Below are 57,671 nucleotides of genomic sequence, written 5' to 3'. Positions count from 1 at the left end.
TTGCGATTTCTTTTGTAGCAAGTTGAATCGCATTCGAGACTTCTGGTAAGTCTACTTTTGAAACAATATCAAATGAACTTTCTTTTGACATAGATAGAATCCCTCCAATTCGTTAATACTTGTATTATAGTGTATGATAGACGAAGTAACAAACTTTCATTATGCATGATATAATAATTTTTAGTTTGAAAGTTTAGAGAGGATGTAACAAAAAATGAGTTTACAAGCAGGAGAGATTGTAACTTTAGTTTGCAGTCGAGAAACGGATATTGGGTATATGCTTGTCCAAGATCAGGAAGAAGTATTTTTACATAAAAATGAGGCATCTGGTGAAGTTGAAATAGATCAAGAAGTAACTGTATTTTTATATCATGATTCTAAAGGTAGACTTTCTGCAACGATGGAAATGCCATTCATTACAACAGAAGGTTATGGATTTGCAAAAGTAGTCGATAAACTTGATGGAGTAGGTGTTTTTGTAAACATCGGCATTTCAAAAGATATTCTTTTAGAAAAAGGTGACCTTCCACCTCTTCAAGAAGTTTGGCCTGAAGAAGGCGATGAAATTTTTTGTACGTTAAAGCAAACAAACAAAGGTAGACTATTAATTAAAATTGCTACTGAACCAGTCATGAGAGAGTTCTCTGTTCCGGCTGAACCTAGTATGCTTAATAAAAATGTTACAGGAATCATTTATCGTACTTTAAGAGTGGGTTCTTATATTTTAACTGATGAACGATTCATAGGTTTTATCCATGAATCACAGAGAAAAACTGAACCTCGCATTGGTGAAAGAGTAAGCGGACGCATTATTGATGTTAAAGATGATGGAAGTATTAACGTATCACTTTTACCAAGGGTGCATGAAGGATTAGATCAAGAAGCAAATGACATTTATGAATATATGATGAGTCGTGGTGGGGCAATGCCTTACTGGGATAAGAGTGACGCAGAGGATATTAAAGTAAGATTTAAAATTAGTAAGGCTTCATTTAAACGAGCGATGGGTAGATTATTAAAGGAAAATAAAATCTATCAAGAAGACGGTTGGACATACGCAAAAGAACTGTTTGAGAAGAAAGAGCAATAATTAGAATGTGAAACCACTTCATTGAATGAAGTGGTTTTTTATAAGGGGCGAACAGTTTATTTACATCAAATCAAAAGACAGTAAAAGTTGTTCAGAAAAAAGGTAAGTTAGAGATAAATTCGGATTAAGCATTAAAAATCTAACAAACATATTTGGATATTGATTGATAATTAGCCTTAAAATTTCACCTCAAGCTTTTAATTGGTATTTTCGAAAACTAGTAAAACCACTTTATATTTGAGCGTTTTTCATATTTTGAACAATAGGGAAAACAGATATTAAGTGAACAATTTGAAATGAAATGCATTTTTGATCAACTATTAATTCAATTAATAATAACAAATTCTAGTATTTTTTCAGAAGTTTAAAGACTATAAACAGAATAGACTGCTTATTTACTCAAAGTAAAGGATACTAATTTAGCTTTTTAATGTTAGACTTTTTTGATGAGTAAGTTGATTGGAACGAAAGGGTGCTCGACTCCTATGGGATTAGCGGGAAGGCTGAGACCCCGCAGGCTTGCCGAGGAGGCTCAGGTCTCGCCCCGTGGAAAGCGAGCATCCTGTAATGGAAATCAACATCATTCTACTCCTTTTACGAAAATTTGGTAATTAATTGACAATAGAGTTTTTCAACAGCAAGAAACCACTTCTATTGGTTTTTTGCTATTTTTTTACAATTTACAGGCATACTAAACATATGAATATTTAGGAGGCTTGTAGGTGAATGACAAAAAAGAATTGTTAATAAAAGTTCTTGTAGTAATATTTGGTGCATTTATGAATGCTTTTGCGATGAATTGTTTTTTAATTCCTGTCAGTGTTTATTCAAGTGGTTTTTCTGGTTTAGCTCAGTTACTTACTAATTTATTAAATGATTTTACACCTTTTTCGGCTTCTACTGGTATTTTACTTGCAATATTAAATATACCCGTCATCATTTTAGCATGGAAAAAAATTGGTCGATCTTTTACGTATTTTACGATTTTAAGCGTTGGAATCACGACGTTATTTTTAGAAGTAATCCCAGTAACGCCTCTTTTCTCAAAAGATATTTTACTAAACGCTGTATTTGGTGGATTAATTGTTGCAGTGGGGATTGGATATACATTAAAGTTTGGTGCTTCAACAGGTGGATTAGATATTGTTGCACTAGTATTATCACGTTCGAAAGGAAAACCAGTTGGTACATACTTCTTCCTGTTTAATGCGTTAATTATTTTAACAGCGGGCTATATTTATGGAATGGAGAAAGCACTTTATACACTAATTAACCTATACGTAACGTCTAGATTTATTGATGCAATTCATACTAGTCATATTAAAGTAACTGCCTTTATTGTTACAACAAAAGGTGACGAGCTGCGTAAAGAAATTCATTCGAAGTTAGTGCGAGGAATTACTGCGATTAATGCAAAAGGTGCCTTTACAAATCAAGATAAACAAATTTTAATGATGGTACTATCACGGTATGAACTATATCATCTATCGAAAGTCATTAAATCCGTTGATGAAAAGGCGTTTACAAATATCGTTCAAACAATTGATGTATTTGGTGAATTTAGGAAGTTTTAAGAGTGGAATTTTATTAAAAAAATCATAAAAAACTGTTCGACTTATACCGAAATTATTGGAAAAGTTGAACAGTTTTATTTTTTGAATCTTATTAATAATAAGGCTTTTTCAAGTTTAGAAAGTTCTTATTGTCTTTCAGAAAGATTTAAATATACTTAAACTATTGGATGAAATTCTACATGTTTTTTGAATCGTTTAAAACGTTTTTTAAATATTAAAGATGATCGACACTTTTAGAAAAAGATTTCTTACCAGCTTGTGCATTTTTTCTTTCTTGTGCATTTTTCTTTTCTCTTATAGCGTTATTATCTTTTGCTTTTTTGTCATTATCACTAGTAGGCATATTTAAGCTCCTTTATAAGAAATGATAATGTTAGGTTTGCCTTTATCACCTTAATTATGTATGTGTGTTCGTTTTTCCATTTTGGCTTTTGTTAAACAACTCTGATGTTTTTACAGAGGCAAATTTTTTATTATAGAGAGAAGTTTTATTTTTTTGAGGAGGAAGCAGAGTTGGTGGAAAGAAATAAAGAGCTATTATTTAAGCTGATTGTCGTAATGATAGGTGGTTTCTTAAATGCGTTTGCAATGAATTGTTTTTTAATTCCTGCTAATGTTTATTCAAGTGGTTTTGCAGGTTTAGCGCAGTTACTTTCAAATATTATTACTGACTACACTCCGTTTACTGCAACGACGGGGATTCTTTTAGCGTTATTAAATATTCCTGTTATCGTCTTAGCATGGAAAAAAGTTGGACGTTCCTTTACGTTTTTTAGTTTCTTCAGTGTAGGGATTATGACATTATTTTTGGAAATCTTACCTATTAAACCGATTTTTTCTAATGATATTCTGCTTAATGCAGTTTTTGGTGGTTTAATTGCTGCGATCGGAATTGGTATGACATTAAAATTTGGTGGATCTACAGGTGGGTTGGATATTATCGCCTTAGTTCTTTCAAAATCAAAAGGGAAACCGGTTGGAACCTATTTCTTTTTATTTAATGCAATTATTATCATTACAGCTGGTCAGCTATATGGAATGGAAAAAGCTCTTTATACTTTAATCAATTTATATGTTACTACTCGTGTAATCGATAGTGTTCATACAAGTCATGTTAAGCTAACGGCAATGATTGTCACTACAAAAGGTGAAGAGCTTAGAAAAGAAATTCATGCGAAGCTTGTCCGTGGAATTACACAAATGAATGCTACTGGAGCATTTACTAAACAAGATAAAGATATTTTAATGATTGTTTTATCTCGTTATGAATTATATGATTTGGAAAGAATTATAAAAAGGGTAGATCCTAAAGCTTTTACGAATGTGGTACAAACTGTTGATGTCTTAGGTGAATTTAGAAAGATTTAAATAGAAAAAGACTAGCAAAAAGGTTTAATTTTGCTAGTCTTTTTTTGATTTATTTCAATTTAGTATTTTCGGGTTTTTCTTTTCCTTTTAATTCATTAAAAATTGAAGCAGAACTTTGAGTATTCTTGCTTAAATTATTATTGTTAAGTTGAAATCCGTACGACTCCATTAGTGTTTTAAACTCTTTAATTGTTAATGGTTTCGCATCCTCAGCTAATTCAAATCCTAATAAGCCATTTGGCTCAATTGTAGCAAATTTAATATCCTCAAATTTATTAATTCCTTCATTTCGAATACGCATTTCTAATTGATCAACCGTTAAACGTAATTTTTTTAAATTTTTAACATTCAACTTCCCGTTTTCTACTACAATTTTTGATTTTCCTGTAAAAAATTTTTCAAGAGTATTAGATTTCATCTGTAAATATTCTAATGCAAGTAAAGTTAATACAAAAACTGTAGCAGCAACAATTGTTTTTGTTAAGCCTTTTTCAATAATTGGAGTAACGATAATTGTACCAATCGAAATCATAACAATCGTTTGGGGCAACGTCATTTGTGAAATTGATTTTCTTCCAGCTATTCTTAATAGTAAAATGCCAGCTAAAATTAGAATAAATGAATGAAAAATAGTATGCATCATGTGAATTCCCCTTTCAATTATAGGTAAGGAGTACATATGTCATTGATCAAGCTTTATTATTATTAATAGACAATTTTAATGATTAGATAAATACTTAATTAATTTTTCTTTTAATTTTAAGATTTATGCATTCGTATTTAAATCATCTCAAACTGTAAGTAGAAATGACACGAAAGTTAAGTCTAAAGTTAAAAATTCCTAGTGTGTTTCAATTTACTAAGTATCAATAAAAAAGAGAACAGCAGAAGCGGTCTGTTGTTCTCAAATTCAATGATCATTTTTAATCTTTATTTATATACCTTCATTGGAAGATAAGTTAATGACTGCCCAGTTGCCGAAGCAGTTAAATTATTTTCTAATTCAAACTCTTTAACCGGTTCGATATCTAGTCAAAATATTTTTTATAGAGTACAAGGTAGTAGGATATGGAATATGATTGGAAATATATTTGATGGCTAGTAGTGGTAATTTTTTTGCGAGAAGGTGTTTTAATCTCGAATATTTTGTTAAAGTAATTTCTCAGCTTTTTGGTATAATTTAGGGTAAGGATATTAAAAAGGTGGAGATTATTTTGAAAAAGGGATCGATTCTCTTACTAGCTTGTTCGCTACTTCTTTCTGGTTGTGGTGCTAAGAGTGACAAGGAAATAAAACCAACACCAAGTACAAAACAAACTGTAGGTCAAATTAATGAGATAGACGTTGAAAAGCTTTTATCAACACTTGAAGTTACAGAAGCTAACGGGCTTGTAAAGATGAAATATTCATTACGTAATGATAATAAAATCCCTGCAAATTTTACATTCCCTTCATCACAAACAGTTGATTTTACAATTAAAGATGAGAGTGGACAAGTAGTTTATCAATCATCTCGAGAAATGGTTTATGCACAAGTCATTACAAATGTTGCAGTTCCTAGCGGAAAAACACAAGTTTGGGAAGAACAAGTTAATTTTGTAAATAAAAACCTTCCATATGGTAATTATGTAATAACTGCAAATTTCGTTGCATCAAAGGTTAATGAGAAGAATCTTAATGGGGAAATTAAACCAGTTACACAAACAGTTACCTACCAGAAACTTCTTCAGTAAATAAAGAACAAAGAAACCGAGAACTAGTATAAATAAAAAAACAACCAAAGGAGTATTCCAATGGTTGTTTTTTGTTTTTAATGCTTTAAATTAAGCATTAAAGCTTTGGCTATTACTAGCTTTTCGCTCTTCTGCTTCAGCTAGTGTAAAGTGGTAAGGGAATTTTTCAGAGTACTTTGTAACAGAATCAGAACTTTGTTGAATAAAGCGCTTAGACTTATTACTTTTGCCCATTATGATTCCCTCCTAAATAGGAAAGCTTTTTGTTTTTGACTTCTCAAGAATTTCCAATAGTAATTGATCAATATCAAAAAGTGGATAATCCCTTTGGTGAAGTCCTTTATAGAATGCTCATTTAGCAAATTGTTATAAGTGGTTATTATTAGTTATCTTTGAAATTAATGACAAAGAAAAATTATATTTTTAAGTTGAAAAAATCTTCGAGGAAAATCGCGATTCCATCATCTTGATTCGATAATGTTGTGTGATTTGCAATATTCTTTAATTGATGAATTGCGTTATCCATAGCAACACCATGACCAGCATATTCAATCATTTCCAAATCATTGTCCTCATCCCCAAAAGCTATAATGTTTTTTCGAGGAATATTATAAAAAGATGCTACTTTTTGTAGACCTATTGCTTTATTCATACCTGCTTTAACAATTTCGATTATATGATGAGGTGCTGCCCAGCGACGGTGATCAATTACTTCAGCGTGGACATTGGATAAGTGCTCACGAATACTTGCAACATGAGACTCTTCACTATCGATTAGAAGACATGTTGGCGCTTGAGTAAGATTTATCACTAAATCTCCGTGGATTATATCTTCTTTTAAGTAGTGGAAAAGTGGGAGGATCTCCTCTTCGTGTTTATCCGCGTATACATCATCCATTACTTCAGCATACATATTTTTTAATTCATACTCTCTACAAGAACTAATTACCTCTTTTGCCACTTCTAAAGGTAATGATTCGTGATATACTCCCCATGAATCATCTAGAGGGTGATGAACATAAGCACCATTAAAGTTTACAATTGGAGTTGTAAGTTTTAATTGGTCATAATACATTTTACTAGCTCTAAAAGGTCTACCAGTTGAAATACATACTTCGTGACCCTGATTCATTAACTGTTGGATCACTTTTAAAGTACGTTCGGATATTATTTTTTCATCCGTTAATAAGGTGCCGTCTAAATCTAGTGCAATTAAGTGTTTTGTTTTCATATTCATCACCTTTTATTTTTTAATGTTAATCTCTTTAAGAAAAAATATTATTGGATAAAAAGCCAATAATTACTAATGATACCATCTTTTTAAAAGAAAAAACTTTCTTTTTAGAGGAACAATAAGAACCTAAAAAGAAGGAGGAATGGATTATGGGACAAGCACATCAATTTCGACCAGGCGACAAAGCACCAAATAATGGGGTATACGTGGAAATCGGTGAAACAGGAAGTAACGTAACTCGCCCAAAACAAATTAAACTTCAGGCAGGAGAAGTTTTTCCAGATACACAAAACCATAACAGAAAATGGACATATAAATCTAAATTTAAATAATTGTGGATCATAGAAGAGTAAAAAAATAAAACACTAAATATGTATAAAAAAAGCGCTTTCGATTAATTGATCGAGGGCGCTCTTTTATGCGTTTACAATATACAAAATATTGAATGTATTTATCAAAATTTTAGTATTTTATAAATTATCTAAATCTATAATTGATGACATATGTATATACCAAGTTGAACGTTTTTGGGTGCTACAACATATGTTATATATAGATTTTAGTGGTGTTTTGCAACAGGTTCGTTAGGGATTATCGCTTCGCTAAGAACTGAAATAGCTAAAGATAATACTACAGCCATAACTGAAGCAGTTGTGAAATTATACTCTCCGCCAGTCATTGAACTTAAAACGTAAGCTCCCATTTGGCATAAAACAAAGCTCCAGAACAATGTCATAATAAAACGCACTCTAATCACTCCTATCTAGTTAGTTCTTATCATATTATATACCTAGAAATTTGATAATTGAAGTTATAATTAAAAAGTTTTAATTAAAAAAAGTAACTTAAGAATTTTTTCATACCTATTTTATAATTCCCCAAAAATACTACATTAATAATAAGGTGATAGGAATGCCTGTAACTGAGAGATTTTTTAAACAAGAGGATCAATATGCAGTTATTCATCTACCTATTAGACCGAATGGTTTCGGAGTACTCTATGTCGGTGGGAATACTCATTACGTAGATAATGCACATAGTTGCTTATTGCAGCATTTTGATAAAAGAAAGTTATTATCAACTTTAACAGATGAAGGGTACACAGTGTTCACTTCAAATTTGTATGGAAAAAATTGGGGTTCTGATGACGCTGTCGATTTAGCAGAAAGCTTATATCATTCAGTTATGAGAAAAGAAATTTTGAATCCATCAATTCATATAATTGGAGAAGGTACTGGTGCATTAGTCGTTTGTAAATTACTCGGCCACTTAAAGGGAAAAGTCAGAAGTATTTCATTGTTAAATCCATCGTTAAATTTAAAAAATGAATTAGATTTAGAAAGAGAAAATAAATTGTTCTATAAAAGAACAGTTCATGAAATTTTAAAAGCATATAAAGCGCCGGATATATATATGGTTATAGATAGAGAATGTTTTTTTTATGAAACAATCTCACCGATTAAAATTTATACCACAACAAGAAATCATTATAAATGGAAAAGCGATATTAGACTTTTAGAGGAAGAGCGACATAAAAATAATTTACCGATTTCGATTTTGATTTCATTAGAAGAGAAAAAATTTGATTGTGGCAGAAACTTAATAAGGTTTTTAAAAAAATATCAGGATGTTTTATAGTCTCTATATTTTTTTTGAATAAATTTCCTAAAAGAAGGAGGTTAATAATGAAAAAGTGTGCTGTTATTGGATCCAGTGGATTTATAGGATATGAGTTGGTTTGCCAACTAATGGAATATAACGATGTTTCAGCCGTTGTGATGGAAAAAGGAAATGAAAGTGATTTAATAAGTGAAGAAAAAATCTTTTCAATCGGAAGAAATGCAAGGGTCATCTTTTTAGATGAAGAGCAATTTTTATCAGAGAATGAGCAATATGATACTATTTTTATTTGTCATTTTTATGACGAACTAAAGTTAAAAGGCTCAATTAATAGTATAGAGTTTACAGAAAAACTATTTAACAAGATCATTGGCAAAAGTAAGGATATTATCTTTTTATTGTCTACAAAAAAAGAATTAGCAGATTTAGAAAGAACTGTAAATGAATTGAGTAAAAATATCGATTGCAATATTACTTATATTGAAATTCCATCTTTATATGGACCTTGGGAGCCATCCGCAGGCTTAGTTCATGAATTGATTGTTCAAGACTTAGGAAAGAGAAATGTATCCATAAAAAATGTATACGGTTCGAATGAAATCCTATTTGTAGAAGATGTAGGGAAAGCAATTCGGATAATTTCTGAGAAGGAATTAAAAGAACATAAATATATCATTACAGCTAAACAAAGTATGTTCTTACCAGAGGACGGGAATTTCACCGGATTACAAAATATGATCGACGGAATAAAGTTCACTCAAATGAGAAATTATATTGATGCAACTCCTTTTGTTATTATTAATACAACTTCATTTGAGGATGGTATACAAAAGCAAAAACAGCAAATTCAACAGCATTTTCATCTTTATTAAAACTTTTTTGATGAATAAATTGATTGAAGCTAAAGGGGTGCCCGACTCTTATGGGGTGTAGGGAAGGCTTAAGACCCCACAAGAACGTACGTGCCGATGAGGCTAAAGTTTCGCTCCATTGAAAGGTGGCAAGCGAGCATTCTGTGCGGAAATCAATCTTACTTGGGCTACTTTACGAAAGCATGGATAATAATGGAAAGATTGTTTTTCAACAGCGTGAAGGAAATGGTTCATTTTGAACTATTTCCTTTTTTGTAGTAGAATACAATTCGTTTAAAAATTCGCTTTGGCTTTGAGGTCCGTCCAATTGAGTGGTATTCTTTTTAAGAAATGATTCATCTTTTTTACATAGCCTAGATTTAAAAAGATAAAAATGTAGACAAAGTACATATTATTTCATAAAATTAGTACCAGGTAATAATAAGAAGACATAAAAATAATAAAGTAAGGCGGGGATATTAATGAATGCTGGAATTTTAGGTATTGGCTCATACGTACCCGAAAAAAAGTTAACGAATTATGATTTAGAACAAATGATGGATACTTCAGATGAGTGGATTGTTAGTCGTACTGGTATTAAAGAAAGAAGAATTGCTAGTGACGAACAAGACACATCTGATTTAGCATATGAAGCTGCGGTAGAAGCTTTAAAAGATGCAGATGTAAAAGCAGAAGAACTTGACTTAATTCTTGTTGGAACTGTTACTCCAGATAAGTCGTTTCCATCAGTTGCATGTGTAATTCAAGAAAGACTTGGAGCTAAAAATGCAGCTGCAATGGATATTAGTGCTGCTTGTGCTGGATTTATTTACGGAGTTGTTACTGCAGCTCAGTTCGTAAAAACTGGTACATACAGTAGAATTCTAGTAATCGGAGCTGAAAAGTTAACTAAAATTGTTAACTGGGAAGATCGAAATACGGCAGTTTTATTTGGTGACGGTGCAGGTGCTGCGGTTATCGGTCCGGTAAGTGAAGGTAGAGGAATTCTTTCTTATGAATTAGGAGCAGACGGTACAGGTGGTAAACATCTTTATAAAGGTGGAGATCACTTAGTAATGAATGGTCGAGAAGTGTTTAAATTTGCAGTTCGTCAAATGGGAGATTCATGTGAAACTGTATTAAAATTAGCAGGATTAACAAAAGAAGAAGTGGATTTCTTAATTCCACACCAAGCGAATACTCGTATTATGGACGCTGCAAGAGAAAGATTACAGCTACCTAAAGAAAAAATGAGTGTAATTATTGATCGTCATGGTAATACATCTTCATCTTCAATTCCAATTGCACTAGTTGAAGAATATAAAAAAGGAAATGTTAAAGAAGACGATGTATTAGTATTAGTTGGATTTGGCGGCGGATTAACTTGGGGTGCAATTGCACTTCGATTCGGAAGATAATCTAATTGAAGGAGGATTTTTAGATATGAAAAAACGAGTTGTTATTACAGGTTTAGGTGCAGTATCACCTATTGGTAATGATATAAATACAGTATGGGAAAGTTTAATGAATGGAAAGAGTGGAATTGGTGTTCTGACTCGAAAAAATCCTGAAAATTTCCCGGTTAAAGTTGCAGGAGAAGTAAAAGACTTTGATCCTGAAAAATATATTGATAAAAAAGAAGTTAAACGAATGGACCGTTTTACTCACTATGCAATTGCAGCTTCAAAAATGGCATTAGAAGATGCAAACTTTACGATTGATGAAGAAATTGCTCCAAAAGTTGGTGTTTGGATTGGTTCTGGTATCGGTGGTATGGAAACATATGAAGAACAGTTTAATACATTCCTAACAAAAGGTGCACGTCGAGTAAGCCCATTCTTTATTCCAATGCTAATCCCTGATATGGCATCTGGACAAGTATCGATCTTAACAGGTGCTAAAGGTCCAAATGGTTGTACAGTTACAGCTTGTGCTTCTGGTGCAAGTTCGATTGGTGATGCTTTCAAAATTATTCAACGTGGCGATGCAGTTGCAATGATTACTGGTGGTGCAGAAGCACCAATTACAGATATGGGTCTTGCTGGATTCTGTGCTGCTAGAGCTTTATCATTAAATCCAGATCCAGAAAAAGCTTGTCGTCCTTTTGATAATGCTCGTGATGGCTTTATCATTGGTGAAGGTGCTGGTATCGTATTCCTTGAGGAATTAGAACACGCATTAGCTCGTGGAGCAAAGATTTATGCTGAAATCGTTGGATACGGAACAACTGGTGATGCACACCATATTACAGCACCAGCTCCAGGCGGAGAAGGTGGCGCTCGTGCAATGAGAATGGCACTTGATGATGCTGGTTTATCAGTTGAAGACATTCATTATATTAATGCACATGGAACAAGTACTGAATTAAACGATAAATTTGAAACGATGGCAATTAAAGAAGTATTTGGTGAACATGCATACAATGTACCAATTAGTTCAACAAAATCTATGACTGGTCATATGCTAGGAGCTGCTGGTGGAATTGAAGCAATTATTACAGCACTTACAATCCATAATAAAGTAATTGCTCCAACGATTAATCACCAAGAAACTGATAGCGAATGTGATTTAGATTATGTACCAAATGTTGCTAGACCATTTAATGTAAAAGCAGCAATTTCTAATTCATTAGGATTTGGTGGACATAATGTAACTTTAGCATTTAAAGAATACACTAAATAAGTTTAAAATTTATTTATATTTTGGACACACTAGCTTAGGTCTTTACCTAAGCTTTTTTTTTATTAGAAATCACAGTGTAAAAAAAAGTAACTTTCACTAGTTAATTATCATACTTTAATAGTAAATTGAGGTGATTAACTTGGGATAATGCCAACTTATAAATGGGTTGATTTTATTGAAGATAAACAATTGGTAATGAAAAAACTTTTACCATATTTTCCGAAATATAATGAGGAAAGTTTATATAAATATCTTCTTTCCCACGGTTTATCGAGGCTGTCAACCTTGAGTAAAGATGATCTGAAACAACTAGATGAAGAAAGTATATGGAAAAGCCTTTCAGAAGAGTTTGAGAAGTTAAAAAGAGAATTTAATGGACCAGACATACCTATATTTATTTTACCTTGTCATAGAAGTGCAAGTATGTTTAAAAACACGACTTATCAAAGGGGCGGAATCGCACATAAAAATTGTATTTGTTTATTTTTGTCCCCATTAGAAGGAATTTTACAACATAAAGCAGTATTATTACATGAGTATCATCATATTGTAAGATTGACAAAGTTATATAAAAACAAAAAGGTCACATTACTTGATGCAATGATTTTAGAAGGGTTAGCCGAAACTGCAGTTTTAGAAAAATATGGAGAAGCAGTTCAGGCACCATGGACAAATCAATATTCTTCCAAGCAATGTGAATTATATTATAAAAAATATTTAATAGATAAACTTGAGATAACAAGTAATGATGATAATTTTTCAAAGTACTTGTATGGTGGGAACGGAATTCCAAAATTATTGGGTTACAGTGTTGGATATGACATTGTTAAAAGTTGTACAGAGCAGACTGAATGGTCAACTGATATCCTTTTACGAACGCCAAGTAAAAAGATTAAGGAAAACGCAATACATTATATTTCAATTTGAATGCAAACGATTCCAGGGCATATCAGAGCTTATATAATGTATTGCAGTATTAATGTATCAGAGATGCTTTAATCTATGATATTTTAATAATTTATTGACGATTTTTCATTCAGTTTGTAAAACACTTTTTGTAATTCAGTGGAAAATGGAATAAATTAGTGAATCACTGACCATACTGAAAGTTACATACAGTTGTGAAGTGAGGGGTAGTAAATGTTGTATTTACATGATGTATGGGTCAATTGGTTTGAAGGTGAAGAAAATGGTTACAATGTCTGTCATTTTTTTGAATGGAGAAAAGATGATAGTGTTGAATTATTAGACCAAGTTCCAGTCATTAAAGTTACTCCAGAGTTATATCAGTATATTGAAAATGAACTATTAGAGCTTCCTTCCGGTCTATTAACTGAAGTGTTTCAAAAGTCTTATGTAAGAAAGAATCATGAGCGTATTCAGCTAGATTATTGCTTTGTAGTAACTGACGGTAATGGTATTATTGCGATTGACACAATTGGGTATAATATTCCGATTCGAAAAAGTCGTTTAATACCAAGGCAAGAACAAATGGTGTATGATATGACAGCCGAGATTGAAGAGAGCCATTATAATCTTCAAAATTTAGTAAATGATGAAACAAAAGAACATCATATACTGTCACCGTCGCCAATTATTATGAGCGGACTAACAAGAAAAGAAAGACAACTAAAGCAGTTATTATTTATGGCGTTAGATCAACTTCATTCATCAAAAAATCCTTCGGAGATCAGGTATTGGTACACTGAGTGGAATCCAAGATCGTATCAACATATTCAGGATTTGTCATTTGAGGACATTTGGTCTCAATTATATGACGAAATAAAGAGTGGTTGGTCAGAGCGACATGAGCAATTATGTGGAAGAATCGTTAAAGGTCAACCTTTCTTTGAAAAACTATGGGAAATGGAACACGAACAAAAAGTAAACTAAAAGAGGTTATTTAAAATGACCTCAAAACGAAAAAGACCCTCAAGGTGATATAAGGTGCCTTGTGGGTTTTTTAGTGATTTCTTTATACTTCGACCTTTTCCTCAAAGTAAAGAAAAAGGTGTCTCTAAAGTCCTTTGACTTATAAGACACCCATTACTATTTTAATTTTTACGTAAAACAGAATTATTTTTTTCTTTTGCGACCTAATCCAATAGCATTTTCCATTTTTTTAATCATTTTACTCGCAACGGCATTTGCTTTTGCAGCTCCTGCATCTAAAATATCATCTAATTCAGTTGAAGAAATAATTTCTTTATAGCGTTCTTGTAAAGGACGTAATCCATTTACTACTACATCTGCAACATCTTGTTTGAATTCTCCATAATTTTTACCAACGTATTTATTTTCCAATTCCTGAATTGTTTCACCAGTAAATGCTGAGTAAATGCTTAATAAATTTGAAATACCAGGCTTATTTTCTTTATCATACTTAACAATGCCTTCAGAGTCAGTTACAGCACTTTTAATTTTCTTTTCAATTACTTTCGGATCGTCTAAAACAAAGATCGTAGCTTTTTGATTTTCATCGGATTTACTCATTTTTTTAGTTGGATCAGCTAAACTCATAATTCTAGCAGCGTCTTTACTAATTCTAACTTCAGGGATTGTAAAGATATCGTTATATTTCTTATTAAAACGCTCTGCTAAGTCACGAGTAAGCTCTAAATGTTGCTTTTGGTCATCTCCAACTGGAACTAAGTGGGTACCGTATAAAAGTATATCTGCGGCCATTAAAGGTGGGTAAGTTAATAAAGCAGCAGATACACCATCTTTACCAGTTGATTTATCTTTAAACTGTGTCATACGCTCTAATTCACCGATATATGATATACATTGCATCATCCATCCTGCTTGAGCGTGTGCAGGTACTTCAGATTGAATGAAAATAGTTGATTTTTCTGGGTCTAATCCAGCAGCAACATAGATTGCAGAGAGACTTTGAATGTTTTTACGTAAAGCAAGTCTGTCTTGAGGAACTGTTATTGCATGTTGATCAACAATACAGAAATAACAGTTATAATCATTTTGTAATTCAATGAATTGTTTAACCGCACCTAAATAGTTACCTAAAGTAATACCTCCAGATGATGTTGGTTGAATTCCACTAAAAATAGTTTGCATCTTAAAATCCTCCTAAATTAAGCTAATTAAAATAAAAAAAGCGGCATAATCTCTCTATTACATAGAGACGATTAAACCGCGGTACCACTCTAGTTATTCCAAATAAGGAATCACTTATGCATGAAATCATGCTCTCATCTATCGTTTGAGTTACGTCGAAGCCTACTTATACTATATGTTCGGTTCGAAGCTCAGAAGTCCATTCGACAGGGAGCATGACTTGTTTTCACCATCCACAAGCTCTCTTAACATGCTAAATCTGTGTACTACTCTTCTTCATAGCTTATATATACTTTCTATAGATAATATCTTAATTATATTCAACTTTCAAGATGTTGATACATCATTTAGTAAATAATGATAAAACTGAATAAAAAAGAAAGGATAACTAAAGTAATTGAAGCCATAAGTAATGGTTTTGTAATTGAAAATCTATATCTTCTATAGATCATATCCTTTTTAACAGTAAGTGATTCATCACCAGTCATCTCTGCCATCTGTTGGTCTCTCGTTCCGAAAACTTTACGCATTCCAAAGCGAGTGATATTAAAAAATCCACTTTGTACGATTAGTAAAAAACCACCTATAACAAATAATGTTAGTCCGATATAGAATATCGTGTTCGTGAAATGAAGGAAAAAGTTTAATGTTCCTTGGGTAAGAGAAAAGATTGCTGCTAGTACTATCGTAGATAATACGACAATAATATAGTGTTTCGACATTTAATTTGTGATCCTCCTGTTGGAAAGAATTATATCTTGTAGACTTAATAATGCTATACTATAATAACATTGTAAACAGTTTCAACTAATCGTTACAAAATATTTTTAAATTTTTAGCATTTTTAAGACAATTCTCTTTATTTTAACAAATTATTTAATTTTATTTGTCAAAATTGTTGTAAAACTCTAATAAAAATGTATAATAAAATTTGTAGAAAAAAATCGATACTTATCGAAAATTCTACTATAAAAATTCAGAATTGTATATTAACTTTCTGCATTTTAACCTACATTGCATTAGCATCTTAGGGGGTATACATCATGGATTGTGAGATATGTTACGATAAATAAATTTGCTATACAGGAATTGTAAATTTAATTTTTGGATTAGCATTCATTTTTTTACCAAATTTATGAATAAATATCTAAATTAGCTGTTTTTTATAAGGATCCCAGTTCAACTAATTAGGGAGAAATTGCAAGAAATAATCTGTTTAGAATAATAATTTAGAATTTTCCAGTAAAAAAATATTGACCAAAAGCGTCATTACGAATACGCTTACATTGTTGGAAAAAAAAGCTTAAGCAAAAATTTACACCATTTTACATCAAATGAAAAAAAAGGATTAAATGATTAATCCCATGTTTGAGAATAATATGGACAAGAAGTTAAATCGATCGAAAAAATTAAAGAATTATAATTGGTACTAAAGAGTATGTGGTATAGATCCAATAGGGGAAAGGTCCAAATGCTCTCATTTTTACAAAAGAATTATCAAAAAATAAAAAAAATAAAATATTTTTTAAATTAATAGGGGGGTGCAGTTGTGGGACGTTACGTGCTACAGAGATTTATTTACATGTTTGTCACACTATTTTTGATTTGTACTGTTACATTTTTCTTAATGAAGTTGTTACCAGGTTCTCCATTAAAAAACCCAGAGAAATTAACACCTGACCAAAAGCAAATTATTTTTGCTAAATATGGGTTAGATAAGCCAGTTCCTGTACAATATGCAAATTACATGAAAAATCTTGCTAAAGGTGATTTAGGAGATTCATATAAATACGATAATCGTAAAGTAACTGATATGATCTCGACTCGTATTGGTCCATCAGCTCAATTAGGTGCTCAAGCACTATTATTAGGAACATTTATCGGATTAATCTTCGGTATCGTAGCAGCATTAAAAAATAATACTATATGGGACTACGGTTCTACTGTTCTAGCAGTTTTAGGTATCTCGATTCCCTCATTCGTATTCGGGGCAATCTTACAGTATTATTTGGCAGTAAAATTACATTGGTTCCCGGTAGCATATTGGGAAAGCTTTAAATACACGATTCTACCAACAATTGCATTATCAGTATTCGTTACAGCAACAGTAGCTCGATTCTCAAGAACTGAGTTAATCGAAGTTATGAACTCAGAGTATATCGTAACAGCAAAAGCAAAAGGTATCTCGCAAGTAGGCGTAATCATTAAGCATGCACTACGAAATGCATTAATTCCAGTAGTTACAATTTTAGGTCCAATGGCTGTAAACTTAATGACTGGTACATTAGTTATTGAAAATATGTTTGCTGTACCTGGACTAGGTTCTCAATTCGTTAACTCAATTGTAACAAATGACTACTCAGTAATTATGGGTACAACGATTTTCTATAGTGCATTATTATTAATAGTAATCTTCGTTGTAGATATTTTATACGGTGTAATTGATCCACGTATCCGTTTAGCAGGAGGTAAATAAATAATGAACAACAACACAGCTCAAAAAATTTCATCTGATTTATTCCAACCTGCAAACGTAGATTTGAATAATGCAGACAAAATTACAAGACCTTCGGATTCTTTTTGGAAAGATGCAAGAAGACGTTTTAGAAAAAATAAAGGTGCAATGTTAGGGTTTATTATCCTAGGTATCTTATTATTCTTTACATTATTTGGTCCAATGATGAGTGGACACTCATATAAAGACCAAGACTTAAAAAGATCAAAATTACCACCAAAAATTGGTGTATTAGAAAATGTAAAATTCTTACCATTTGACGGATATGATCAATATGGAAACGATGTATATAAAAACAAAAATATAAAAGAAAACTATTGGTTTGGTACAGATGATTTAGGTCGTGACCTTTTCACAAGAACTTGGGCTGGTGCTCGAGTATCAATCTTAATCGGTTTATTAGCAGCAGTAATTGATATGGTAATTGGTGTTACTTTTGGAGGTATTTCAGGATTCTTTGGCGGTCGAACAGATACAATCATGCAGCGTATTGCCGAAGTCTTAATGGGTGTTCCTTATCTAATCGTAGTAATCCTATTCATATTAGTATTTAAAAATCCAGGTATTCTCTCAATTGCTTTAGCGATGGTAATCACAGGTTGGGTAGGTATGTCCCGTATCGTACGTGGTCAAATGCTAAAATTAAAAAATCAAGAATTCGTATTAGCATCAAGAACTTTAGGTGCAACAAATACTCAATTAATTGGAAAACACTTAATACCAAATATTATGGGTCCGATCATCGTAATGATGATGTTCACGATTCCAAGTGCAATCTTCGCTGAAGCGTTCTTAAGCTTCATCGGATTAGGTATTGCACCACCAAAAGCATCATTAGGTTCGTTAGTAAGTGATGGCTTCAAATCATTACAAACTTTCCCTCATATGATGATTATTCCAGCGGTTGTAATCAGCTTATTAATTTTAAGTTTCAACTTAATTGCTGACGGATTACGCGACGCTTTAGATCCAAAAATGAGTAAGTAATTTTGAAGGGAGAATGAACTATGAGTAAATTATTAGAAGTAAAAGATCTGTGTGTCTCCTTTTATACTCATGCTGGTGAAGTTCAAGCAGTACGCGGAGTTTCATTTGATCTTAAAAAAGGTGAGACATTAGCAATTGTAGGTGAATCTGGTTCAGGTAAATCAGTTACATCTAAAGCATTAATGGGGTTAATACCAAACCCTCCAGGTAAAATTAAGAGCGGTGAAATCTTATTCGATGGAAAAGATTTAGCTAAATTAAGCGATAAAGAAATGCAAAATATTCGTGGAAAAGAAATCTCAATGATTTTCCAAGATCCTATGACTTCTTTAAATCCAGTATTAACAATTGGATATCAAATAACAGAAGGTCTAATAAAGCATCAAAAAATGAGTAAAACTGAGGCAAAGAAAATTGCTTTAGAATTAATCAATCTTGTAGGAATTCCAAATGCTGAAGATCGTTTTAAACAATATCCACACCAATTCTCTGGCGGTATGAGACAACGTGTTGTTATTGCAATGGCGTTAGCATGTAATCCAAAATTATTAATCGCCGATGAGCCAACAACAGCTCTTGACGTTACAATTCAAGCTCAGATTCTTGAGTTAATGAAAGAAATTCAAAGAAAAACTGATTCAGCAATTATCTTTATTACACATGATTTAGGTGTAGTTGCGAATGTTGCGGATAAAGTTGCAGTTATGTATGCAGGTAGAGTAGTTGAAATGGGAACTGTAGACGATATTTTCTACAATCCAAAACATCCTTACACTTGGGGACTTTTAGCTTCAATGCCAGACTTAGATAATGAACAAGGAGCAGAATTAGTAGCAATTCCTGGTACACCACCAGATCTATTAAATCCTCCAAAAGGTGATGCGTTTGCACCACGTAATCCAAATGCTTTAAAAATTGACTATGAAATGGAACCTCCTATGTTTAAAGTGTCTGATACACACTACGCTGCAACATGGCTATTACATGAGGATGCTCCAAAAGTTGAACCACCTGAAGCCGTTAAGAAGCGTATTCAACGAATGAAGGAAGGTGAAGTAAATGTCAAATAATGCAGAAAAATTAGTTGAAGTTAAAAATCTAAAACAATACTTTAATACAGGTAAAACAACAGTTAAAGCAATCGATGATGTTACATTTGACATTTTCCGTGGAGAAACTTTCGGTTTAGTAGGTGAATCAGGTTCTGGTAAATCTACAACTGGACGTTCAATCATTCGATTATATGATGCGACTGATGGACAAGTAATTTTTGATGGTGAAGATGTACATGGTAAGAAAAGTCGTAAAGAGCTAAAGCAGTTTAACCGTCGTATGCAAATGATTTTCCAAGATCCATACGCTTCATTAAACCCGCGTATGAAAGTTGCAGACATCATTGCAGAAGGTATTGATATTCATGGATTAGCTCGTAACAAAGAAGAGCGCATGAAAATGGTTTATGACTTACTTGAAACAGTAGGTTTAAATAAAGAACACGCTAACCGTTTCCCACATGAATTCTCAGGTGGACAACGTCAACGTATCGGTATTGCAAGAGCACTTGCTGTACAACCAGAATTTATTATCGCCGATGAGCCAATCTCTGCTCTAGACGTGTCAATTCAAGCTCAGGTTGTAAACTTAATGAGAAAGCTTCAAAAGGAAAAAGGTTTAACATATCTATTTATCGCCCATGATTTATCAATGGTTAAGTACATTAGTGACCGTATCGGTGTAATGTACCATGGTAAAATTGTTGAACTTGCAGATAGTAATGAATTATATGATTACCCGATGCATCCTTACACAAAATCATTATTATCAGCAATTCCGCTTCCAGATCCTGTTTATGAGCGCAATCGTAAACGTATCGTTTATGATCCAAAACAACACGATTATTCAAACGAGGAACCAAAATTACGTGAAGTTCGTCCTGGACATTTCGTACTTTGCTCTGAAGCAGAATTTAAAAATTATCAACAAATGTATAAATAATAAATCAATCCTAGTGAGTTTATCGCTAGGATTTTTTTATTGGATTAGGTAGAAAAACAAAAGATGATGGGTTCCTGGGTAATTAGAAAATCAAAAAGATGGAAATAGGTTTTTCATAAGAAGTCCATGAGTAAGTAAAAGAGCAAAAAGAAGTAAATTGGTTCCTCTTGAGAAGTTCATGAGTAAGTAAAACAGGAAAAATAAGCAAATGGTTACTCATGAGGGGTTCATGAGTAAGTAAAACAGGAAAAAAAAGCAAAATGGTCCTTCATGAGAGGTTCATGAGGAAGTAAAACAAGAAAAAAAGCAAAATGGTTACTCATGAGACGTTCATGAGGAAGTAAAACAGAAAAAAAAGCAAAATGGTTACTCATGAGGGGTTCATGAGTAAGTAAAACAGGAAAAAAAGCAAAATGGTTACTTAAGAGGGGTTCATGAGGAAGTAAAAGAGGAAAAAAAAGCAAAATGGTTACTCATAAGAGGTTCATGAGGAAGTAAAACAGCGAAAAAAAGCAAAATGATTCCTCATGAGGGATCCATGAGGAAGTAAAACAGCGAAAAAAAGCAAAATGGTTACTCATGAGAGGTTCATGAGGAAGTAGAAATACAAAAATAAGAAAAAACGTTTCTCAAAAAAGTTCAAGGGGATGTGAAAAAACAGAAGCCGAAAATATCTTACCCATTAAACATTCATACAAGTTAAGGGAAAATTAAGGTGGAGGTTTTATAATGAAAAGTGTAGATAAGGCTAGGTATAATAATGGTAGGACAAGCTTAGAAGAAAATTAATCTAGAGTGACAATGATAACCAAATTTTGAATTCAAAGCCCCTGAATTTAATATTTCAAAGTACTGTACCAAAGGCGAACTAGGGACCTTAATCAATTCTACATTAGTTATACACTAAACCTTATCAAGGCAAAAAAAAGAAAGGGCCTTTGCCCTTTTTTTAATCGAAATTTCTGACTGTTTTTAATAAGTTTTTTTACGGAACTTACCTTGGCCACCAACTTGTTTGAAGTTTGCAGACATTCTGTCAGACATATCAACAAATTGACTTTTTTTACTTCTACCAAATATTTTTTCGCCAATCGCGTTTGTAAACACACCATTAAGTGCAGTAATTCCAATTACTAATACTGCAACAATCAATAGATCAGTTATGTAAGCTGCCATAAGATTAGCCTCCTAGGAATGTAAGCGTTACTATTATTGTATTAAAAATTTGGTGAAATAGAAAGAATAAATAAGCTTTTTCCGAATAATTATTTTTGGGTCTTTTATAGAGCAATCTGGCTTTTAGTATTGTAATTTATAAGACTAAAGTTGTGTGAAACGAAAGGGGTACTTGACTACTTTGGGAAATGCTGTTCGTTGGTAAGTGACTGCAAAATCGGTTGAAACTTGGAAGCAGGTTTTATTTACGGATAGTGAGGTTTAAGGCGTGAAAAGCAGCATTCACATACGAAAAATGTATAAAAAAATTAGCCAATATTTTACTTGTAAATTTACTGAAAATTGTACACCTTTTGTATAGGTTTTTTTAAATTTTATTACAAATTTGTATATATTTATTTTGCGCAATACTGTATAATGTGAACATATGGTGGTAGATTAAACTAATTATAATTAACCAATTCTTATAAATTAATACACATAACTATATTACTTTTATTTAAAAGAGTAGTTAGGGGGAGAGCAAAATGGTAATTTTGTATAATTCACCAAGTTGTACGTCTTGTCGAAAAGCAAAAATGTGGCTAGAAGATAATAATATTCCTTATAAAGAAAGAAATATTTTTTCAGAACCATTATCAATTAATGAGATTAAACAAATTTTACGTATGACTGAAAGTGGTACTGATGAAATTATATCAACAAGATCAAAAATTTTCCAAGAATTAAATGTAGACTTAGAAAGTCTTCCTTTACAAGACTTATATGAAATCATTCAGAAATATCCTGGTTTACTTAGAAGACCGATTATTATTGATGAGAAACGTTTACAAGTTGGTTATAATGAAGATGAAATTAGAAGATTTTTACCACGTTCTGTTCGCACATATCAATTACGTGAAGCGCAACGTTTAGTAAATGAGTAAATCTACGTTTTGAATTGTGAAAAAAATTACAATTCTTGATTAAGATTCTCAATCATATTGAACAAATACTTATTCATATTATATAAAAAGCTGTAAAAAGTTAAATGCATACTTTTTACAGCTTTTTTTTAACAATTAGGATGTTCGCTTACGGTATCGAATATTATTAAAATAGTAACCTATAACAATGGTGAAAATTATACAAGATGAACCGACAATTAATTCCATATCGTTCCGCCCGTTTATATATTGACTGATAAATGGCTCGTCTATTAACATTTTACTAGCTGTTATTGAAAGTACAGAAGCCCCTACAAAACTCAATATTGGATATCTTTCTAAAAACCATAAAACGATTTTACTTCCCCAAATAATAATTGGAATTGAGATGGAAAGGCCTAAAATGACTAATGATGGCTTTCCGTTTGATGCCCCAGCTATTGCTAATACGTTATCAATCCCCATAACTAAATCAGCAAACACAATTGTACGAATTGCATGGAAAACTGTGTAGTTCTCCTTTATAGAAGGGTTGTCATCCTCCTGAATAATTAATTTGCAAGCTATGTACAAAAGTAATATTCCGCCAATTAAATGCAAGAATGGGACTTTAAGGACGAAAATTGCACCTATTGTTAGGATAATCCGTAAAACAATTGCGGTAATACTACCGAAAATGATCGCTATGTTACGTTGCTTATATGGTAATTTTCTACATGCTAATGCAATGACAATAGCATTATCTCCACCTAAAACAATGTCTATAATTACAATCATTAAAAAGGACCATATATAATGAAGATCTATCATGAATTCACCTCTCTTATTAAAAGCTTTAAATGATTGTCCTAATATTAATAGGTATATGATGATTTTTAAAAAATAGGTGAATTTTATTTCCAAAATTTTAAATTGTATCATAAAATATAATTGTAGTTACTATTCGCATTTAATAAATTTTCATGGTAAGATAGATAAAAATTTACTTATTATAGCTAAATTTTTAAGAGTATTTTTCTAATTTACTATTTCAGAATTTTATATTTAACATAAATTTCTTTTACTTTATTTATTCTATTTCGTCTAACGCAATTACTTGTTGTTCATTAAAGGAGGGGGAAAACAAATGGAAATAGAAAGAATTAATGAAAATACGTTTAAGTTCTCCATATCCTACTTAGACATCGAGGAGAGAGGTTTCTCTAAAGATGAAGTATGGTTAGATCGAGAAAGAAGTGAAGAGCTTTTCTGGGAATTAATTGATGAAGCGCATTTGACTGAGGAATTCATTGCTGGTGGCCCCCTATGGATTCAGGTACAGGCACTAGACAAGGGTTTAGAAGTTGTTGTAACAAAGGCTGTGATTTCTAAAGACGGCAAAAAAGTAGAAGTGAATTTAGGTGAAGGAGAAAAGAATTTAGAAATTCCATTTATCTCTGTAGATGATGAAGATGATGCAGTTGAAGATGATGATGACGATATTTTTGAATCGATGGATGAAGAAGAAACTGAGCTTATTCTATCCTTTAAAAATTTTGAAGACATTATTTCATTATCACATGCTGTGAATCAAGAATCATTTGAAACTACACTTTATTCATTCCAAGATTATTACTATCTTTATGTTAAATTTGAAGAAGAATTGCTTGATGAAGTTCAAGTTGATTACTTATCATCTATGTTACTTGAATATGGTCATCGTTCAAAAGTAACTATACATGTTTTAGAGGAATACGGAAAATTGATTTATGAAAAAACAGCTTTACCTCATTTTAAATCAATTTTTCCATTATTGTAATAGCCGATGCCTTAGGGATCGGTTTCTTTTCTTTATAAAGGAGAATATTGATGCAATTTCGATTAAAGATTTTAATATTTCTATCAATTGTTGTATGCATTTTATATTTTGCTTCTCCAACTATTAAATTCATTTGGTTAATGAATTTTGCATTTTTTGAAAAATCTACTATTTTTAGATTAATAAGTGTAATGTTCTCGATAACGGCTATAGGTGTTTCGATTATTATTTTCCTAGAAAATAGAAATCCTGCTAGAACTTTAACATGGATCATTCTTTTGGCCATTTTCCCGTTATTCGGTTTTGTTTTTTATTTAATTTTTGGACAAAATTACAAAAAGAAAATGGTCTATCGAAAAAAAGCAATTAATGATCAAAATGCAAATGGTTTAATTAGTGGATCAGAAGATGTAGAAGTGAAAGATTTTATAGCGCAAAATCAAAGATTAGAGTATCTAATAAATATCGCAGCTAAACAGAGTAATACACCAGTCACAATGAATACCTTTACAAAAGTTCTTACAAACGGAAGTGAAACATTTCCAAAAATAATTGAGGAACTAAAAAAAGCGAAGCACCATATTCATATCGAATTCTATATCGTAAGAAATGATGAGATTGGTAATCAGCTAAAAGATATTCTAATTGAAAAGGCACAAAATGGAGTAAAGGTTCGATTTCTCTATGACGCTGTAGGTAGTTGGAAATTATCAAGAAATTTTGTAAAAGACTTACGAAAAGCTGGTGTAGAAATACTACCATTTTCTCCAGTTAAAATTCCAGTTTTAAACGATACGATAAATTACCGAAACCATCGGAAAATTATTGTCATAGATTCGAATGTAGGATTTGTTGGCGGCTTAAATATTGGAGATGAGTATTTAGGGAAAGACCATTATTTCGGAAAGTGGCGTGATACCCATCTATATCTTAATGGAGAAGGTGTACGAACACTACAATTCATATTCTTGCAAGATTGGTATTATATGACGAATGAGTTAATTGATGACAAAGAATATTTTGACATTAATGCTAGTAGTTATTCTTCCAAAGGAGCAATACAACTTGTATCTGGTGGACCAGACCGAAAGCATGAAGTGATAAAAGAGTTGTTTTTTGCAATGATTACAAGTGCAAGGAAAAGTATATACATTGCTTCACCATATTTTGTTCCTGATGAAGATATATTAACTGCTCTTAAAGTTGCAGCAAATGGTGGGGTCAAAGTAAAAATTCTAATGCCTGATCGTCCCGATAAGAAAATCGTATTTTATGCTTCGCGTTCATACTTTCCAGAGTTATTAGAAGCAGGGGTCGAAATCTATGAATATAGACAAGGATTCTTACACAGTAAAATATTGATTGTAGATGATGAAATCGCATCTGTTGGAACGGCAAATATGGATATGAGAAGCTTCCGTTTAAACTTCGAGGTCACTGCATTTTTATATTTAGAGGAAAGTATTAATCACTTAGTTAATGATTTTAATAATGATATCCGTGATTCTGAAGCAATTATTTTTAATGATTTTAAAAAGAGACCTATATACAAAAGGATATTTGAATCATTATCAAGATTAATGGCACCACTTTTGTAACGAGCTATCTTATTGATAGAACATTGATAGAACATTTTTATAATATTTCATATAGTCACCTACCAAATAGAAAATTTAATTTGGTAGGTTTTTTAATTGAAAAATCGTTTTTTATTTTTTTGAAGGATAATGCGATATGAATAGTGAAGTAATTTGGAAAGGAGGTAGTGGTATATGATCGTCGCATTAAATACAAAACGGCATACTATTAATTTATTTGAAGTCAAAACAACAGAGGATTTATTAAGATTAAAGCAAAACGGACCATACTTTTGCCCCATTTGTAAAAAGCAAGTGAGGCTCAAAATTGGAGTAAAGAGGGTAACTCATTTTGCGCATATAGATTTGACCGAATGTGAAAATGAGAAAAAAGAGAGTATTGACCATTATAAAGGGAAGTTTGCTCTGTACCAATTTTTTAAAAAGTTTAATGTAAAAGTTGAGGTTGAAAAATTTATACCTGAATTAAATCAAAGACCTGATTTAATTATTAAACTTAAGACTCTTCAAATGTGTGTTGAATATCAATGTTCGGTTATTCCTTTAGAAACAATGATAAAGAGGACAAACTCTTTTAAAGATAGTGGAATGAAAGTTTTGTGGATCCTAAATGACAAACTTATAAATCAAAAGAGATGGTCATCTTTCTACATTAATTCAATTTCTATTTATTCACTTGTTAGAATAAACGTTTTTTCACTTCTCTTCTATAATCCTACATTACAATCATTTACAGTACTTTCCTCGTTAATAGCATTTTCTCCAGTCCAATATATTGGTCAAAAGGAAGTATTTCCAATAAATAATTTCAGTTTTAAGGAATTTTTATCTCCAAATAGAATAGATAAAAAGATATTTGTATCTAAATGGAATCGTTTGAAAAAGGATTTTAGACTATATCAACATTTGCAAACTAAAGGTAATTTAAAGGTTTTTAAACAGTATTTATACAATGCAAATATTAATTATTTTCCAGCGGTAATTGGAGTTCCTTTAGAAAGTAACTGCATAATTAAAGAACATTGTATCGCTTGGCAAGGGCAAATATATTTTAAATTTTTTCATGAAGTAGAAATTGGACAAATGATTTTTATAGATAATATAAATCAGTCTGTAAAAATGGAAGTACAGAATGGTAATTGGAGAGTTAATCAATTCCAAGAGAATGAAATTGTTAATTTGGAGAAATGTGTAGAAAAGTATATTGACTTTTTAGTAAAAATTAGAATCGTAAAACGTATTAATAATGGTAAAATAATGAAGATAGCTAATGCTATTATTCCATCATCATTCCAACAAGCATTGGATGAAGACTGTCTGAGCACTAATACAGCATTTGATTTGTTGTTTAATGCAAGAACTGATTCAAATGATCATTAATATCAGACACTGGAATGTTATTAATACTAATAATAATTTTAGGGGGATCAGACATGCTAGAACAAAAAGCTGTTAAAAAATTACCAACTAGAAGTGAAGTTCAAGAAGAATTAACTTGGAAGTTGGAAGATATTTATGAAACAGATGCAAAATGGGAAGCAGAGTATAAAAAAGTACTTGAATTAATCCCATCGTTTTCAGAGTTTAAAGGTAAATTAGGTGAGTCATCTCAAACACTTTTAAATGCATTGAAAAAACAGGATGAAATTTCATTTTTATTAGGGAAATTGTATACATACTCTCATATGCGTTACGATCAAGATACAACAAATTCTACATATCAAGCATTAGATGATCGTGCGAAAAATCTATACACTAAGGCTGGAAGTGCAATGTCATACTTCGTGCCTGAATTATTAACAATTTCAGAAGATACATTGAAAAAATTTATTGAAGAAAATAATGAACTGAAATTGTACGAGCACTCTTTAGAAGAAATTTTAAAACAAAAACCACATGTTCTTTCAGCAGCTGAAGAGGAAATTATGGCACAAGCTTCTGAAGTGTTATCTTCTTCTAGTAATACGTTTGGAATGTTAAATAATGCGGATTTAAAATTTCCGACCATTGAAGACGAGAATGGTGAAGAAGTAGAAATCACACATGGTCGTTATATTCACTATTTAGAAAGTGCGGATCGTCGCGTTCGAAAAGATGCTTTTGAAGCAGTTTATCATACGTATGATGCGTATAAAAACACTTTTGCAAGTACTTTAAGTGGTGCTGTAAAGAAAGATAATTTCAAGGCAAAAGTTAGAAAATATGATAATGCGCGTCATGCAGCATTAAGTAATAACGAAATTCCTGAAATTGTTTATGATCAATTAGTTTCTACTGTAAATGATAATTTAAATTTATTGCATCGTTATATTGCGATTCGTAAAAAAGCGTTAAAGCTTGATGAAATTCATATGTATGACTTATTTACTCCATTAGTAGAGGAAGTAAAAATGGAAGTTAAATATGAAGAAGCAAAAGAAATATTATTAAAAGCATTAAAACCATTAGGTGATGAATATGTTGAAATTCTAAAAGAGGCATATGAAAGCCGTTGGGTAGATGTTGTAGAAAACAAAGGAAAACGTAGCGGAGCATACTCTTCTGGTGCGTATGGTACTAATCCATATATCCTAATGAACTGGCAGGACAATGTAAATAATTTATTTACATTAGCACATGAATTTGGTCATTCAGTGCATAGTTATCATACTCGTAAAAATCAACCTTATGTTTATGGAGATTACTCAATCTTCGTAGCTGAAGTTGCTTCTACTTGTAATGAAGCAATTTTAAATGATTATTTACTAAAAAATACTGAAGATCCTAAGCAAAGACTTTATTTATTAAATCACTATTTAGAGACCTTTAGAGGAACTGTATTCCGTCAAACGATGTTTGCGGAGTTTGAACATCAGATTCACGTATTAGCTCAAAATGGTGAAGCATTAACGCCAGATTTATTAACGAAAACATATTACGAGCTTAACAAAAAATATTTTGGTGACGAGATCGTAATCGACGAGTTAATTGGTTTAGAATGGAGTAGAATTCCTCATTTCTATTACAATTACTATGTTTACCAATATGCAACAGGTTTCAGTGCAGCAACAGCACTTTCAAAACAAATTCTAGAAGAAGGCGAACCAGCAGTTGAAAGATACTTAGGCTTCTTAAAAGCAGGAAGCTCTGATTATCCAATTGAAGTATTGAAAAAAGCTGGCGTTGATATGACCTCTTCACAACCAATCGTAGAAGCATTGAAAGTATTTGAAGAAATGTTAAACGAAATGGAAGAACTTTTATTTAACGAATAACTTATTCAAACAAACACATGTAGCATCATAGCTATATGTGTTTGTTTTTTATCCTAACTTTTTCTATATCTTTATACCTACTATTTTGTGTCTAAAATGTGAAATATTTCTCAAATGGTTGCCAAACTCTAAAATAAATTGTATTATAAGGGTGTGAATTACTTCACAAACACAAATACCCCTTTGTTGAACGTGAAAATTTCTCCCATCCCCTTGATGTAAAATATTACATCAAAAAAGAGACCTAGCGAAAGCTAGGTCTTTTTTTGTTCTTAAACAACATACTGATAATAAATTTGATCTTTTTGAACAATTTTCTTAACTTTTCTACGTAGGATTAATTTTTTTAATTCTAACTCCATACATTGAGTAGATTGTTCGTAAATCATACATAATTCTTTAATCGTAACAAACGGTTGGAATTTAATGAATTCAGCTAAATCAGGCAGTTCTCGTTTTTCTAATTTTGTATTAGTCATTAGTTCTAAAATTTTTACATAAGTCTGATAGCTTTCAAAACCAGAAACTTTCAAACCTTCTTCTTCAATATTTTCATTAAAAAATACAACGCTTGGAATTTCAGTTACATGCATTTCTTTCGTAACTTTAATATCACATTGCAAAGCTTTAATAGAGTGGGTACTGTGTAAATCTTCCATAAACTCTTTTACATCAATATTTATATCTTTAGCACATTCGATAAGAACATCTTGATCTGTAATGTCTAAATCCTTCAAGAAATAATATTCTTGTAACTTCTTTAAGTAGTTAACGCCAGCAACTCTACCTTGAAGCTCAGCTGCTTTTAATGCAATTGCAGAGTAGTATGGGTAAAGTTCTTTATTATCAATCCATAAGTGATCGTCGCAAAGGATATCCGATCTGCTAGCCGTCTTCTCCCATACGAATGCAAGCTGAGAAGGGCGTTTTTCTAATAGTTTTTTAGTTGTGTAATATCGATTAACTGGAATATAAGTAGATGAGAAATATTGACCATATTCTAAGTGGAACTTTTTTAAAATTGTACTAAAATCCCAACAATTTCTACAAAGTGGATCTATGAATACATACAATTCAATCGATTTTTTTGTACAATTCTGCTCGGGAAGCGTGATTGATTCATTTTTATATTGTTTGTCATTCATATATTTCACCCTTAATGCAATTCATAAGTCCGTACTATAACAGACTTGAAAATTAATTTGTAAGATATAACACGTTTATTCTCTAATCGTATTGTAGCAACGGATAGTTAATATTTCAAATATGATGCACTATTTTTCATTAATCTATTAATATTTCCTTAATTCATGTGAATAAGTTCATAAAAAGGGGGTGTCACAGAAATCTGAGTGGATTGCAAAATACAATTGTGAAATATATATATAAAACCGAGAGCGGAGAGTTTGATCTGCAAAAAAGGAGATTTTCTGTGTAAATAAAGAATGATCTGCAAATAAAATTCCAAAATCGCAAATAAAATCGTCATATCTGCAATTAAAAAAAGAGAAACGCAAATAAAAATAGCTATATCGCAATAAAATCCTTAGTAATAGCAAATAAGAGAAATTAATACCCATACCGGTTAAGGCATAATGACAAAAAATTGGACAAAAGTAGTTATTTTCAAATGGCAAACTAGCAAAGCAGCTTTAATTGTAGATTATCGTTTAAAAAGTTGGGTGAAATCTTCTATTTAACAATAAAAAGATTGATAAAATTGCCTTCATACTAATAAACACAAAAATATACCCTTTAGGTTTCTTCGGCGTTTAAAAATAACTATTTTCGTTGGGCTATTCAACAAACTTTACGTATACTCAGTAGGTTCACAGAGCATACGTAGACATTCCTTTTAAACTAAAAATGGTGCTCATATGTCAGTTAGTTTGATTTCCTTGTTTAACATTAAAAAAGCGTCTAATTTTATTCAAAGTTTCACGCTGAGGGATTTGTTGCTTTTCTAACAGATTGATAAACTGTTGTCTACCGATGTTTTCATCCGAAACTTCGAATTCTAACTCATAATCCTCGTGATTTAAATATGTACTATGGTCTAAAACTAAGAGCCCATTTTCATATGGAAATTCTACTCTGTTTGTTGTTAAGTCACCTATTAATACTAGGGCATTTAAGTTTAATTTTACTTCGTTGATATAATCTTTTACTTCTCCATCTGGAAGAACGAAGGTTTTTAGCATAGTTGATGCTTCAGTTTGACTTATTTTTTGATTAATTTCTAAATGTCCGACAGCTTGTTTTATTTTTAAAGTTAAAGTATAAGAAGTTAGTGACTTTTTGCGGATTCTTAATGCTCCACCATGTTCTTTAATTGTAAAATCAGGTGTCTCAAAATAATAATTAGTTTGTGATTGAAAACTTGACTCGTTAACTTGGAAATACGATTTAAGCTTTTCAAATTCCTCTTTTGTTAATAAGTTCTTAAATTCAATTTCAATTTCTTTAGCCATAATTAACTCCTTATTTTTAAGTATAATTTTTGTTATTGAATGTGCTAGTCTTCGTCTATTTTCTATTTGATATGTTACAATAGAAATGGTCAAAATTAAATAAAATACATACATTAAAAAGGTTGAGGTTTTAGTGATGAGAAAAATGCTTGAAATAAATGGAATAAATATAAATGAAGATGGTTTATTTCTGTTAATCGACGATACAAAAATGGATTTAGAACAGTGTCATGAAGTAGGAACAATGATTGCAGACTCAGACCAAGGTTCACTATTGTATATATTAGAAGAAAAAGAAGAATTTGTATATGTTACAGTTCCTTATGAATATTGGTCGGACTTGAAAAAAGCAAATGATCAAAATTTAAACGTATTTTTAAAGGTCGGCGAAAAGGATCTTTCGCTAAATAATTGGAATGAAGAGTTAACTTATTTGATCCAAAATGTTGAAGGTAATTTTAACTATGGAGAAGAATTTGTTAAGCAAGTTCAAAGTGCATTTTTAGAAGAGAAGTAAGTTGGTGGTGATTGGATGAATGGTCAATGGGAAAGTTTTTTAGCACCTTATGAACAAGCAGTAAGTGAATTGAAGGTAAAGTTAAAAGGGATTAGAAAACAGTTTGAAGAAACTAATCAGCATTCCCCAATTGAGTTTGTAACTGGGAGAGTTAAGCCTATTCATAGCATTGTTAATAAGACGATAAGAAAAGGAATTCCTTTAGCGAATTTAGAAACGGAATTACAGGATATTGCCGGTCTTAGAATGATGTGCCAATTTGTTGAGGATATTAAAAATGTAGTGGAGCTTCTTCGCAAACGCAAAGATTTTACAATTGTCGAAGAGCGAGATTATATTACAAATAAAAAGAATAGCGGGTATCGTTCTTATCATGTTGTTGTTGAATATCCAGTTCAAACAATTGAAGGAGAACGAAAAGTTTTAGTTGAAATTCAAATAAGAACTCTTGCGATGAATTTTTGGGCAACAATAGAGCATTCTTTAAATTATAAGTATAAAGGGAAATACCCTGAAAATATTCATGAACGGTTACAAAGAGCAGCTGAAGCAGCGTTTCTATTAGATGAAGAAATGTCCCTTATTAGAGGAGAGATTCAAGAGGCGCAAGCAGAGTTTTCGAAAAAAAACGACCAATAAGGAAAGGGCGAGAAAATGAAATTCGTAATTATGTCTAAGGGCGATCAAGAGTCCAATGAACTGACGAAACGAATGAGAGATTATTTAGAGAGTTTTAATTTTAAATTTGATGAAGAAGAGCCTGAAATTGTCATATCTGTAGGTGGTGACGGTACCTTACTTCATGCTTTTCATAATTACACTCATCTTCTCGATAAAGTATCTTTCGTAGGGGTTCATACTGGGCATTTAGGGTTTTACGCTGATTGGGTACCAAGTGAGGTAGAAAAGCTTGTTATTGCAATTGCTAAAACTCCATTTCAAGTAGTTGAATATCCTTTATTGGAAGTAATCATCCGTTATAAGGATGGAAGAAAAGAAATGCAAACATTAGCTTTAAATGAATGTACGATAAAAGGTCTTGAAGGTACATTAGTGATTGATGTTGAAATAAAAGGTCAGCATTTTGAGACATTTAGAGGTGACGGTCTTTGTATTTCTACACCTTCAGGAAGTACAGCGTATAATAAAGCACTTGGGGGAGCTATTATTCATCCATCAATTGAAGCAATTCAAATTGCTGAGATGGCTTCAATTAATAATCGAGTTTTTCGTACAATTGGTTCACCTCTTGTTTTACCTAAACATCATACTTGCTTACTTAAACCTGTAAGAAACGCAAATTTTCAAATTACATTAGATCATAAAACAATCGTACATCAAGATGTTAAATCGATTCAATGTCGAGTAGCTCATGAAAAAGTACGTTTTGCACGTTTTAGACCATTTCCATTTTGGAAGCGTGTCGTTGATTCTTTTGTTAAATAAAATGGTGAAGAATATGAATCAATTTAGTCTATCATGGGAAGTAAAAAAAGAGCATAATGGAATATTACTTAGAGAGTTTCTTAAATTAAAGGAGCTCTCTAAACGTGCTCTCACAGATATAAAATTTCAAGGTGGAAAAATTACAGTAAACGGTGAAGAAAAAACTGTCCGTACAATTTTAAACGAATTTGATCTTATTCAAATCTATTTTCCAATCGAGAAACCAAGTGTGGATCTTATAGCTGAAGATATTCCTTTTGAAATTGTTTATGAAGATGATGCTGTATTAGTCATCAATAAACCTTTTGGGATACCAAGTATACCTTCTAGAGAGCATCCTAATGGTACTCTTGCAAATGGATTATTATTTTATTATCAAACAATTGGGCTCCAATCCACCATCCATATAGTCACTCGATTAGACAAAGATACTTCAGGATTAATGTTAGTTGCCAAAAATCGTTATATTCATTATTTATTTTCGAAAAATGAACTAAAAAATGTACAAAGAAAGTATTTAGCAATTGTTCATGGACAAATGAATGGCACTGAAGGGGTAATATGTGCAAAGATTGCTAGGAAAAGTGATAGTATTATCGAGAGAATTGTTTCTGAAGAGGGACAAGAAGCAATCACACATTTTAAAGTCCTTGTAGTAAATAGGGACTACTCAGTTGTTGAATTAGAATTAGAAACGGGTCGAACACATCAAATCCGGGTACATATGTCTTCGATTGGACATCCATTAATCGGGGATGACTTATATGGAGGTAATACTGATCGATTAAAAAGGCAGGCGTTGCATAGCTATCAATTGTCATTTGTTCATCCAATTGATTATACGGAAAAAAACTTTGAAATCGCTTTACCTGTTGATTTAGAGAGGTTATTGGAATCGTGAATGTCAAGTAATAAATTTGTCTAAATTTTGTATAATTTATTGACAATATATGAATAATAGATTATTTTTAGTATGTAGTGTTTCTCCATGGGGATGGAAGAGACTAATATATTAAGCTGATAAGTGAGCGCTTACATTATCAGCAAAAAAGTAGGTTCCGATCAGAAACCTACTTTTTTTGTATCTATTTTCCTAAACTCTGCTTTCTTTTTCTTCGTAAAAACTAAATTTTTCTTCAATGTATGGCATGGAAGATTGTACTTGGGTATATTTATGTTCTGGATACGAAAATGCTGTAAGTTTACCACCGAAGACGGCGCCAGTATCAATATTAATTGTATTATTTAATTCTCTTGGTTCTTTTATTGGAGTATGACCATAGACAATTAGTGCTTTACCTTTATACTCTTTCGCCCAGTCTTTTCTTACAGGCATCCCATTTGGGAGCACTTCTCCATTAATATCTCCATATAAAACGAATGTTTTAACATTATTTGAATGCTTACCAATCATGTCCTCACGTATACCAGCATGACTAACAACTAATTTTCCATTGTCTAAAACATTATATAGAGGGGAGCCTTCATAAAGTTTTTTAAACGATGCTTGATAATGGCTCCTTTCTTTACCGCTAACTGATTCTAATTCAGCAACTGTTGTTTCAAGTCCATGTTGAATTTTTACATTGCGACCAAGAAAATAACGATAAAGTTTATTACAATGATTCCCTGGTGAATAATGTGCTTTCTTATGCTTTATCACAAGTTCATATACTACTTTTATAACTGCAAGCGAATTAGGTCCGCGATCCGTTAAATCACCAACAAAAACTAACTTTCGATTATCTGGGTGAACAGGAATATTGTTCTCCCACGAATAACCAAGTTTTTTAGTTAATTCAACAAATTCATTATAACAACCATGAATATCGCCTATGATATCGTATTTCATCCTATCAATCCTTTTAGTCTGTTATTTCAACTAGTAATAATCGTAGTATGCCCCAAATTAGCAGCGTAAAAGAACTTTCTAAGAAGTGTATTAAATATAAAAAAAAGAAGGGTAAAGATCTTCATTAGATCTTTACCCTTTGTATTTCTACTCTATCAGTCAAACATATACTTATTTGTTCTAGATCTTACATTAAGGATGAATCCAATTGCAAGTAAATTAGTTGCTAGAGAACTTCCTCCGTAACTTACAAATGGTAGAGTAATCCCTGTAATAGGAAGTAGACCGATCGTCATACCAATATTTTGAAAAATCTGGAAAGTAAACATTCCTACAACACCGGCACAAATATAGCTACCAAATTTGTCGTTACTTTCTAAAGCAATATGAATCATTCGATAAATTAATAAGAAGAATAATGAAATTACTACACTTGCTCCTATGAATCCGTATTGTTCACAGATTACTGTGAAAATAAAATCTGTATGTGGTTCAGGGAAGTAAGCTTCACCGTTATGGAACCCCTTACCAGTAAGCAAACCAGAACCAGCTGCCATTAATGCCTGAGTAAGCTGATAACCTTGAGAAGGGTATTCATAAGGCGCTAACCAACCGTAAAAACGATTTAATTGGTATTCCTCAAGCACATGCGATGTGAAAAATTCAAAATGATAAAAGTATAGATAAACCATGAAAGCACCAAGGGCAATCGTGAATAAAACTAGCCCAAGAATATAGCGCCAACGAATTCCAGAAATTAAAATCATTGTTGCGATAATTGCACACATAACCATTGTATTACCTAAATCAGGCTCTTTCGCAATCAGAAGTAGAGGAGGTAACGCAATACCGAATATTTTACCTAAAAGTAAAATATCTTCTCTCTTTCCACGAACAGCATACATTTCATTATGTCTTGATATAATGGTTCCTAAAATAATGATCATAAAAATTTTCATTAATTCAGATGGTTGAAAGTTACCAATACCAGGTAAGGTGTACCATGCCGTTGCACCTTTGATGGTTTTAGCACCTGGAATATGCAGTTCTAAACCAAGTAGTAGGAGTAATCCAAAACCATACATATACCAAATAACATTTTTATATCGATCAAAATCAATAATCATAATAAAGGCAATACCAACAAGTCCAATGATATACCATTTAATTTGTTGTCCAGCGAAATTGATGTTTCTTAGATTTGCAGGAAGGCTTGGCATTGCACTAGTAATTGCAAGATAACTTACAGCGGCAATACAAAAAAGGATAAAAAGTAATTTGAAATCAATTTGAAAGGGAGATGTACGGTCTTCCTTCATGTCCTCACCTCTCTATAATAAGTTTTATTAGTATGCTTTTAAATAGGCACTTTTAATGTACGACAATCATCATTATAGTTTATTTTTGTCCTTAAAGGAATTCAAAACTATAAACTCTTTTTAAATAAACTATTATATTTATATTTTTTGTGGATAAAGCTATAAATAACTTTACTATTTTCAATTCATCGTATTTGTGCTACTATTTTAGTATCTAGTACTAATAACTAATAATAAAGGAGATGAATGATATGATTTCATTGCAAGGAAAAACTTTTGTTGTTATGGGTGTTGCAAACTTCCGTAGTATCGCTTGGGGTATTGCACAATCATTACATAGCGCGGGAGCAAATTTAATTTTTACATACGCAAATGAAAGATTAGAAAAAGGTGTTCGTGAATTAGCTGACTCACTAGAAAATCCTAACAATCTTTTAGTTCAATGTGATGTAACTAGTGATGAAGATTTAGCAAAATGCTTTGCATCAATTAAAGAGCAAGTAGGCACAATTCATGGTGTAGCACACTGTATCGCTTTTGCTAATAAAGAGGACTTAAAAGGTGATTTTGTAGACACAAGCCGTGATGGATACTTATTATCACAAAACATTAGTGCTTACTCATTAGTAGGTGTAGCTCGTGAAGCAAAACCATTAATGGTTGAAGGCGGAAGCATTGTTACGCTAACTTACTTAGGTGGCGAGCGTGTAATGCAAAACTATAACCTAATGGGTGTATCTAAAGCAGCTCTAGAAGCTTCTGTACGCTATTTAGCAAACGATTTAGGGAAATACAATATTCGCGTAAACTCAATCTCTGCAGGACCAATCCGTACGCTTTCTGCAAAAGGAGTAGGTGACTTTAATACAATCTTAAAAGAGATCGAAGAAAAAGCACCATTACGCAGAAACGTAACACAAGAAGAAGTAGGAGATTCTGCTTTATTCTTATTTAGTGACTTAGCAAGAGGTATTACTGGAGAAAACATTCATGTTGATTCAGGATACCATATAATGGGATAAGAATAGTAAGAACAATAGAAGTCTAAATGGCTTCTATTTTTTTGTGTTGATATTACATACTTAGTCATGGGTAAATTTAATAACTCATAAGAGGTTCATGAGTAAGTAAAACAGCGAGAATCTGAAACATAATAACTCATAAGAGGTTCATGAGTAAGTAAAACAGCGAGAATCTGAAACTTAGTAACTCATAAGAGGTTCATGAGTAAGTAAAACAGCGAGAATCTGAAACTTAGTAACTCATAAGGGGTTCATGAGTAAGTAAAACAGCGAGAATCTGAAACTTAGTAACTCATAAGAGGTTCATGAGTAAGTAAAACAGCGAGAATCTGAAACTTAGTAACTCATAAGGGGTTCATGAGTAAGTAAAACAGAAAGAATCTGAAATTTGGTAACTCATAAGGGGTTATAAGTAAGTAAAACAGCCAAAAAAAGAAAATAATATACTCAAATCAAATTGAAACTGATGTTGCTCACTCATCTTGAGATGCGGTAATAGAATGCAACGAGGCACTCAGCTCATGCCCACATCGCCATGAAAAGCGTGCATCCTTCAAAAGAAAATAAGTGTGTTCTTTATATGGGTAAACATTCTGTTGGGGAAATCAACCTGACATTAGTCAAACAAAAAAAAGTGCTTTCTTATGATGACATAAATAGGCACTTTTTTATTGTAAAATGTGGCATTTTAATTTTATTAATTCTTACGGAATAAAAATTGATTTTAAGTGACGAAGACCTACTAATTTGCTTTCTCCTCTAGATGTAGTCAACTCTATGAAATTTGAGTCAATAGAACTCAACTTACCTATATATTCGTAATTTTCTCCACTGTTCATTACGACTAATTCACCAATCAACTTATTTAATTGAACGTCTAACGTGCGTGCTAGAGGGATATTAGAAGGATTAACAGGTAATAAATTATTACTTAACATATAAGGGGTCTTTTCAGTGAGATAAGGGGTTAACCACTTTAAATGCTGTAGGGATATATACATGATTTTATAGATCGGTGAATAGAATACAAAGTAATTATTCATGATGGTTGTAATAAAGCCATGAAAAGAACGATTATTTGAAAGATTAATTTCAACAAAAATCCCTTTGGCAGCAGTTAAGACTTTACGTAAAGATAACTCATCTTTTTCGTGTTCTAGTTCTTGTAGGGAGGGAACAACACCAAATGATTCTTCGAGTGTACTTTCACTAAGATTATGAATATGAAGTAGTGGAATATAAAGGAAATTTTCACCATTGAAAACAACTAATAAATCATTTCCAACTTCAATTAAGATTCCATCAACATTACTGTTACCAGATATTTCAATTGTAACTTGTTTGTTGAGAAAATTTTTGAAACTTGCCATGATTTTCTCCTTTCTTAAAAAGATAAATCATTATGATTCAGACACGTTCATTTCTGAAAAAGGATTTTCAATTTTATTTATATGGGTATATCGATTAGAATGATAGTTTGTCTAAATAAAATCAATCATTTCATTTAAAGGTTGGCAAGATAGATAGTGCCTGTCTTATATGAATGAAAAAGATTATTAAGTTTGAAAACTTTATAGTTGGATCAGTTAGTTCATAACAGCATACTTCCAATGATTTATTGATTACCACTCAAAATTAAGTATAGTTTCAAATTACGTTATAAGGGGTTTACATAATTAGAATGGCATCGAGGGTCAAAGTTTTATAAAAAAAGGGTCGTTTTATTTCATAAAACGACCTTTCTAAACATTATTTTCTTCTTCTTAATGTTTGGCTTGTCGTATTACTTCTTTCGTAAACTTCAAATTTTTCTCCGAAACTTACACTTTTTACATGATAAGTAGCAAGATACACTAGTTCATCGTTAAAAGAAATTTCTACATAATCATGGTTTGCATCAAGAAGAATACCTTCAACTTTGTCGTGGCCACCGCGATTAATTTTTACCCATTGTCTAACTTGAGAATTTAATAAGTCTACAAAACTCTCGTTTGGTAATAATTCAATCGTATTGTACATTTCATCATAAGATAATCTACCTTTTGCAAATGAAGTTACGCTTTTAATATGAGTATAAGGGAAGTAAATTACACCTTCAGCCTCTGTAAAAAGAGCAATATGTGTTTCATATGCACCAAGTAATAAACCTTCTTTAGATTCATGACCTCCTCGACCAATTCTAACTCCTTTACCTACGAATACTGAGAATAACTCTTTATTCACTTTTTCATCGCTCCTTGTTTTTTCTGTGCGGTTACAATGTATTTATATGTGCCCTGTCAATTGTTTGTACTAGGATATTTGTCCAATTTAGATGAATATGTATAAAATTAGTCAAGTGTTGATGGGCATATATTTGGTATTTCAATTAAATTTGTAGATTACTTGATTGAGAAAAAAGTAACATGATAAATATTGTCCGTTCATATAATTTATGAGAGCACACTTACGAGGGAGGAACAACAATGGCAAGAAAAGAGTCTAAAGAGGGTGTAAAGCCATTATTATATATTGCACAGCCTGATTTTCAAGAAGCCAAGTTGAACGTACAACACTCATATGTGGTCAAAGTAAATAATCAGGATCAAAAACAAAAGGATAAAGAATATGTAGCTTCTAAATACGTGGAAGTTGAAGAACTAGATCAATTAGAAGAATTAGATGAATTAGAAGAACTGGAAGATGTTGTAGATTTAGATGAACAAGAAGAGCAACAAGAAGAGCAACAAGAACAAGAAGATCAAGAAGAACAAGTCGAAGCAGACAATACTTGGATGAAAAAACCATTTAAAGCGATGACGAATGAAGAAAAAGTATTATTTATGATAAATAAGCCTCATTATATTCCAAAAGTTGAGTGCCGAATTCGTACAGAAAAAGATTTATATATTGGCTATATTATGGGTTACAACGAAGGAAAGGTTTCAATTAAGGTTTCTTCAAAAATTAATGATGTTGAATTGGATATTCAAAGTATTGTAAGTATTCAAATGGTAGGTATTTAAGGCGTTAAAAAGGTGGTAGATACATGATCTACCACCCATAGTTTTTTAGTTTACATTAAACTTACAGATTTGTAACGTGTACGTCACGTAGGCATTGGATTGCACAGAAGCAATCTAGGTCAACTGTTACACAAGTGTTTGATGCTACAAACATGTCAGAGTCTACTAATTCGCAGAAAGTATTTTGGTTGTTGTTTTTGTTGTCTTTGTTGTCTTTGTTGTTTACTGGAATTAATGCTCTTAACACTGCACAGCAATCTTCATCTACACTTTCAACACGGAAAACAACTGTATCTTGGCAATTGTTCATTTGACCGTTTTTGTTGTTGTTGTTGTTGTTATCATTGCCATCACGATTTTGTGCCATCATCATCATATTATTATGATTAAATGCTGGTACTCTAAATAATTCACCGTTTGCTAAATACAATAGGAAAGGGCGAGTATTTGCAAGTGGTACATTAGGGTTAGCACCTAAGAATGGAACGTCACAACCTGTTGGGCAAGTGTTTGTTGCGCAATCTTGTAGATCATTTATGAATTTTACAACGTCACATACGCAATGGTTTCTTTTTTTGTCGTGGTTGTCTTTGCAACTCATCATTTTCACTCCTTATCACTTTAGATGGATATTACATTACTATGATATTAAGCAGGCGAAAAACGGTTACTGAAGATTTTTGCTTTTTTAGATAAATGGGCTTAGGAGCAAAGTAGTACAGTTTAAGCAGGAAAGACAAAGAAGAGCTTAGATCTGTAATATGTAAATAGGGAGAGAAATAAGAAAAGGAGAGGAGAAGGGTTGGAAGGGATTAGAGGAGCATAAATGTAGGGTAAGGAAGTGAAATTATTTACCCATTGCATCCATATCCCTTGTCCTGCGTACTTAACATGGATATAAGTTGGTTGTTGCTATTCATCTTAATTTTGGCAAGCTTTCGATTGACTCGTTTAGTAGTTCACGATAAAATAACAGCTTTTCTAAGAAGGCCTTTTATTGATGAAATAACGCTTGAAGAGAATGGGATGCCAGTTACTTATACAAAGATTAAAGGAAGTGGAATCCAATACTTTTTTGGTGAGCTATTAAGTTGTACTTGGTGTAGTGGAATTTGGTGTACAGCGTTATTACTATTAATATATGTGTTCTTTCCATATGTGGGTGAGTTCATCATCATTTTGTTAGCTATTGCAGGGGCAGCTGGCGTAATAGAAACGATTGTTAATAGACTGAATTCATAATTTTAGGTAGAACGATTGAAAATTCCTTTCATATACTATTGTGAATAGACTTAATTAGGAGGGAAGATATGTACAATCAAGGTCAGGGTCAAATGACTCCTTTTCAATGGCAACAACTCCAACAACAACAGCAGTACCAAATGCAGCAACAACAAATGCAGCAACAAATGAATCAAGCGAACTATAACCCTTATTACCAAGGAGCTCCGGCGGGCTACGTGAAAAAATCAGGTTGTGGCTGTGGCAGTAGAACAACTAGACGATAATCCATAAAAAAAGGTGAGCATATTTTGCTCACCTTAATTTTTTATACAAGAAAGTTGTTCAATCTCATTTCTTATTAATAAAACGTCGAATTAGTCTTGATGTATTAGCTTTTTTTCCTCTTCTTTTTTGAAGAATCGATAAGTATAATAGCTTTCTAGCTCTTGTACATGCCACATAAAGAAGGCGACGTTCTTCTTCTAGTTGATCTAAGTTACCATTTTTTAAGGATTCTAAAGCATAATCATGAGGGAATCCTCCGTCTACAACCCCTAGAATATAGACATAATCATATTCTAATCCCTTTGAACGGTGAGCTGTTAAAAGCGAAATATTATCTTGTGATGATTGATTTTTTTTCTGCTTATATTCTTTAAATTTAGCAGAAATATGAAATGCGTGTTCAATAAACTCTCGAATTGATTTGAAATTTTTGCTTACGACCTTCAAATCTCTCAAATCATCAGAAGGTCGTTCGATTTTATTAGACTCATTTCCACGCTTTTTAATATAGTCCATAAATGCTGGACTTTCTTCAATTCGCTCAATTGCTTCTAAAGGAGATGCGTGTTTTAAATAACGTAAAATCTTGATCAGGTTTTCAATTTTTTTAATTTGAAATGGTGCTGCACTTTTAATCGTGGTGAATGCTTCTAAGAAAGATAGATTTTGCAATACACTATTCATTTTTGCATCTTGAAATGCTTGTTGTTTTAGGAAAAAGACCGGTAATATTTCTTTCAATGCTGCTTGGTGGTCCTCATCACCTATTAATAGTAAGAAAGAGATCATTTTTCGAATAATAGGTCGATCATAAAATGAATCACCATCTTGGTCGATTGTAAAAGGCAAGCTTGTTCCAATTAATCGCTCAAAAACAGCCCTTGATGCAGTATTTGTGCGATACAAAATAGCAAATTGTCCTGGATTTGCACCGTTATTAATTTTTTCTTTCATATCATTAATAATCATCGTTGCTTCTTCCTCTTCATCGTATGGAAAAAAGAAAGAAGGTACTTGGTCGTAGTCATATTGAGCATGCATTGATTTTACAAAACGGTTTTTATTTGGCTTAATGACTTCGTTTGCCAATGATACAATCCCATGGGTAGAACGATAATTTTCACTTAAATGATAAATTGTAGATCCTTTGAAATGTTCTTTAAAGTCCAAGATAAACCTGGGGTCACTTCCTCTAAACGCATAGATTGACTGGTCATCATCACCAACAGCCGTTATATTTTCTGTATGTTGAAAAAGGATTTTGAGAATATTGAATTGGATTTTATTAATATCTTGGAACTCATCCACTAATAAACACTTAAATCGATTTTGATAATGTAAAAGTAATTCATTATTTTCATTTAGCATTTCAAAGCAACCAAGTAACATATCGTCAAAATCAAATTGCCCATTTTGCTTTTTTAATGATTCATAGCCTTCATAAAGAGAAGCGACCTGTTCTTCCCAAGCATCTTTTGATCGAATCTCATGTGGATAAACACATGAGTTCTTCCATAAGCCAATTTGTTGAATGGCTTGGTCATATGCAAATGACTTTTCATCAATTTCAAGTCGTCGGCCAATTTGCTTTAACATGATCTCCTTTTGAAAATCTGATTTAATTAAACGGCTTGAATCCCATTTTGCTCGATCAAATCGTAAAAGCATTTTATAGAAAATGCTATGGAAGGTACCAATTTCCATCTGTTGAATAGGGTAACCTAGACCTTTCATTCTTTCTTTCATTTCTGCAGATGCTTTTGACGTAAATGTTACAAGCATCATTTCATGAGGAAGTATACCGCTATTCATTAAATGCATTGCTCGAGTTGTTATGACTCGTGTTTTACCACTTCCGGCTCCAGCAAGTACAAGTAAAGGTGAACCGATATGTGTAACAGCATTCCATTGTTGAGAATCTAATGAAATTTGATTGATCACAAATTGATCCGTCTTTTGTTCATTTATTTTATATGGTGGAATATTGTAAAAAGGTAGTCTGTTAATAAATTGATTTTCATCTGTTTTTTCGATTGTAGCTGTATTTGAAATTGAACGCTTAGTAGGTAGTTTAATAATACGATCAGTATTTTCCGTAGTAGAAGGATTATTTTCAAATCTAGCAACCATTTCTTGCTCCAACTCTACGTTATGATTCATACATGCTAGATTTTGCTCTTTGTTTATATGATAAAAATGAGGAATATCATAAATAGTTAATGTGAAATTTAAGTTTTGATGGCAATTAACACATTTAACTTCCCCGCGAATACTGGCTTGATATATTTCCTCATATCTTGATCGAGGGAATTCTGGTAAATAGATTGATTGATTTTGATAGTTTGCAATTTTCATTATTTTCCCCCTTAAAATTAAAGCAGACTCATCTATGTTACCAAAAAGATTTGTGTACGAAAAGTGAATTTTAATGGGAAAAAAGTATCTTTTGATATGTATCGAACTAAATACATTAGTAAGACCGTTGTTTGTTTCATAGCCACGAGTATATTAAAGCCCCATGAAAAAACTATGATTCAATTGAATCATAGTTTTAAGTGTGTTTAATTTAATTTTAGTTTCATTTCTGCGTGTGGAATGCCAGCTTCAAAAAATATTTCGGAAGAGATTTTATAACCTAATTTTTCATAAAAAGGAATTGCAGATTCTTGTGCGTGTAGGACTAATTGATCTAATCCTTTTTCCTTTGCAGTTTTATGAATTAAGTACATAATTTCATTCCCAATTTTTTTTCCTCGATAGCTACTTAACACACAGATTCGCTGAACTTTTCCAGTCGATTCGATTAATCTAAGTCGACCTGCAGCAATCGGTTGTTCTCCATCGTATGAAACAAAATGTATACATTCTTCGTCAAGGCCATCAAACTCTAATTCTCTAGAAATTTGTTGTTCCTCTACAAAAACTTCTACTCTTACTTTAAGAGCGTCTTGTATACTTTCGTCTGTTGCTGCTACTATAGTGCGAATGCTCATTTTTTTGCTCCTAATTTAAATGTTTCATATACTTCCCAAGCACCGTTTTCTAATTGGTAAACTAATTTAAAGTTATCTACTACTTCATTGTAACTAAATTGAATCATGCGTAACTGGCCTAGAATATCAGCAAATTCAGCATCTTGTAATTGCTGACCAATTGTAATATGCGGTACGAATGCATAATCTTTTGTTTCTGGGAAAGCGCCAGTGTGCATTTTTTCATGAAGCTCTTTCAATGCTTCAACAGGTGTAACTTTTAAATAAATGACATTATTAACTGGTGCAAAAGAACTTACTTTATTAATTTCCAATTCAAATGGTTCAATTTGACTCGCAATTTCATTTAATTGTGAAATAATATTTGGAAGTTGATCTTCACTTAGTTCGAATCCACTTCTTAATGTAACATGAGGAGAGATTAACGTATACGCTGGATCAAAACGTTTTCTATACTCATTAGCCTTTTCTTGAACGAAATTAGATGGGAAAAAAACAACGCCACATTTCATAAAAATTACCTCCTGTTTGCGATACTTTATATTTTAATTTGAAAAAATTAACGAAAGAAAAATAACTAATTTTAATTATACCAAATTTTTTGAAAATCGCTAAGTTTCACGAATTATTTTGCTAAACTAATTTTTAATACCTCTTCAAGCTGCTTTTCCCAGTTTGTCCAAGTATGGTCCCCTTCATATTCTTCATAATGTAATTCTACAGGGAAGTTAGCTAAATAATCTTTTAACTGTAAACCACCTTTGACAAAATTAACCCATTGCTTACTTGGTGTAAAAACATTTTCTTCTTGTTTTCCAACAGTTTGAACAATTGAAAGAATTGAATTTAATTTTGTATTCTCTAAAAATTCTATAACATCATCATTCACAAATGGAGATTGCATAACGACTTGTCCAAATGTATTTGGATATGTAAATGCAGCTTGTAATGAAACAGTCCCACCTAATGAATCGCCGATTAATGTCCTGCTATGGGCTAATCCAAGTAAAGGTAAATGATCATCTAAATACGGAAGTAATTCTTCAGCTAAAAAACGAATATAATTTTTTTGACCAGGTTGGGAAGGGTGGTATAGCTTAAAGCGCTCCTCTGGTGAAGAATATGGTATTCCTACAATGATTGTAGGTTGAATTGAACCTTCTTTTGTTAATTTTTCAATTACTCGATGAACTTTTCCTAAATTAAAATAGTCTTGTCCATCTTGAGCGATTAATAAGTGATGTTTTATTAACGGAGTGTACATGCTTGAATAGTATATTGTAAATGTGATTTCTTTTTTTAGGTGTTCACTATATAATGTATGTTCTTCTCTAGTCCCATTTGTTTGAATCATAAAATGTCTCCTCTTCTTTTCCCTAGGATGATATAATTAGATGTTACTTCATACTAAAAATTTAGAAAAGCAAAATGTTTTAAACGCTTACAAAAATAAGTCGAAATGAGGTGAAACATGAGTAAAAAACAACCAAATGCAATGATGTCTTTATTAATTTTGTCCATTATTGCGATTTCAACTTCAGCTATATTAGCTAAATGGACGAAAGCTTCTCCATCTGTTTTAAGCATGTATCGCCTCTGGTTTACATGTATATGGATGCTACCATTTGTATTGAAGCGAAAAAATGAGTTAAAAGCCTTAAAAAAATCGCATTATAAATCATTCGCTTTAGGTGGATTAATGTTAGCTGTCCATTTTATTTTATGGTATGGTTCATTAGTTTTCACTTCAGTGGCGAGCTCAACGATTATATTAGCTCTTCAGCCATTAGTTGCAATGATTCTTGGATTTTTTGTATTTAAAGAGCGAACGTCTATGCAATCTAAAATATGTATGATTATCGCCATTATTGGTGTATGTCTAATAGGATTCGGTGATATCGGCTTAAGTATGTCAGCGTTTAAAGGTGATATTCTTTCATTTTTAAGTGTAATTGCTGCAGTACTCTATTTAATGGTTGGACAAACAACCGTAAAAAATACATCTCATTGGGTGTATAGTTTTTGGGTATTCGCATTTTCAGCTGCATTTTTAACAATCTATAATATCGTAACGATGGATAATTTCTTTGATTACCAATCAAAAGATTGGATCATATTTATTGCATCTGCCATTATTCCTTCATTAGCACATATCATAAATAACTATTTATTAAATTACGTAAATGCTACGACAATATCAATGAGTATACTTGGGGAACCAGTTGGTGCATCTATTTTAGCAGTTTTCCTTCTTCACGAAATGTTATCATCATTTCAGCTAATTGGAGGTACGATCGTAATTGTGAGTGTATTCTTGTACTTATATCAACAACAAAAAGAAGTTACTTCAATACAAGTTAAAACAGATAATTCTACATCAGCTTAGATCAACTAATTAATTTTAAAAATTTCAAAAGCTTTCAAATCATTCATATGGTTTGAAAGTTTTTTTGTTTTTTAACTAAAAATAGGTAGAATAGATAATAGCTATTAGAAAAAAATTCCATAAACTTTTATCCAGCCAATTTAAAGGAGAAAAGAGCTACTTATGAAAAAAAAGAAGAGAAAAGCCAAAAATCCTCTCCATTACATATTTATTTCTTATATCATCATTACATTTTTATTTTCATTCTTATACTTTCTCCCATTTACGCGAATTTCGAATATAAGCTATATAGACAGTTTATTTGTTTCAACAAGTGCAATTAGTGTGACTGGGTTAACAACAGTAAACTTAGTTGAGACCTTTAATGTGTGGGGAAAAATACTATTAATGATCCAAATGGAAATTGGGGCAATCGGAATTGTTGTATTTATTAGCTATGGTTTTATGATACTCGGTATTCGAATTACGATTTCAAATCTATTAGTCGTATCGAAGGATCAAAATCAAAGTAGCATTAAGTCAATAAAAAGATTAAGTTTGTCAGTTTTATATACATCATTATTTTTTCAATTTATAGGTGGACTCTTTTTTTATAGTCAATTTAGAGGGAAATATGACACTGCATTAGAAACCTTATTAGTTACTGCTTTCCATTCAATTGCAAGTTTTACAAATACAGGTTTTGATTTATTTGGGAATAGCTTAATATCGTTTCAAAAAAATAATTTAGTTTTAATTGTAACAGCAGCTTTAATTTTTATAGGTGGATTAGGATATCCGACTATTATGGAGTACATCTATAAATACAAAAAGAAAAAGTCCTTATTTACAAGGGTTAATATGCGCCTACATTTTTCGTTTATGATTCTTGGAACAATTGTATTTTGGCTTTTAGAAAGAGGCCATGCGTTTAAACATTTAAATTTTTTGGATCAACTAACTAATTCATTTTTTTTATCAGTTACGAGTCGAAATGGAGGATATGCACCTCTAGATATTGCCGAACTAACATTACCTGCCATCTTAATACTTTTAGTGCTGATGTATATTGGTGGAGCTTCATCGAGTGCAGCAGGCGGGATTCGGCTAACAACAGTATCGGTCTTAGCCGCTAAGATGTTTTCAGTCATTAAGTCACAGGACGATACAATTATTTTTAGAACAAGTGTAAAGAAAGAGGTTGTTGACCGTGCATTTGTAATTGCGATGAGCTTTATCATTTTAATCACGGTCGCAACCATTATAATTTCGATTTTTGAACCGTTTCAGTTAGATTTAATATTACTAGAAGCCATTTCGGCAATTACAAATACTGGATTGTCATTAGGGATTACAACAAATATTCATAGTGTGTCAAAAATAATATTAATTTTACTAATGTTTATTGGAAGAATTGGGATTTTCACACTGATTTATTTCGTATTTAGAGTCGATAATCAAAAATTAAAATATGTTGAAAAAGATTTAGCAGTTGGGTAAGGAGGAGAGTATATATGCCAAAACAATATTTGGTAATAGGTGCTGGACGTTTTGGGCGAGGAATTGTAAAAGAATTTGATCGGTTAGGTCATGAAGTCGTTGTATGTGATAAAGATAAAAAGACTTTAGAGCAATTAGAAGAGTACACAGAATATGCAGTAATTGGCGATTTACGTGAAGAGTCTATTCTAGAGGATTTAAATGTAAGTCAATTTGACGCAGTATTTGTAGCGATTGGAACGGATTCTTTAGCCTCGATCTTAATTACGAGAAGATTGAAAGAGAGAAAAGTTAAAAGAATTATTTGTAAAGCAAATAATCGTGAAGTTGGTGGGATTTTAGAAAGTATTGGAGCGGATTTAGTTATTTATCCTGAAGAGGAGGCTGGACATAAAGCAGCACGAATGGAAGCGATGAGTGGAATCATCGAATACATTGAAATTACAAAAAACGTTGCAGGTGTTGAAACGGTCATTCCTGAAAAATTGGTTGGTAAAACATTAAGAGAAATGAGTTTTTCGATGAAATATGGCATAACTGTTGTCCTAATCATCCGCGATGGTGAACCGATGGTATCGCAAATTGGAGACGTAGTTTTTCAGAGTGGGGATTTAATTTTTATTGTAGGAGAAAAATCAAAAATAGAATTGTTTAAGAAGAAAGTTGGATAAATATAATTAGGGCTCAATTACAATTACCTATTTGGAACGTTTAAACATTATATTTGAATATACTAATCCTAAATGACTAATCAAGGATTGGTGTATTATAATGAGCCAAGTTATGGAAGTTATTGGAGCATGGGTCAATGCAATTGGAACAATCAGTTCTGCTATTAGTAGTACACCCATGAGAGGATTAAAAGAAGAAAACCGAAAAAGATGGGAGGATATAAGTTTTCATCTTGATTTTGGTGGAAATTCTTTTCAAGCAATCGGAAATTTAATAGAAGCTTTTTTAGGCGAACCTAGTGTAATAGAAGATGCAGGTGAAATTATCCAAGCTTCCGGTAACGTCACTGTATTATTTAGTTTATTAGCTGCTGAAGCAGAGGAAGAAAAAGTAGAAGAAGAAAAAGATGCAGATCGAGCAATAAAATTAAATATTACAGGGAATGCACAACAAGCTTTTGGTGGATTAATTGCTGCCTTAGAAGAAGTCAGTTCAGAGGACTTTGATGTATCTGGTTTTATGGGGAACTTTTTACAAGCTATTGGAAATACATTGCAAGTATTGGGTGGTCTTGTAGAGTTAGAAATAGAAGATTTAAAGGACTATTTAGAAGAAACCGGGCAAGTAGAACAACCTAGCGATTTATCAGATGGAGTGATATTTGACGTACTTCAAGAATATCATGGCAGTGCTCCTGTACCTGAGGCTAGTGAACTATCGGATGGGATTATATTTGATGAAGTACAAGAATACACTGGAAGATTGCCAGAAGAAGAAACCGTTGAACTTACAGATGAAATGGAAGATCATAATGAAAATATACTATCAACCCAATCTAATGAAGAAATATTAAATGAAATAGAATATCTTTTTGGTAGAATACCAGATTACGAACCGATTGAAATGCAAGACGAAACGATTCCAAGTCACCAGGATGGATCCATTTCTAGCGAACAAGGCGGGCCAAGTGATCTGTCAGATGGGGTCATTTTTGATGTACTCCAACAATATGAAGAAGAAACTGAAACAAATCCATTAGTGAAGGAATACGAAGAATTAGCATTACTTTTAAAATACAGTGGAAGTTGGATTCAAGCTGGCGGTTCAATCGTATCCGTTTACTCTGAACAAAAAGAGTTATTTAAGGGGGATGCTGAACAAAAAGAGGAAGAGAAACAAGAACTAGAAGAGAACAAAAACCCTAGAAGAAGAAATAGAAAGAAAAAATCGACGGAAAATAAGGTCGAATCAAATCAAGAGAAAAGCAAAACTTCGAAATATACAGAGATAAAGAAAAAGAGCTAACAAAAATAAGCTATAGTGTTGATGTTAGTTCTAGATACATAGATTATAGAATAAAGCCATTTCTTAAAGGTGCATAAAATGAGCATGTAGAAAGAGAAAGAATACTAGGGTTTTGCAGTGCTTGAATAGTAACAAAGGCAACAAAAAACTAAAATTGAAAACGTTTTTGGAATTTTTGATTACATAATAGGCAAAAAGGAAAATATTAATAATAAAGAGAGTGGACCTTCACTATTTTTGGGTTAAGGAATATTATTATTTAACTATTGGAGAGATTGCCTATGAAAAGTAGAATGATTAAAATCGTTAAAAACTATAAAGTTCAGACATTTGTGTTTGGTGTGGGTGTATTACTTTTGTTCTTAACAATTGTAGTTGGTAGTATTCTATTAAGCAATATACCAAGAGACAAAGATTTGAGATGGAAAGATTTGATGCATACAATAAACGAAATAGAAGCAAAGTCGAATAGATGAGCGTTTTTCAAAATTGAAAAATACATTCTAGTGGACTTATATTCGAAATTTTTTGTTAAATATTGGTTGAAGAGTATTAGACAAAACAGTATAATAGACTTAATAAGAGAGAATTGTATCTCCAATATATTACGATTCCATAGCTCAGCTGGGAGAGCACTACCTTGACAGGGTAGGGGTCGCTGGTTCAAGTCCAGTTGGGATCATAAAGATGAGAAGGCTCAAACCTAAGTATATAAGGGTTTGGGCTTTTTCTTTGTTTTCATCTAATTCCATCTTTTTATTCCTCTTTTAATGTTGAAACATTATCGAATGTAGCACGTTGGCATCCTTCAATTCTATATCCTAGGCCTTACAGAACGATAGAACTCCAATTAGTAGATAATAAATAATTAATATATTAAAATTGAGTTTTTTCATTTTTTACCTCATTAATTTTGATTAGGTAGACTATATTTAAGACGTCTAGTGTCTTTCCTAGTTAAATATATGTTAATTTTTCCAATTTAAAAAAAGTATATTCAAAGATTCAAATATACAAAAATTATATTGTAAAGAATTTTAAATTATGTCAGTATAGAAATAATGATGCTCTAAAAGCAATACTAAAGGAGGGGATAGTTCATGGTCGAACTACCAAATTGTCCAAAATGTAATTCAGGCTATACATATCATGATGGTAATCTATTTGTGTGTCCTGAATGTGGGTATGAATGGACACTGGATATTGAAACTGAAATGGATGATAAGAAAGTTGTAAAAGATGCCAATGGAAATATATTAAATGATGGTGATTCAGTGACTGTCATCAAAGATCTTAAAGTAAAGGGAACTTCTCTTGTTGTTAAAATTGGTACAAAAGTAAAAAGTATCCGTCTTGTTGATGGTGATCATGATATAGATTGCAAAATTGAAGGTTTTGGAGCAATGAAATTAAAATCTGAATTTGTAAAAAAAATATAGATGTTTACTATATAACTCATCACCATTAGTAAAGAACCTTTTTTCGAAAAGGTTCTTTTTTTTCTCTTTTTGTATTTGTTCAATTTATTTTTGTACTATGGAAATTGGAAAATAGTTACAATTTCTAATTGTAAGATTTTGTTTGACGAAAAAGAGATCTGTTATTATGATTATATTAAATATTTGTATATTCAAATAATCAAATATACTAGAAGGTGCGATAAAGTGAAATGGCGAGGGAGAATTGAAAATTATAATAAAGTATCTTTTAGAAAGGATTTAATTTCAGGAATAATAGTTGGAATTATTGCAATTCCTTTAGGAATGGCTTTTGCGATTAGTTCTGGAGTAAAACCAGAGTACGGAATTTATACAACGATTATTGCAGGAGTATTAATTTCAATTTTTGGAGGATCAAAGTTTCAAATAGGGGCCCAACAGGCGCATTTATACCTATACTTTTATCAATTGTAATTCATTATGGTTATGAAAACTTACTTATTGCAGGTTTTTTAGCTGGTGTTATTCTCACATTAATGGGGATCTTTAAAATGGGTTTTCTAATACAGTTTATACCTCGTCCTGTTACCATAGGATTTACAGCAGGGATAGCGGTTATTATCTTTACTGGACAAATTGTTAATTTTTTAGGACTTCAAAATATAACTAAACATGAGGATTTCATATCAAATATGAGTGAAATTGGACTGCATATTTCGACAATAAATATTTATAGTGTAATAACCTCAATCATATGTTTAATTACAGTTATTACAGTTATTAAACTATTCCCAAAAGTCCCCGGATCATTAATTGGTCTAATTTTTTCTAGTTTAATGGCTTACATCTTTTTTAAAGGGGAAGTTCCAACAATCAGGTCCACATTTGGTGATATTCCGAGTAGTATTCCAGTATTTCATTTAATAGAGCTGAATTTTGAAAAAATACGTACACTTATTGGACCAGCCTTTGTTATTGCGATGCTTGGTGGGATCGAATCACTATTATCTGCAGTAGTTGCCGACGGTATGTCAGGTAGCAGACACAATAGTAATAAAGAGTTAATGGGACAAGGGATTGCTAATATGGTTATTCCATTTTTCGGAGGAATTCCAGCTACAGGAGCAATAGCTAGGACTGCTACAAATATAAAGAGTGGAGCTATTTCACCTATCTCGGGAATTATCCATGGTGTTATTGTCCTAATCATATTATTATTGTTTGCACCATTAGCATCACAAATTCCTTTAGCTAGTATGGCCCCAATTTTAATGCTTGTAGCATGGAACATGAGTGAAAGAAAAGAGTTTATTCATATTTTAAAAACTAAATCTAGTGATTCTATTATTTTAATCTTAACTTTTTTACTGACTATTTTTCTAAATTTAACAACAGCCGTTGAGGTTGGTTTAATCATTGCTGTGATTTTATTTGTTAAAAGAATGTCTGAACTTCTGATCGTTAGAAAGGTATTACCTGACCGTTCACGACAGAATCAAAAGTTGATGACATATATGGTTAATGAAAATCATGATTGTCCTCAAATTAGCATTCTCACAATTGAAGGGTCAATTTTCTTTGGAACTGCTAATCTATTTGAAGAAACAATTTTGAAGTTATCATATAACAAACCAAAGTTTTTAATTTTAAGATTTGGAAGGGTTCCTTTTATTGATACAACAGGTGAAGCTAAGTTAGCAAGTATCGTCAAATACCTCAGGGACAATGACAGTGTTGTGTTACTAACTGGTCTTCAATCACAACCAAAAGAATTATTAATTCGTACCAAATTGTATGATGTTATTGGTAAACAAAACTTTTTCGAGCATTCAGGTGAAGCAATTGGCCACGCACTATTAAATATTAATTATAATAAGTGTTTAGGCTGTAAGCACTATGCATTTTTAGAGTGTTCAAGCTTATCCAACTCAAATCTATTAGATTTAAAAGATCAAAAAATGGAGTAGTAGATCAAAATAGAACGGACTCTGTTGAGTAATTATCCTTATAAATTTTATAAAAACATTCTGAATAGGTATAATGATAATAAATATTTTAAAATTAGGATATGGATCTTATAGATAGTTTGGAGGAACACAATTGAATTTAGAACTACAACAATTTAAAGCAGATTTTTTTAAAGCACTAGGTCATCCACTACGAATTCGAATTCTTGAAATTCTAAGTGAAGGCGAGAGGAATGTAAATGAAATACAAAATTTAATCGGAAGTGAAGGGTCAGCTGTATCGCAACAACTTTCAATTTTACGAAATAAAAATATTGTATATGGTACAAAGGAAGGAAATAAAGTTACTTACTCCCTCAGGGATCCAATAATTTCTGAGCTATTAGTAGTTGCACGCCAAATTTTTAATAATCACTTAGTTGATACGATTAGTATGTTAGATAAATTTAAAGAAGAATAATAAAGATGAAAAAATTAGTTATTCATAGAAAGGAATATATTTAATTCTAGATAATTAATAAAATCATTTTTTTGCATAGACCATTATTAGAATAAACTAATCTTCATTGGTCTTTTTTTAATGATTTTACTGACAAAAGATTATGCGGGATTGTTATATAAGGATGTAGGAGAGAAGTAGAAACGACTGATTATGATAATACTACTGCATTAATATAGATGAATACCATAGTAATGGAGCGGTGACGTATGCATTTGAAATTAAAATATGAAATACAAAAACGAGCAGCAGAGAGCGTAAAAGATATAGTAAAAGAGATGAACGGATTATCGGAAGAAGGATTTGTCGACAAGTTCTATCGAGACCCGTATTTTCGTAAAGGTTTTGACACATTAGTAGAATTTTATATACAAGCAAAAAGAGATGTGCATAAAGATGTACAGACGTAATTTCAGAATTTAATAAGTGTTTCTGAGAAATAAATAACAGGTTCGGTAACCCGGAATCACACGACAATGGTAACAAGGTTATCTATTTCCTTAGAGACCCATTGATTATCGAATTACTTTTTGTTGTTCGGTTAATGTTTAACAATTATTTGTTTGATACGATCTCAATGATTGATAAATTCAAAGTTTTTAAGATTTCAAGTGTTTTCTAAGATCAAAACACTCTCTTTTAGTAAAAAAAGAAAGGATTAAAAGTGATGGATACTTATAAAAAGGAACGTCTCATGACAAGAGAAGAACTGATACAGTTTGGACATCAGTATTTAAAGGGCGTTGGTATTTCATCCATATGTAATGTTTGTATAGAAATTGGTGGGTCTTGTTGTAAGTTTTGCGATGAGTTAGAGGAAGGAAAGGGTTGTAAAAATAGAAATACGAGCTGCACGGCATGGTTATGTGGATATTTAAAGTTGATTCTTTATAAGGCAGGATTACTCGATGAATGGGAACGATTTTGGGAGCAAATACCAGGTCAAGCATACAGAATGGATTATACACCAGCAATTGTTTCTATCCAAAAAGAAATAGAAATCCCTAGTATTCAATTATTAAGTGAAGCTTTTGCAAAAGACTTAATTCGTTTGAATGCGAAACATAAAAGTTCAGAAAATATTATCGAACTAAACGATAAATTAGATCGATATATCACAAGATTCTCGATATATACAGATGAAGAAATTTTGGAAAAAGCTAAAAATGAATTAGAAGAATTAATCAGTTGTTTTTATTCTTTCGAGTTTGCTCTTCAATCTAGTAGTAACGAAAAATAATGCACCCTACCTCACAATAAACTATTACATTTTCGATTACACAAAAAATTGCACAGACTTATTCGAAACAATAGAAATATAAGACTTTCAGTGAATAAAATTGCAGTGTTTGCTTTATTTACTGGACTTAAATGAACTAAAATATTCATAATTATTGTATAATACTCGTACTCTGTATTTGACAGGGGAGGGGGCGCTGGTTCAAGTCCAGTTGGGATCATACCTAAACCTCTTGTATATCAAGAGGTTTTTTGTTTTATAACAGTACCTAATTTATAAGGAAACAGTTTTATGGGGCAGGATAGGGGCAGAAATCCTTTATTTATATAAAAGTTAGTATAATTTCTTATGCAGCTAAATGGCAGGTTAGTTCAATAAAAAATCACATAATTATGGTAAAATATACCAAAGAGGTGATGGGAAATTATGAAAAAGAATTATACAGTTTTCTTTTTGTTATTGTTTGTTGCATCTATTGCTGGGGGTATGGCACTTAAAGATTATTTAGATTATTCAATGATTATAGGAGTTGGATTAGCTATGATATTTCTTTTTGCTTCAGTTTATTCTCTCGGAAAAAAGAATAGGGATAATAACTTTAATAACTAAATAGTTTATGCAATTAACGCAGTGCCTTAGTTGTATATCGGTAGGGGTTCATAATTTTACTAAATAGGGGTGAGAAAGTGGATAATATATCTTCATATTTTATCAGTTTATTAATTCCTTTTCTTATGGTTATTATTGGAGTTGTAAATAAAGTAAGGGCTCCCAAAAAAATCAATCATTTTTATGGTTATCGCACTTTTCGTTCTATGGCATCACAAAAAGCTTGGGATCATGCTCAAAAATTGTTAGGTTATTATTCCGTTAGATTTGGCATCTGTAATATTGCGATTGTGATATTACTTTTGTATCTTTTACCTTTTTCAGTGGATGTAGTTACGTTTATTAATATGGGGTTAAGTATAATTTTTTTATTTATTCCTATTTTCTTTATCGAAAAAAATTTAAAGAAAAACTTTCAGTAACATAACTTAGATTTTAAAAGTTCTTATTCAACTAAAGCATGCG

The 57,671-nt window shown here is 31.8% G+C and carries 60 protein-coding genes, 1 tRNA gene, 1 pseudogene and 1 other annotated feature (1 of these 63 running past the window's edge); of the genes and pseudogenes, 41 read left to right on the top strand and 21 right to left on the bottom strand.

The window, feature by feature from the left end; all coding sequences use genetic code 11:
* Positions 1-91 carry the 5' portion of a YajQ family cyclic di-GMP-binding protein gene (locus BM319_RS18380; protein ID WP_069032968.1) on the bottom strand. It extends 401 nt beyond the left edge of the window, so 91 of the gene's 492 nt are visible here — the first part of the coding sequence; its start codon is at positions 89-91; the stop codon falls past the left edge of the window.
* A gap of 123 nt (positions 92-214) precedes the next feature.
* On the opposite strand from BM319_RS18380, the gene BM319_RS18375 reads away from it, so the two are divergent.
* Together BM319_RS18375 and BM319_RS18370 are read left to right on the top strand one after the other, a co-directional pair.
* On the top strand, positions 215-1,090 hold the full coding sequence (locus BM319_RS18375) for a CvfB family protein (RefSeq protein ID WP_069032969.1): 876 nt from the start codon (positions 215-217) through the stop codon (positions 1,088-1,090).
* Positions 1,091-1,812: 722 nt separating this feature from the next.
* Positions 1,813-2,664, top strand: coding sequence for a YitT family protein (locus BM319_RS18370; protein ID WP_286133416.1), 852 nt, complete (start codon positions 1,813-1,815; stop codon positions 2,662-2,664).
* A 214-nt stretch (positions 2,665-2,878) separates the two neighbouring features.
* Here BM319_RS18370 and BM319_RS18365 read toward each other — a convergent pair whose 3' ends face one another.
* Positions 2,879-3,007, bottom strand: a complete 129-nt coding sequence (locus tag BM319_RS18365) for a DUF3941 domain-containing protein (RefSeq protein ID WP_084006800.1) — start codon at positions 3,005-3,007, stop codon at positions 2,879-2,881.
* 215 nt (positions 3,008-3,222) lie between these two features.
* Between BM319_RS18365 and BM319_RS18360 the strand changes: the two genes are divergently transcribed.
* Positions 3,223-4,032: a YitT family protein gene (locus BM319_RS18360; RefSeq protein WP_286143833.1), complete on the top strand. Its 810-nt coding sequence runs from the start codon at positions 3,223-3,225 to the stop codon at positions 4,030-4,032.
* Positions 4,033-4,081: 49 nt separating this feature from the next.
* Here BM319_RS18360 and BM319_RS18355 read toward each other — a convergent pair whose 3' ends face one another.
* Positions 4,082-4,672, bottom strand: a complete 591-nt coding sequence (locus BM319_RS18355) for a DUF421 domain-containing protein (RefSeq protein ID WP_091024028.1) — start codon at positions 4,670-4,672, stop codon at positions 4,082-4,084.
* A 574-nt stretch (positions 4,673-5,246) separates the two neighbouring features.
* Here BM319_RS18355 and BM319_RS18350 point away from each other — a divergent pair.
* Positions 5,247-5,765, top strand: coding sequence for a BsuPI-related putative proteinase inhibitor (locus tag BM319_RS18350; RefSeq protein WP_091024026.1), 519 nt, complete (start codon positions 5,247-5,249; stop codon positions 5,763-5,765).
* Between the two features lie 90 nt (positions 5,766-5,855).
* Here BM319_RS18350 and BM319_RS24795 read toward each other — a convergent pair whose 3' ends face one another.
* Both BM319_RS24795 and BM319_RS18345 read right to left on the bottom strand, forming a co-directional pair.
* Complete coding sequence (locus tag BM319_RS24795) at positions 5,856-5,999, bottom strand: hypothetical protein (RefSeq protein ID WP_175403460.1); 144 nt, start codon at positions 5,997-5,999, stop codon at positions 5,856-5,858.
* A gap of 181 nt (positions 6,000-6,180) precedes the next feature.
* Positions 6,181-6,996 (bottom strand): Cof-type HAD-IIB family hydrolase, encoded by an 816-nt coding sequence (locus BM319_RS18345; protein WP_069032972.1) that lies wholly within the window; start codon positions 6,994-6,996, stop codon positions 6,181-6,183.
* A gap of 152 nt (positions 6,997-7,148) precedes the next feature.
* On the opposite strand from BM319_RS18345, the gene BM319_RS18340 reads away from it, so the two are divergent.
* A complete protein-coding gene (locus tag BM319_RS18340; RefSeq protein WP_056473610.1) occupies positions 7,149-7,331 on the top strand; it encodes a YjzC family protein in 183 nt (60 codons plus the stop codon).
* Positions 7,332-7,558: 227 nt separating this feature from the next.
* Here BM319_RS18340 and BM319_RS18335 read toward each other — a convergent pair whose 3' ends face one another.
* Positions 7,559-7,747, bottom strand: coding sequence for a YjzD family protein (locus BM319_RS18335; protein WP_069032973.1), 189 nt, complete (start codon positions 7,745-7,747; stop codon positions 7,559-7,561).
* Positions 7,748-7,911: 164 nt separating this feature from the next.
* Here BM319_RS18335 and BM319_RS18330 point away from each other — a divergent pair, with 164 nt between their 5' ends.
* The 6 genes from BM319_RS18330 to BM319_RS18305 all read left to right on the top strand — a co-directional run bounded on the left by BM319_RS18330 (position 7,912) and on the right by BM319_RS18305 (position 14,045).
* Positions 7,912-8,637 (top strand): hypothetical protein, encoded by a 726-nt coding sequence (locus BM319_RS18330; protein ID WP_069032974.1) that lies wholly within the window; start codon positions 7,912-7,914, stop codon positions 8,635-8,637.
* Positions 8,638-8,684: 47 nt separating this feature from the next.
* Entirely contained in the window at positions 8,685-9,491 is an 807-nt protein-coding gene (locus BM319_RS18325) for a hypothetical protein (protein ID WP_069032975.1), read from the top strand.
* Positions 9,492-9,952: 461 nt separating this feature from the next.
* Positions 9,953-10,888, top strand: a complete 936-nt coding sequence (locus BM319_RS18320; RefSeq protein ID WP_069032976.1) for a beta-ketoacyl-ACP synthase III — start codon at positions 9,953-9,955, stop codon at positions 10,886-10,888.
* Positions 10,889-10,913: 25 nt separating this feature from the next.
* Complete coding sequence (gene fabF, locus BM319_RS18315) at positions 10,914-12,152, top strand: beta-ketoacyl-ACP synthase II (RefSeq protein ID WP_069032977.1); 1,239 nt, start codon at positions 10,914-10,916, stop codon at positions 12,150-12,152.
* Between the two features lie 147 nt (positions 12,153-12,299).
* Positions 12,300-13,079: a DUF2268 domain-containing putative Zn-dependent protease gene (locus tag BM319_RS18310; RefSeq protein ID WP_069032978.1), complete on the top strand. Its 780-nt coding sequence runs from the start codon at positions 12,300-12,302 to the stop codon at positions 13,077-13,079.
* Between the two features lie 213 nt (positions 13,080-13,292).
* Positions 13,293-14,045, top strand: coding sequence for a YjbA family protein (locus BM319_RS18305; RefSeq protein WP_069032979.1), 753 nt, complete (start codon positions 13,293-13,295; stop codon positions 14,043-14,045).
* A gap of 183 nt (positions 14,046-14,228) precedes the next feature.
* On the opposite strand, the gene trpS is transcribed toward BM319_RS18305, so the two are convergent.
* Positions 14,229-15,227, bottom strand: a complete 999-nt coding sequence (gene trpS, locus BM319_RS18300) for a tryptophan--tRNA ligase (protein WP_091024024.1) — start codon at positions 15,225-15,227, stop codon at positions 14,229-14,231.
* Between the two features lie 60 nt (positions 15,228-15,287).
* Positions 15,288-15,516 (bottom strand) — a binding site (T-box leader).
* A gap of 58 nt (positions 15,517-15,574) precedes the next feature.
* Positions 15,575-15,949, bottom strand: coding sequence for a DUF3899 domain-containing protein (locus BM319_RS18295; RefSeq protein WP_084006802.1), 375 nt, complete (start codon positions 15,947-15,949; stop codon positions 15,575-15,577).
* An 827-nt stretch (positions 15,950-16,776) separates the two neighbouring features.
* On the opposite strand from BM319_RS18295, the gene opp3b reads away from it, so the two are divergent.
* The 4 genes from opp3b to BM319_RS18275 are packed head-to-tail and all read left to right on the top strand — an operon-like array spanning position 16,777 to position 20,724.
* On the top strand, positions 16,777-17,703 hold the full coding sequence (gene opp3b, locus BM319_RS18290; RefSeq protein ID WP_069032981.1) for an oligopeptide ABC transporter permease: 927 nt from the start codon (positions 16,777-16,779) through the stop codon (positions 17,701-17,703).
* A gap of 3 nt (positions 17,704-17,706) precedes the next feature.
* The gene (gene opp3C, locus BM319_RS18285) at positions 17,707-18,729 is read left to right on the top strand and encodes an oligopeptide ABC transporter permease (RefSeq protein WP_069032982.1); all 1,023 of its coding nucleotides are present in this window, start codon (positions 17,707-17,709) and stop codon (positions 18,727-18,729) included.
* A gap of 20 nt (positions 18,730-18,749) precedes the next feature.
* Positions 18,750-19,799 carry an ABC transporter ATP-binding protein gene (locus tag BM319_RS18280; RefSeq protein ID WP_069032983.1) on the top strand — a complete coding sequence of 350 codons (1,050 nt, stop codon included), beginning with the start codon at positions 18,750-18,752 and terminating at the stop codon, positions 19,797-19,799.
* On the top strand, positions 19,789-20,724 hold the full coding sequence (locus BM319_RS18275; protein WP_069032984.1) for an ABC transporter ATP-binding protein: 936 nt from the start codon (positions 19,789-19,791) through the stop codon (positions 20,722-20,724). The genes BM319_RS18280 and BM319_RS18275 overlap by 11 nt, the downstream gene beginning before the upstream one ends.
* Positions 20,725-21,696: 972 nt before the next feature.
* On the opposite strand, the gene BM319_RS18270 is transcribed toward BM319_RS18275, so the two are convergent.
* A complete protein-coding gene (locus BM319_RS18270; RefSeq protein WP_069032985.1) occupies positions 21,697-21,900 on the bottom strand; it encodes a hypothetical protein in 204 nt (67 codons plus the stop codon).
* A gap of 527 nt (positions 21,901-22,427) precedes the next feature.
* Here BM319_RS18270 and spxA point away from each other — a divergent pair.
* Positions 22,428-22,826, top strand: coding sequence for a transcriptional regulator SpxA (gene spxA, locus BM319_RS18265; RefSeq protein ID WP_056473638.1), 399 nt, complete (start codon positions 22,428-22,430; stop codon positions 22,824-22,826).
* 135 nt (positions 22,827-22,961) lie between these two features.
* Here the strand turns inward: spxA and BM319_RS18260 are convergent, their stop codons facing one another.
* Positions 22,962-23,633 carry a TerC family protein gene (locus BM319_RS18260; RefSeq protein WP_069033046.1) on the bottom strand — a complete coding sequence of 224 codons (672 nt, stop codon included), beginning with the start codon at positions 23,631-23,633 and terminating at the stop codon, positions 22,962-22,964.
* A 319-nt stretch (positions 23,634-23,952) separates the two neighbouring features.
* Between BM319_RS18260 and mecA the strand changes: the two genes are divergently transcribed.
* The 4 genes from mecA (at position 23,953) to pepF (ending at position 29,476) form a co-directional block, all read left to right on the top strand.
* Positions 23,953-24,624, top strand: coding sequence for an adaptor protein MecA (mecA, locus tag BM319_RS18255; RefSeq protein WP_091024022.1), 672 nt, complete (start codon positions 23,953-23,955; stop codon positions 24,622-24,624).
* Between the two features lie 50 nt (positions 24,625-24,674).
* On the top strand, positions 24,675-26,222 hold the full coding sequence (gene cls / locus BM319_RS18250) for a cardiolipin synthase (RefSeq protein ID WP_069032987.1): 1,548 nt from the start codon (positions 24,675-24,677) through the stop codon (positions 26,220-26,222).
* Between the two features lie 174 nt (positions 26,223-26,396).
* The gene (locus tag BM319_RS18245) at positions 26,397-27,602 is read left to right on the top strand and encodes a competence protein CoiA (protein WP_091024020.1); all 1,206 of its coding nucleotides are present in this window, start codon (positions 26,397-26,399) and stop codon (positions 27,600-27,602) included.
* A gap of 53 nt (positions 27,603-27,655) precedes the next feature.
* Positions 27,656-29,476 carry an oligoendopeptidase F gene (gene pepF / locus BM319_RS18240; RefSeq protein WP_091024019.1) on the top strand — a complete coding sequence of 607 codons (1,821 nt, stop codon included), beginning with the start codon at positions 27,656-27,658 and terminating at the stop codon, positions 29,474-29,476.
* A 272-nt stretch (positions 29,477-29,748) separates the two neighbouring features.
* Here pepF and BM319_RS18235 read toward each other — a convergent pair whose 3' ends face one another.
* Both BM319_RS18235 and BM319_RS18230 read right to left on the bottom strand, forming a co-directional pair.
* On the bottom strand, positions 29,749-30,621 hold the full coding sequence (locus tag BM319_RS18235; RefSeq protein WP_069032990.1) for a DsbA family protein: 873 nt from the start codon (positions 30,619-30,621) through the stop codon (positions 29,749-29,751).
* A 735-nt stretch (positions 30,622-31,356) separates the two neighbouring features.
* Complete coding sequence (locus BM319_RS18230; protein WP_091024017.1) at positions 31,357-31,947, bottom strand: CYTH domain-containing protein; 591 nt, start codon at positions 31,945-31,947, stop codon at positions 31,357-31,359.
* Positions 31,948-32,083: 136 nt separating this feature from the next.
* Here BM319_RS18230 and BM319_RS18225 point away from each other — a divergent pair, with 136 nt between their 5' ends.
* The 4 genes from BM319_RS18225 to BM319_RS18210 are packed head-to-tail and all read left to right on the top strand — an operon-like array spanning position 32,084 to position 34,811.
* Positions 32,084-32,464 (top strand): UPF0738 family protein, encoded by a 381-nt coding sequence (locus BM319_RS18225; protein ID WP_069032992.1) that lies wholly within the window; start codon positions 32,084-32,086, stop codon positions 32,462-32,464.
* 15 nt (positions 32,465-32,479) lie between these two features.
* Positions 32,480-33,103, top strand: coding sequence for a GTP diphosphokinase (gene yjbM, locus BM319_RS18220; protein WP_069032993.1), 624 nt, complete (start codon positions 32,480-32,482; stop codon positions 33,101-33,103).
* Between the two features lie 15 nt (positions 33,104-33,118).
* A complete protein-coding gene (locus BM319_RS18215) occupies positions 33,119-33,910 on the top strand; it encodes an NAD kinase (protein WP_069032994.1) in 792 nt (263 codons plus the stop codon).
* Between the two features lie 13 nt (positions 33,911-33,923).
* Positions 33,924-34,811, top strand: a complete 888-nt coding sequence (locus tag BM319_RS18210) for an RluA family pseudouridine synthase (RefSeq protein ID WP_091024197.1) — start codon at positions 33,924-33,926, stop codon at positions 34,809-34,811.
* A gap of 192 nt (positions 34,812-35,003) precedes the next feature.
* Here BM319_RS18210 and prpE read toward each other — a convergent pair whose 3' ends face one another.
* Both prpE and BM319_RS18200 read right to left on the bottom strand, forming a co-directional pair.
* A complete protein-coding gene (gene prpE, locus BM319_RS18205; protein WP_069032995.1) occupies positions 35,004-35,762 on the bottom strand; it encodes a bis(5'-nucleosyl)-tetraphosphatase PrpE in 759 nt (252 codons plus the stop codon).
* A 155-nt stretch (positions 35,763-35,917) separates the two neighbouring features.
* Positions 35,918-37,081 carry an FtsW/RodA/SpoVE family cell cycle protein gene (locus BM319_RS18200; protein WP_069032996.1) on the bottom strand — a complete coding sequence of 388 codons (1,164 nt, stop codon included), beginning with the start codon at positions 37,079-37,081 and terminating at the stop codon, positions 35,918-35,920.
* Between the two features lie 251 nt (positions 37,082-37,332).
* Between BM319_RS18200 and fabI the strand changes: the two genes are divergently transcribed.
* Complete coding sequence (fabI, locus tag BM319_RS18195; RefSeq protein ID WP_091024015.1) at positions 37,333-38,103, top strand: enoyl-ACP reductase FabI; 771 nt, start codon at positions 37,333-37,335, stop codon at positions 38,101-38,103.
* Positions 38,104-38,807: 704 nt separating this feature from the next.
* Here fabI and BM319_RS18190 read toward each other — a convergent pair.
* Positions 38,808-39,473, bottom strand: a complete 666-nt coding sequence (locus BM319_RS18190; protein ID WP_069032998.1) for a YwrJ family protein — start codon at positions 39,471-39,473, stop codon at positions 38,808-38,810.
* A 379-nt stretch (positions 39,474-39,852) separates the two neighbouring features.
* Entirely contained in the window at positions 39,853-40,326 is a 474-nt protein-coding gene (locus tag BM319_RS18185; RefSeq protein ID WP_069032999.1) for a hypothetical protein, read from the bottom strand.
* Between the two features lie 242 nt (positions 40,327-40,568).
* Between BM319_RS18185 and BM319_RS18180 the strand changes: the two genes are divergently transcribed.
* The gene (locus BM319_RS18180) at positions 40,569-41,108 is read left to right on the top strand and encodes a CotO family spore coat protein (RefSeq protein ID WP_091024013.1); all 540 of its coding nucleotides are present in this window, start codon (positions 40,569-40,571) and stop codon (positions 41,106-41,108) included.
* A gap of 61 nt (positions 41,109-41,169) precedes the next feature.
* On the opposite strand, the gene BM319_RS18175 is transcribed toward BM319_RS18180, so the two are convergent.
* Positions 41,170-41,709, bottom strand: a complete 540-nt coding sequence (locus BM319_RS18175; RefSeq protein ID WP_069033001.1) for a CotY/CotZ family spore coat protein — start codon at positions 41,707-41,709, stop codon at positions 41,170-41,172.
* Between the two features lie 290 nt (positions 41,710-41,999).
* On the opposite strand from BM319_RS18175, the gene BM319_RS18170 reads away from it, so the two are divergent.
* Both BM319_RS18170 and BM319_RS18165 read left to right on the top strand, forming a co-directional pair.
* Entirely contained in the window at positions 42,000-42,350 is a 351-nt protein-coding gene (locus BM319_RS18170; protein WP_069033048.1) for a DUF1360 domain-containing protein, read from the top strand.
* A 68-nt stretch (positions 42,351-42,418) separates the two neighbouring features.
* Positions 42,419-42,616 carry a hypothetical protein gene (locus tag BM319_RS18165; RefSeq protein ID WP_069033002.1) on the top strand — a complete coding sequence of 66 codons (198 nt, stop codon included), beginning with the start codon at positions 42,419-42,421 and terminating at the stop codon, positions 42,614-42,616.
* 64 nt (positions 42,617-42,680) lie between these two features.
* Here BM319_RS18165 and BM319_RS18160 read toward each other — a convergent pair whose 3' ends face one another.
* The 4 genes from BM319_RS18160 to BM319_RS18145 all read right to left on the bottom strand — a co-directional run bounded on the left by BM319_RS18160 (position 42,681) and on the right by BM319_RS18145 (position 46,964).
* Positions 42,681-44,972, bottom strand: a complete 2,292-nt coding sequence (locus BM319_RS18160; protein ID WP_091024011.1) for an ATP-dependent helicase — start codon at positions 44,970-44,972, stop codon at positions 42,681-42,683.
* A gap of 206 nt (positions 44,973-45,178) precedes the next feature.
* Positions 45,179-45,610 (bottom strand): GNAT family N-acetyltransferase, encoded by a 432-nt coding sequence (locus tag BM319_RS18155; RefSeq protein ID WP_069033004.1) that lies wholly within the window; start codon positions 45,608-45,610, stop codon positions 45,179-45,181.
* Positions 45,607-46,122, bottom strand: coding sequence for a YjcG family protein (locus tag BM319_RS18150; RefSeq protein WP_069033005.1), 516 nt, complete (start codon positions 46,120-46,122; stop codon positions 45,607-45,609). Before BM319_RS18150 ends, BM319_RS18155 begins: the two co-directional genes overlap by 4 nt.
* 113 nt (positions 46,123-46,235) lie before the next feature.
* The gene (locus BM319_RS18145) at positions 46,236-46,964 is read right to left on the bottom strand and encodes an alpha/beta hydrolase (RefSeq protein WP_069033006.1); all 729 of its coding nucleotides are present in this window, start codon (positions 46,962-46,964) and stop codon (positions 46,236-46,238) included.
* Positions 46,965-47,081: 117 nt separating this feature from the next.
* Between BM319_RS18145 and BM319_RS18140 the strand changes: the two genes are divergently transcribed.
* The 13 genes and pseudogenes from BM319_RS18140 (at position 47,082) to BM319_RS18080 (ending at position 57,628) form a co-directional block, all read left to right on the top strand.
* Positions 47,082-47,996 carry a DMT family transporter gene (locus BM319_RS18140; protein WP_069033007.1) on the top strand — a complete coding sequence of 305 codons (915 nt, stop codon included), beginning with the start codon at positions 47,082-47,084 and terminating at the stop codon, positions 47,994-47,996.
* A 162-nt stretch (positions 47,997-48,158) separates the two neighbouring features.
* Positions 48,159-49,475 carry a potassium transporter TrkG gene (locus BM319_RS18135; RefSeq protein ID WP_069033008.1) on the top strand — a complete coding sequence of 439 codons (1,317 nt, stop codon included), beginning with the start codon at positions 48,159-48,161 and terminating at the stop codon, positions 49,473-49,475.
* A 14-nt stretch (positions 49,476-49,489) separates the two neighbouring features.
* Positions 49,490-50,146, top strand: a complete 657-nt coding sequence (locus BM319_RS18130; protein WP_069033009.1) for a potassium channel family protein — start codon at positions 49,490-49,492, stop codon at positions 50,144-50,146.
* Positions 50,147-50,246: 100 nt separating this feature from the next.
* Complete coding sequence (locus BM319_RS18125; RefSeq protein ID WP_091024009.1) at positions 50,247-51,452, top strand: DUF6944 family repetitive protein; 1,206 nt, start codon at positions 50,247-50,249, stop codon at positions 51,450-51,452.
* Between the two features lie 281 nt (positions 51,453-51,733).
* Positions 51,734-51,928, top strand: a complete 195-nt coding sequence (locus BM319_RS18120; RefSeq protein ID WP_069033011.1) for a hypothetical protein — start codon at positions 51,734-51,736, stop codon at positions 51,926-51,928.
* A 133-nt stretch (positions 51,929-52,061) separates the two neighbouring features.
* Positions 52,062-52,134: transfer RNA gene (locus BM319_RS18115), tRNA-Val, on the top strand.
* Positions 52,135-52,552: 418 nt separating this feature from the next.
* The gene (locus BM319_RS18110) at positions 52,553-52,891 is read left to right on the top strand and encodes a zinc ribbon domain-containing protein YjdM (protein WP_091024007.1); all 339 of its coding nucleotides are present in this window, start codon (positions 52,553-52,555) and stop codon (positions 52,889-52,891) included.
* Between the two features lie 225 nt (positions 52,892-53,116).
* A pseudogene (locus BM319_RS18105) lies at positions 53,117-54,858 on the top strand (SulP family inorganic anion transporter).
* A 133-nt stretch (positions 54,859-54,991) separates the two neighbouring features.
* Positions 54,992-55,318 carry an ArsR/SmtB family transcription factor gene (locus BM319_RS18100; RefSeq protein WP_069033014.1) on the top strand — a complete coding sequence of 109 codons (327 nt, stop codon included), beginning with the start codon at positions 54,992-54,994 and terminating at the stop codon, positions 55,316-55,318.
* A 248-nt stretch (positions 55,319-55,566) separates the two neighbouring features.
* On the top strand, positions 55,567-55,767 hold the full coding sequence (locus tag BM319_RS18095; RefSeq protein WP_069033015.1) for a hypothetical protein: 201 nt from the start codon (positions 55,567-55,569) through the stop codon (positions 55,765-55,767).
* Positions 55,768-56,024: 257 nt separating this feature from the next.
* The gene (locus BM319_RS18090) at positions 56,025-56,597 is read left to right on the top strand and encodes a hypothetical protein (protein ID WP_091024005.1); all 573 of its coding nucleotides are present in this window, start codon (positions 56,025-56,027) and stop codon (positions 56,595-56,597) included.
* Between the two features lie 426 nt (positions 56,598-57,023).
* A complete protein-coding gene (locus BM319_RS18085) occupies positions 57,024-57,206 on the top strand; it encodes a hypothetical protein (RefSeq protein ID WP_069033017.1) in 183 nt (60 codons plus the stop codon).
* A gap of 77 nt (positions 57,207-57,283) precedes the next feature.
* Positions 57,284-57,628 (top strand): SdpI family protein, encoded by a 345-nt coding sequence (locus tag BM319_RS18080; protein ID WP_091023754.1) that lies wholly within the window; start codon positions 57,284-57,286, stop codon positions 57,626-57,628.
* The last annotated feature ends 43 nt before the right edge of the window (positions 57,629-57,671 follow it).

The sequence above is a fragment of the Bacillus sp. UNCCL81 genome, assembly GCF_900112535.1.
In the GTDB taxonomy this organism is placed as follows: domain Bacteria; phylum Bacillota; class Bacilli; order Bacillales; family Bacillaceae_G; genus Gottfriedia; species Gottfriedia luciferensis_B.
The sequence above is the reverse complement of the archived record's forward strand: the minus strand, read 5'-3'. Positions and strand labels throughout refer to the sequence as shown.

What these genes read in the sequence shown, in the direction of transcription:
- BM319_RS18375 (WP_069032969.1), top strand. Translation starts at nt 215, where the DNA reads ATGAGTTTACAAGCAGGAGAGATTGTAACTTTAGTTTGCAGTCGAGAA.
- BM319_RS18365 (WP_084006800.1), bottom strand. Translation starts at nt 3,007, where the DNA reads ATGCCTACTAGTGATAATGACAAAAAAGCAAAAGATAATAACGCTATA.
- BM319_RS18360 (WP_286143833.1), top strand. Translation starts at nt 3,223, where the DNA reads ATGATAGGTGGTTTCTTAAATGCGTTTGCAATGAATTGTTTTTTAATT.
- BM319_RS18355 (WP_091024028.1), bottom strand. Translation starts at nt 4,672, where the DNA reads ATGCATACTATTTTTCATTCATTTATTCTAATTTTAGCTGGCATTTTA.
- BM319_RS24795 (WP_175403460.1), bottom strand. Translation starts at nt 5,999, where the DNA reads ATGGGCAAAAGTAATAAGTCTAAGCGCTTTATTCAACAAAGTTCTGAT.
- BM319_RS18345 (WP_069032972.1), bottom strand. Translation starts at nt 6,996, where the DNA reads ATGAAAACAAAACACTTAATTGCACTAGATTTAGACGGCACCTTATTA.
- BM319_RS18340 (WP_056473610.1), top strand. Translation starts at nt 7,149, where the DNA reads ATGGGACAAGCACATCAATTTCGACCAGGCGACAAAGCACCAAATAAT.
- BM319_RS18330 (WP_069032974.1), top strand. Translation starts at nt 7,912, where the DNA reads ATGCCTGTAACTGAGAGATTTTTTAAACAAGAGGATCAATATGCAGTT.
- BM319_RS18325 (WP_069032975.1), top strand. Translation starts at nt 8,685, where the DNA reads ATGAAAAAGTGTGCTGTTATTGGATCCAGTGGATTTATAGGATATGAG.
- BM319_RS18320 (WP_069032976.1), top strand. Translation starts at nt 9,953, where the DNA reads ATGAATGCTGGAATTTTAGGTATTGGCTCATACGTACCCGAAAAAAAG.
- fabF (WP_069032977.1), top strand. Translation starts at nt 10,914, where the DNA reads ATGAAAAAACGAGTTGTTATTACAGGTTTAGGTGCAGTATCACCTATT.
- BM319_RS18310 (WP_069032978.1), top strand. Translation starts at nt 12,300, where the DNA reads ATGCCAACTTATAAATGGGTTGATTTTATTGAAGATAAACAATTGGTA.
- BM319_RS18305 (WP_069032979.1), top strand. Translation starts at nt 13,293, where the DNA reads ATGTTGTATTTACATGATGTATGGGTCAATTGGTTTGAAGGTGAAGAA.
- trpS (WP_091024024.1), bottom strand. Translation starts at nt 15,227, where the DNA reads ATGCAAACTATTTTTAGTGGAATTCAACCAACATCATCTGGAGGTATT.
- BM319_RS18295 (WP_084006802.1), bottom strand. Translation starts at nt 15,949, where the DNA reads ATGTCGAAACACTATATTATTGTCGTATTATCTACGATAGTACTAGCA.
- opp3C (WP_069032982.1), top strand. Translation starts at nt 17,707, where the DNA reads ATGAACAACAACACAGCTCAAAAAATTTCATCTGATTTATTCCAACCT.
- BM319_RS18280 (WP_069032983.1), top strand. Translation starts at nt 18,750, where the DNA reads ATGAGTAAATTATTAGAAGTAAAAGATCTGTGTGTCTCCTTTTATACT.
- BM319_RS18275 (WP_069032984.1), top strand. Translation starts at nt 19,789, where the DNA reads ATGTCAAATAATGCAGAAAAATTAGTTGAAGTTAAAAATCTAAAACAA.
- BM319_RS18270 (WP_069032985.1), bottom strand. Translation starts at nt 21,900, where the DNA reads ATGGCAGCTTACATAACTGATCTATTGATTGTTGCAGTATTAGTAATT.
- spxA (WP_056473638.1), top strand. Translation starts at nt 22,428, where the DNA reads ATGGTAATTTTGTATAATTCACCAAGTTGTACGTCTTGTCGAAAAGCA.
- mecA (WP_091024022.1), top strand. Translation starts at nt 23,953, where the DNA reads ATGGAAATAGAAAGAATTAATGAAAATACGTTTAAGTTCTCCATATCC.
- cls (WP_069032987.1), top strand. Translation starts at nt 24,675, where the DNA reads ATGCAATTTCGATTAAAGATTTTAATATTTCTATCAATTGTTGTATGC.
- BM319_RS18245 (WP_091024020.1), top strand. Translation starts at nt 26,397, where the DNA reads ATGATCGTCGCATTAAATACAAAACGGCATACTATTAATTTATTTGAA.
- pepF (WP_091024019.1), top strand. Translation starts at nt 27,656, where the DNA reads ATGCTAGAACAAAAAGCTGTTAAAAAATTACCAACTAGAAGTGAAGTT.
- BM319_RS18235 (WP_069032990.1), bottom strand. Translation starts at nt 30,621, where the DNA reads ATGAATGACAAACAATATAAAAATGAATCAATCACGCTTCCCGAGCAG.
- BM319_RS18230 (WP_091024017.1), bottom strand. Translation starts at nt 31,947, where the DNA reads ATGGCTAAAGAAATTGAAATTGAATTTAAGAACTTATTAACAAAAGAG.
- BM319_RS18225 (WP_069032992.1), top strand. Translation starts at nt 32,084, where the DNA reads ATGAGAAAAATGCTTGAAATAAATGGAATAAATATAAATGAAGATGGT.
- yjbM (WP_069032993.1), top strand. Translation starts at nt 32,480, where the DNA reads ATGAATGGTCAATGGGAAAGTTTTTTAGCACCTTATGAACAAGCAGTA.
- BM319_RS18215 (WP_069032994.1), top strand. Translation starts at nt 33,119, where the DNA reads ATGAAATTCGTAATTATGTCTAAGGGCGATCAAGAGTCCAATGAACTG.
- BM319_RS18210 (WP_091024197.1), top strand. Translation starts at nt 33,924, where the DNA reads ATGAATCAATTTAGTCTATCATGGGAAGTAAAAAAAGAGCATAATGGA.
- prpE (WP_069032995.1), bottom strand. Translation starts at nt 35,762, where the DNA reads ATGAAATACGATATCATAGGCGATATTCATGGTTGTTATAATGAATTT.
- BM319_RS18200 (WP_069032996.1), bottom strand. Translation starts at nt 37,081, where the DNA reads ATGAAGGAAGACCGTACATCTCCCTTTCAAATTGATTTCAAATTACTT.
- fabI (WP_091024015.1), top strand. Translation starts at nt 37,333, where the DNA reads ATGATTTCATTGCAAGGAAAAACTTTTGTTGTTATGGGTGTTGCAAAC.
- BM319_RS18190 (WP_069032998.1), bottom strand. Translation starts at nt 39,473, where the DNA reads ATGGCAAGTTTCAAAAATTTTCTCAACAAACAAGTTACAATTGAAATA.
- BM319_RS18180 (WP_091024013.1), top strand. Translation starts at nt 40,569, where the DNA reads ATGGCAAGAAAAGAGTCTAAAGAGGGTGTAAAGCCATTATTATATATT.
- BM319_RS18175 (WP_069033001.1), bottom strand. Translation starts at nt 41,709, where the DNA reads ATGAGTTGCAAAGACAACCACGACAAAAAAAGAAACCATTGCGTATGT.
- BM319_RS18170 (WP_069033048.1), top strand. Translation starts at nt 42,000, where the DNA reads ATGGATATAAGTTGGTTGTTGCTATTCATCTTAATTTTGGCAAGCTTT.
- BM319_RS18165 (WP_069033002.1), top strand. Translation starts at nt 42,419, where the DNA reads ATGTACAATCAAGGTCAGGGTCAAATGACTCCTTTTCAATGGCAACAA.
- BM319_RS18160 (WP_091024011.1), bottom strand. Translation starts at nt 44,972, where the DNA reads ATGAAAATTGCAAACTATCAAAATCAATCAATCTATTTACCAGAATTC.
- BM319_RS18155 (WP_069033004.1), bottom strand. Translation starts at nt 45,610, where the DNA reads ATGAGCATTCGCACTATAGTAGCAGCAACAGACGAAAGTATACAAGAC.
- BM319_RS18150 (WP_069033005.1), bottom strand. Translation starts at nt 46,122, where the DNA reads ATGAAATGTGGCGTTGTTTTTTTCCCATCTAATTTCGTTCAAGAAAAG.
- BM319_RS18145 (WP_069033006.1), bottom strand. Translation starts at nt 46,964, where the DNA reads ATGATTCAAACAAATGGGACTAGAGAAGAACATACATTATATAGTGAA.
- BM319_RS18140 (WP_069033007.1), top strand. Translation starts at nt 47,082, where the DNA reads ATGAGTAAAAAACAACCAAATGCAATGATGTCTTTATTAATTTTGTCC.
- BM319_RS18135 (WP_069033008.1), top strand. Translation starts at nt 48,159, where the DNA reads ATGAAAAAAAAGAAGAGAAAAGCCAAAAATCCTCTCCATTACATATTT.
- BM319_RS18130 (WP_069033009.1), top strand. Translation starts at nt 49,490, where the DNA reads ATGCCAAAACAATATTTGGTAATAGGTGCTGGACGTTTTGGGCGAGGA.
- BM319_RS18125 (WP_091024009.1), top strand. Translation starts at nt 50,247, where the DNA reads ATGAGCCAAGTTATGGAAGTTATTGGAGCATGGGTCAATGCAATTGGA.
- BM319_RS18120 (WP_069033011.1), top strand. Translation starts at nt 51,734, where the DNA reads ATGAAAAGTAGAATGATTAAAATCGTTAAAAACTATAAAGTTCAGACA.
- BM319_RS18110 (WP_091024007.1), top strand. Translation starts at nt 52,553, where the DNA reads ATGGTCGAACTACCAAATTGTCCAAAATGTAATTCAGGCTATACATAT.
- BM319_RS18095 (WP_069033015.1), top strand. Translation starts at nt 55,567, where the DNA reads ATGCATTTGAAATTAAAATATGAAATACAAAAACGAGCAGCAGAGAGC.
- BM319_RS18090 (WP_091024005.1), top strand. Translation starts at nt 56,025, where the DNA reads ATGGATACTTATAAAAAGGAACGTCTCATGACAAGAGAAGAACTGATA.
- BM319_RS18085 (WP_069033017.1), top strand. Translation starts at nt 57,024, where the DNA reads ATGAAAAAGAATTATACAGTTTTCTTTTTGTTATTGTTTGTTGCATCT.